Annotated in this window: 44 protein-coding genes and 1 tRNA gene (1 of these 45 running past the window's edge); 24 read left to right on the top strand and 21 right to left on the bottom strand. The window is 63.8% G+C overall.

The annotated features are described in order from the left end of the window. Positions 1-47: the 3' portion of a porin family protein gene (locus EWM57_RS08785; protein ID WP_129920768.1), read on the top strand. The gene continues 616 nt to the left of window position 1, outside the view; 47 of the gene's 663 nt are visible here — the last part of the coding sequence; its start codon lies beyond the left edge, outside the window; the stop codon is at positions 45-47. 7 nt (positions 48-54) lie between these two features. On the opposite strand, the gene EWM57_RS08780 is transcribed toward EWM57_RS08785, so the two are convergent. The 4 genes from EWM57_RS08780 to EWM57_RS08765 form a co-directional block, all read right to left on the bottom strand. Further along, complete coding sequence (locus EWM57_RS08780) at positions 55-1,038, bottom strand: ABC transporter ATP-binding protein (RefSeq protein WP_242510024.1); 984 nt, start codon at positions 1,036-1,038, stop codon at positions 55-57. A gap of 88 nt (positions 1,039-1,126) precedes the next feature. Next, positions 1,127-1,528, bottom strand: coding sequence for a hypothetical protein (locus EWM57_RS08775; protein WP_129920766.1), 402 nt, complete (start codon positions 1,526-1,528; stop codon positions 1,127-1,129). A gap of 82 nt (positions 1,529-1,610) precedes the next feature. Then, entirely contained in the window at positions 1,611-4,067 is a 2,457-nt protein-coding gene (locus EWM57_RS08770; RefSeq protein ID WP_129920765.1) for a TonB-dependent receptor, read from the bottom strand. Between the two features lie 143 nt (positions 4,068-4,210). Continuing rightward, positions 4,211-4,912 (bottom strand): DsbA family oxidoreductase, encoded by a 702-nt coding sequence (locus EWM57_RS08765; protein ID WP_129920764.1) that lies wholly within the window; start codon positions 4,910-4,912, stop codon positions 4,211-4,213. 101 nt (positions 4,913-5,013) lie between these two features. On the opposite strand from EWM57_RS08765, the gene EWM57_RS08760 reads away from it, so the two are divergent. Continuing rightward, the gene (locus EWM57_RS08760) at positions 5,014-5,508 is read left to right on the top strand and encodes a DUF1905 domain-containing protein (protein WP_129920763.1); all 495 of its coding nucleotides are present in this window, start codon (positions 5,014-5,016) and stop codon (positions 5,506-5,508) included. A gap of 21 nt (positions 5,509-5,529) precedes the next feature. On the opposite strand, the gene EWM57_RS08755 is transcribed toward EWM57_RS08760, so the two are convergent. Beyond that, positions 5,530-8,403 carry a TolB-like translocation protein gene (locus tag EWM57_RS08755; protein ID WP_129920762.1) on the bottom strand — a complete coding sequence of 958 codons (2,874 nt, stop codon included), beginning with the start codon at positions 8,401-8,403 and terminating at the stop codon, positions 5,530-5,532. 249 nt (positions 8,404-8,652) lie between these two features. Here EWM57_RS08755 and EWM57_RS08750 point away from each other — a divergent pair, with 249 nt between their 5' ends. Further along, a complete protein-coding gene (locus EWM57_RS08750) occupies positions 8,653-9,336 on the top strand; it encodes a hypothetical protein (RefSeq protein ID WP_129920761.1) in 684 nt (227 codons plus the stop codon). A 201-nt stretch (positions 9,337-9,537) separates the two neighbouring features. Here EWM57_RS08750 and EWM57_RS08745 read toward each other — a convergent pair whose 3' ends face one another. Further along, positions 9,538-9,993 carry a DUF2141 domain-containing protein gene (locus EWM57_RS08745; RefSeq protein ID WP_129920760.1) on the bottom strand — a complete coding sequence of 152 codons (456 nt, stop codon included), beginning with the start codon at positions 9,991-9,993 and terminating at the stop codon, positions 9,538-9,540. Positions 9,994-10,284: 291 nt separating this feature from the next. On the opposite strand from EWM57_RS08745, the gene EWM57_RS08740 reads away from it, so the two are divergent. Together EWM57_RS08740 and EWM57_RS08735 are read left to right on the top strand one after the other, a co-directional pair. Next, positions 10,285-10,803 carry a hypothetical protein gene (locus EWM57_RS08740; protein ID WP_207218286.1) on the top strand — a complete coding sequence of 173 codons (519 nt, stop codon included), beginning with the start codon at positions 10,285-10,287 and terminating at the stop codon, positions 10,801-10,803. Positions 10,804-10,986: 183 nt separating this feature from the next. Beyond that, positions 10,987-11,979: an aldo/keto reductase gene (locus EWM57_RS08735; protein WP_129920759.1), complete on the top strand. Its 993-nt coding sequence runs from the start codon at positions 10,987-10,989 to the stop codon at positions 11,977-11,979. 77 nt (positions 11,980-12,056) lie between these two features. Here the strand turns inward: EWM57_RS08735 and EWM57_RS08730 are convergent, their stop codons facing one another. Further along, on the bottom strand, positions 12,057-12,467 hold the full coding sequence (locus tag EWM57_RS08730) for a hypothetical protein (RefSeq protein WP_129920758.1): 411 nt from the start codon (positions 12,465-12,467) through the stop codon (positions 12,057-12,059). A 132-nt stretch (positions 12,468-12,599) separates the two neighbouring features. Here EWM57_RS08730 and msrA point away from each other — a divergent pair, with 132 nt between their 5' ends. The 4 genes from msrA to EWM57_RS08710 all read left to right on the top strand — a co-directional run bounded on the left by msrA (position 12,600) and on the right by EWM57_RS08710 (position 18,814). Continuing rightward, complete coding sequence (gene msrA, locus EWM57_RS08725) at positions 12,600-13,295, top strand: peptide-methionine (S)-S-oxide reductase MsrA (protein WP_129920803.1); 696 nt, start codon at positions 12,600-12,602, stop codon at positions 13,293-13,295. Between the two features lie 163 nt (positions 13,296-13,458). Then, entirely contained in the window at positions 13,459-16,563 is a 3,105-nt protein-coding gene (locus tag EWM57_RS08720; RefSeq protein WP_129920757.1) for a PAS domain-containing sensor histidine kinase, read from the top strand. A gap of 113 nt (positions 16,564-16,676) precedes the next feature. Next, entirely contained in the window at positions 16,677-17,837 is a 1,161-nt protein-coding gene (locus EWM57_RS08715; protein ID WP_129920756.1) for a methionine aminotransferase, read from the top strand. Positions 17,838-18,007: 170 nt separating this feature from the next. Beyond that, entirely contained in the window at positions 18,008-18,814 is an 807-nt protein-coding gene (locus EWM57_RS08710; RefSeq protein ID WP_129920755.1) for an amidohydrolase, read from the top strand. A 79-nt stretch (positions 18,815-18,893) separates the two neighbouring features. On the opposite strand, the gene EWM57_RS08705 is transcribed toward EWM57_RS08710, so the two are convergent. Continuing rightward, positions 18,894-21,191, bottom strand: coding sequence for an FG-GAP-like repeat-containing protein (locus EWM57_RS08705; protein ID WP_129920754.1), 2,298 nt, complete (start codon positions 21,189-21,191; stop codon positions 18,894-18,896). Positions 21,192-21,249: 58 nt separating this feature from the next. Here EWM57_RS08705 and EWM57_RS08700 point away from each other — a divergent pair, with 58 nt between their 5' ends. Next, complete coding sequence (locus EWM57_RS08700; RefSeq protein ID WP_129920753.1) at positions 21,250-22,551, top strand: UDP-N-acetylmuramoyl-tripeptide--D-alanyl-D-alanine ligase; 1,302 nt, start codon at positions 21,250-21,252, stop codon at positions 22,549-22,551. 92 nt (positions 22,552-22,643) lie between these two features. On the opposite strand, the gene rfbC is transcribed toward EWM57_RS08700, so the two are convergent. Both rfbC and EWM57_RS08690 read right to left on the bottom strand, forming a co-directional pair. Further along, positions 22,644-23,192, bottom strand: a complete 549-nt coding sequence (gene rfbC / locus EWM57_RS08695; RefSeq protein WP_129920752.1) for a dTDP-4-dehydrorhamnose 3,5-epimerase — start codon at positions 23,190-23,192, stop codon at positions 22,644-22,646. Positions 23,193-23,256: 64 nt separating this feature from the next. Beyond that, the gene (locus EWM57_RS08690; RefSeq protein ID WP_129920751.1) at positions 23,257-24,378 is read right to left on the bottom strand and encodes a glycosyltransferase family 4 protein; all 1,122 of its coding nucleotides are present in this window, start codon (positions 24,376-24,378) and stop codon (positions 23,257-23,259) included. Positions 24,379-24,605: 227 nt separating this feature from the next. Between EWM57_RS08690 and EWM57_RS08685 the strand changes: the two genes are divergently transcribed. The 6 genes from EWM57_RS08685 (at position 24,606) to ppk1 (ending at position 32,731) form a co-directional block, all read left to right on the top strand. Beyond that, positions 24,606-24,926 (top strand): c-type cytochrome, encoded by a 321-nt coding sequence (locus EWM57_RS08685; RefSeq protein ID WP_165370458.1) that lies wholly within the window; start codon positions 24,606-24,608, stop codon positions 24,924-24,926. A gap of 57 nt (positions 24,927-24,983) precedes the next feature. After that, positions 24,984-26,312: a GTPase HflX gene (hflX, locus tag EWM57_RS08680; RefSeq protein WP_129920749.1), complete on the top strand. Its 1,329-nt coding sequence runs from the start codon at positions 24,984-24,986 to the stop codon at positions 26,310-26,312. A gap of 199 nt (positions 26,313-26,511) precedes the next feature. Next, complete coding sequence (locus tag EWM57_RS21825) at positions 26,512-27,801, top strand: M43 family zinc metalloprotease (RefSeq protein ID WP_129920748.1); 1,290 nt, start codon at positions 26,512-26,514, stop codon at positions 27,799-27,801. Between the two features lie 282 nt (positions 27,802-28,083). After that, positions 28,084-29,832, top strand: coding sequence for a GEVED domain-containing protein (locus EWM57_RS08670; RefSeq protein ID WP_129920747.1), 1,749 nt, complete (start codon positions 28,084-28,086; stop codon positions 29,830-29,832). A gap of 195 nt (positions 29,833-30,027) precedes the next feature. Beyond that, positions 30,028-30,519 carry a SixA phosphatase family protein gene (locus EWM57_RS08665; RefSeq protein ID WP_129920746.1) on the top strand — a complete coding sequence of 164 codons (492 nt, stop codon included), beginning with the start codon at positions 30,028-30,030 and terminating at the stop codon, positions 30,517-30,519. 106 nt (positions 30,520-30,625) lie between these two features. Beyond that, a complete protein-coding gene (ppk1, locus tag EWM57_RS08660; protein WP_129920745.1) occupies positions 30,626-32,731 on the top strand; it encodes a polyphosphate kinase 1 in 2,106 nt (701 codons plus the stop codon). Positions 32,732-32,809: 78 nt separating this feature from the next. Here the strand turns inward: ppk1 and EWM57_RS08655 are convergent, their stop codons facing one another. Together EWM57_RS08655 and EWM57_RS08650 are read right to left on the bottom strand one after the other, a co-directional pair. Further along, complete coding sequence (locus EWM57_RS08655) at positions 32,810-33,964, bottom strand: DUF6268 family outer membrane beta-barrel protein (RefSeq protein ID WP_129920744.1); 1,155 nt, start codon at positions 33,962-33,964, stop codon at positions 32,810-32,812. Between the two features lie 270 nt (positions 33,965-34,234). Further along, a complete protein-coding gene (locus EWM57_RS08650; protein WP_129920743.1) occupies positions 34,235-38,125 on the bottom strand; it encodes a metallophosphoesterase in 3,891 nt (1,296 codons plus the stop codon). Between the two features lie 256 nt (positions 38,126-38,381). Here EWM57_RS08650 and EWM57_RS08645 point away from each other — a divergent pair, with 256 nt between their 5' ends. Continuing rightward, on the top strand, positions 38,382-39,617 hold the full coding sequence (locus EWM57_RS08645; protein ID WP_129920742.1) for a Pycsar system effector family protein: 1,236 nt from the start codon (positions 38,382-38,384) through the stop codon (positions 39,615-39,617). A gap of 108 nt (positions 39,618-39,725) precedes the next feature. Here EWM57_RS08645 and EWM57_RS08640 read toward each other — a convergent pair whose 3' ends face one another. Continuing rightward, the gene (locus EWM57_RS08640) at positions 39,726-40,880 is read right to left on the bottom strand and encodes a DUF2652 domain-containing protein (protein WP_165370457.1); all 1,155 of its coding nucleotides are present in this window, start codon (positions 40,878-40,880) and stop codon (positions 39,726-39,728) included. Positions 40,881-41,026: 146 nt separating this feature from the next. On the opposite strand from EWM57_RS08640, the gene EWM57_RS08635 reads away from it, so the two are divergent. From EWM57_RS08635 to EWM57_RS08620, 4 genes are all read left to right on the top strand, one after another. Further along, positions 41,027-41,101: transfer RNA gene (locus tag EWM57_RS08635), tRNA-Arg, on the top strand. A gap of 183 nt (positions 41,102-41,284) precedes the next feature. After that, positions 41,285-41,953: a response regulator gene (locus EWM57_RS08630; protein WP_242510023.1), complete on the top strand. Its 669-nt coding sequence runs from the start codon at positions 41,285-41,287 to the stop codon at positions 41,951-41,953. 280 nt (positions 41,954-42,233) lie between these two features. Next, positions 42,234-43,133: a cyanophycinase gene (locus EWM57_RS08625; RefSeq protein WP_129920740.1), complete on the top strand. Its 900-nt coding sequence runs from the start codon at positions 42,234-42,236 to the stop codon at positions 43,131-43,133. Positions 43,134-43,364: 231 nt separating this feature from the next. Further along, positions 43,365-43,718 carry an STAS domain-containing protein gene (locus tag EWM57_RS08620; protein ID WP_129920739.1) on the top strand — a complete coding sequence of 118 codons (354 nt, stop codon included), beginning with the start codon at positions 43,365-43,367 and terminating at the stop codon, positions 43,716-43,718. Positions 43,719-43,727: 9 nt separating this feature from the next. Here EWM57_RS08620 and EWM57_RS08615 read toward each other — a convergent pair whose 3' ends face one another. The 6 genes from EWM57_RS08615 to EWM57_RS08590 form a co-directional block, all read right to left on the bottom strand. Further along, complete coding sequence (locus tag EWM57_RS08615; protein ID WP_129920738.1) at positions 43,728-44,423, bottom strand: DUF1345 domain-containing protein; 696 nt, start codon at positions 44,421-44,423, stop codon at positions 43,728-43,730. 39 nt (positions 44,424-44,462) lie between these two features. Beyond that, on the bottom strand, positions 44,463-45,773 hold the full coding sequence (locus EWM57_RS08610; RefSeq protein ID WP_129920737.1) for a sensor histidine kinase: 1,311 nt from the start codon (positions 45,771-45,773) through the stop codon (positions 44,463-44,465). Positions 45,774-45,853: 80 nt separating this feature from the next. After that, positions 45,854-47,236: a sigma-54-dependent transcriptional regulator gene (locus EWM57_RS08605; protein WP_129920736.1), complete on the bottom strand. Its 1,383-nt coding sequence runs from the start codon at positions 47,234-47,236 to the stop codon at positions 45,854-45,856. A 98-nt stretch (positions 47,237-47,334) separates the two neighbouring features. Beyond that, positions 47,335-48,537 carry an ABC transporter permease gene (locus EWM57_RS08600; RefSeq protein WP_129920735.1) on the bottom strand — a complete coding sequence of 401 codons (1,203 nt, stop codon included), beginning with the start codon at positions 48,535-48,537 and terminating at the stop codon, positions 47,335-47,337. Positions 48,538-48,652: 115 nt separating this feature from the next. Beyond that, on the bottom strand, positions 48,653-49,918 hold the full coding sequence (locus tag EWM57_RS08595; RefSeq protein ID WP_129920734.1) for an ABC transporter permease: 1,266 nt from the start codon (positions 49,916-49,918) through the stop codon (positions 48,653-48,655). 123 nt (positions 49,919-50,041) lie between these two features. Further along, positions 50,042-50,770 (bottom strand): ABC transporter ATP-binding protein, encoded by a 729-nt coding sequence (locus EWM57_RS08590; RefSeq protein ID WP_394345408.1) that lies wholly within the window; start codon positions 50,768-50,770, stop codon positions 50,042-50,044. Positions 50,771-51,076: 306 nt separating this feature from the next. On the opposite strand from EWM57_RS08590, the gene EWM57_RS08585 reads away from it, so the two are divergent. Further along, positions 51,077-51,472, top strand: a complete 396-nt coding sequence (locus tag EWM57_RS08585) for a YybH family protein (RefSeq protein WP_129920733.1) — start codon at positions 51,077-51,079, stop codon at positions 51,470-51,472. 171 nt (positions 51,473-51,643) lie between these two features. Here the strand turns inward: EWM57_RS08585 and EWM57_RS08580 are convergent, their stop codons facing one another. Together EWM57_RS08580 and EWM57_RS21555 are read right to left on the bottom strand one after the other, a co-directional pair. After that, a complete protein-coding gene (locus EWM57_RS08580) occupies positions 51,644-53,092 on the bottom strand; it encodes a TolC family protein (RefSeq protein ID WP_129920732.1) in 1,449 nt (482 codons plus the stop codon). 3,252 nt (positions 53,093-56,344) lie between these two features. Then, positions 56,345-56,719, bottom strand: coding sequence for a hypothetical protein (locus EWM57_RS21555; RefSeq protein ID WP_242510022.1), 375 nt, complete (start codon positions 56,717-56,719; stop codon positions 56,345-56,347). Positions 56,720-56,929: 210 nt separating this feature from the next. Between EWM57_RS21555 and EWM57_RS21550 the strand changes: the two genes are divergently transcribed. Both EWM57_RS21550 and EWM57_RS08570 read left to right on the top strand, forming a co-directional pair. Beyond that, positions 56,930-57,160: a hypothetical protein gene (locus tag EWM57_RS21550; RefSeq protein WP_242510021.1), complete on the top strand. Its 231-nt coding sequence runs from the start codon at positions 56,930-56,932 to the stop codon at positions 57,158-57,160. Between the two features lie 11 nt (positions 57,161-57,171). Then, positions 57,172-57,671, top strand: a 500-nt coding sequence (locus EWM57_RS08570; protein WP_129920731.1) for a hypothetical protein, incomplete at its 3' end; no start/stop codon positions are given.

Below are 57,671 nucleotides of genomic sequence, written 5' to 3'. Positions count from 1 at the left end.
ACGTGGCTTTCCAGCTCTACGCGGGCTACCTGCTGGGCGGCCAGTAGCGCGGGCTTAGCCAGGCAGGTACCAGGCGGCGCCCGCCGCCAGCGTCACGGCCACCGGCGCGCCGGGAACCAGGCCAGCCTCCGTCGTTTTCACGACCAGGGAGCCGCCCGGCAGCGCCACGTCCACCTCCCAGTAGCTACCGAAGTAGCGCACCTGGGCCACCGTGCCGGGCAGGCCGCCGCTGCCGGGGGCGCCGAGCAGAATAGCTTCCGGGCGCAGCACCAGCCGGGAGCCCTGCTTGCGGACCCCGGCCAGCTTGGCCAACGCCGTCAGCAGGCGGCCCGTGACCAGGTTATAGTCGCCGAACAGGCCGGCGGTGTACTCATCCACTGGCTGCTGGTACACCTGCCGGGGCGGGCCCTGCTGCACGAGCTGGCCCTGCTTGAGCACCAGCAGGTGGTCGGCCCAGGATAACGTGTCGGCAGGGTCGTGGGAGATGAGCAGGCAGGTGATTTCCAGCCGGGCCCCGATATCCTCGATGACGGCCTTGAGGATGTTTTTGTGGCCCCGGTCGAGGTTGGAGAAGGGCTCATCGAGCAGCAGCAGCCGCGGGGCCGACAGCAGCAGGCGGGCCAGGGCAATGCGCTGCCGCTCCCCGCCCGAGAGCTGGTCGGTGGGCCGCAGCAGCAGGTGGTCGATGCGGCAGACCTCGTAGAGGGTGCGGGCCTGGTCGGCGGGCAGCTTACTGGCGTAGCGCAGCACCTGCTCGACGCGCAAAAACCGGGGCAGCTCGAAGTGCTGCGACAGGTAGGCAATGCCCGCGTGGCCCGGCACGAGCTGCTCGGCCGGGCCCTTCACCCGCCGGCCCTCAAACCAGACCTCCCCGGCCTGGGGCTGAATCAGGCCGGCCACGCACTGCAGCAGGGTACTTTTGCCCGCACCGGTTTCACCGGCCAGGGCCAGCTTCTGAAACCGGGGCTGCTCGAAGCTGACCTCGCGCAGGGCAAACCGCTCCCGCTCCTGCAAACTGATTCCGGCAACGCGCAACATACTCATACCAATGGGGGCCACTTGAAAAGGCAAAGGTGCGCCCACAATCCGGGAATGCCAGCGTCGGCGCCGGAAACCCCGACCCGGCTCAGGGCTGGGCCCGCAGCCAGAGACGGGCTTTGGCCAGGTCGGTGAAGAATGCGGTGTGGAAGCGCGGGGCCAGGCGCCGCATCAGGTCGCGCACGGCGGGACTGACCTGCACGCCGGGTGCCATCACCTGGGCTACGGTGCGCAGCCCGGCCTTGCGCGCCTGCGGGGCCCAGTAGTCCACAATCCAGTCATTGACGACCAGAAACCGGCCGATAACGTCGTGGTGGTCGTTGAGCAAGTGGCTGCAGGGCTCCTGTTCCATCATTTCCAGGTAGTGCAGCCCGGCCGTCTGCACTACTTCCATGGTCTGCACCCCCGACCAATGGGCGTAGATCCAGCCGTTTTCCCGGTCGCGCACGAGGTGGGGACTTGACGTCAGCTCGGGCAGGGGCGGCAACATAGCTAGGCACGAAGGTGAAACACTCGATATCAATATTCTACGCTCTACGGCGTTGCTGAGTCGGCGGCCGGATTCCACCGCCTCAGCGCCCTACCTGCACCTGGGCCGTGCCCCGGCCGGGCTGCCCGGCCGGCGAAATACCCTCCACCGTGAGGCGAAACGGGCCGGTTTCGTCGGAAGCGTAAAACGACACCGTGGCCTGGCCGGCCGCGTCGGTGCGCAGGTCCGGGTTCCAGTACAGGGTGGCGCGGCGGTGGTCGGTGGGTGGGGTGGTTTTGCCGCCGTACTTGGGCATGTAGAACTCCCGGGCGGGCTCGAAGCCCGGCAGCGCGTAGGTGAGCAGGCCGCGGGCGGCGGGCTCCTTGGTTTTGTCGTAGCCGGGGCTGCCGCGCTTGGTCAGGATGGCAATGACGCCCCCGGCGCCCCGGGACCCGAAGATGGCCGCCGACGCCCCCTTGAGCACTTCCACCGATTCCACTTCCTGCACGGGCAGGCTGTTGACTAGGGAGGCATCCACCGGAATGCCGTCCACCAGATACACGGCCTCGTTGGAGCCCGTAAACGAGGTGGCGCCCCGGATCATGGCGTGCATATCCGAGGGCGGCCCCGTGATGCTGACCCCGGCCACCCGGCCCTGGAGCAGCTGGAGCACGTTGGCGTAGGAACCGGCCGCCGGAATGTCGGCCGTCTTAATTACCGCGTCGGCGTGCTGGTAGATGCGGCGGGCGTCGGGCACGACTACCTTGGTGCCCTGCACGGTCACGTTGCCGAGCAGGATGCTGTTACCGTCAACCTGAAACTGGCGCTCCACGGCCTGCTGGCGCCGGCTGCTTTGCAGGTAGGCGGCCTGTTCCTCGGCGTTGGGGGAAAGCGGGCGCAGCGGCAGGGGCACGAGGTCGGGCCGGAGCCGGTCGAGCAGAATCGTGGGGTTGCGCAACCCCTTGCCGGGCTTGACCTGCACCAGGAACCGGGCCGTGTCGCGCCCGTCGAAGTTGCTGAACAGAAAGCGTCCCGTCGAGTCGGTGGTGGTCTGCGAAATGTCCTGCTGGCGGCCGAAGCGAAACAGCGTGACGGGGGCGCCGGCCGCCGGGGCGTCCTTGGCGCCCAGCACCTGCCCGCTCACGCTCAGGGCGTATTCAAGCGGGAAAGGATACTTGCCAAACTGCCCGGCCAGCAGGTCGGGCCAGGTGAAGCGCCGCCAGCCCTGGGTGAGCAGCAGGTTGTCGAGGGCCTGGGCGGTGGCGGGGCGGCGGTCTTTGAAGTAGAAGCCCGGCGCCTCGACCCGGCCCCGCAGGTCGGCCTCGAGCAGCAGGTAGGTGCGGATGTCGGTGGCGCCCGAGTCCAGGGGCACCAAGCCGGCGTGGTTGACGGCCAGGGAAAACTGCCCCGCCACGGGCCGCCCGGTTTCGTCGGCGGCGGCCAGGCGCAGCGTGACTTTCTCCCGAGGCGCGTAGGCGGCCTTGTCGGGTTGCAGGGTCAGGCGCAGGCCGGGGTCGGTGCTGACGAAAGCCAGCCGCTCGCAGCGGGGCCGGTGCTGGCCGTCGAACAGGGTGAAGTGAGCCACGCCGGCGGCAAACCGGTCTTTGGGCACCCGGGCCACGAACGTATTGGCGTCGCTCATCTGGCCCTGCCCCACGTAGGCCGGCTGCCCGCGCACGTGGGCCACCACCGTAATCGGCTCGGCCCGGTCGGCCGCATCGGCCCCGAGCCGGCGCTGAATGGCAATTTGGAATACGGAGCCCAGCTCAAGTACCCGCATGGTGAAGCCCGTGGCCTGGGCGGCGGGCAGCGGATACACGCCCCGCTGGGCGGCGGGAAAGCGCACCACGGCCTGGTAGCGGCGGCCGGCCTCGGGCTTGAACTGGAGCCGGCCCATGCCCAGGTGCTGGCTGCCGAACGAAGCCACAGCGGCCCCCTGCTCATCCTGAATTTCGCCGCGCACCTCGAGGCCACGGCCGTCGGGGCCGGTGGCTTTAAACGCCAGGGTGCTTTCCAGGCCCGTCACGAGCTGGCCGCCCTCGGGAAAAAACTGCAGGTCGAGGGCCCCGGACAGCGGCGGGGAAGTGCGCGGCTGCGCTTGGCTGCTGGTGGCCAGGATGGTGATGGAACGGCTGAAAAAGTAGTCGGCGGCGGTGTTGCGCATCCAGCTCGTGTAGGCCCGCACCGTGTAGGCACCCTGAGGTAGGTCGAGGGGCAGCGGAATGGCGCCAGGGGCAGTGCTGCCCGCCACGCGGAACATGCGCTGGGTCAGCACCTGGTTTTCGGGCGTCAGCACGTCCACGTAGAGCACCCGGCTGAGCGTGTCGGGGCGGTGCTGGCCGGCTTCCACTAAGTACGCCTTGAACCAGAGCGTTTCGCCAGCGGCGTAGGTGTTTTTATCAAGGTGCAGGTATACCTTCTCGGGAAAGGTGGTAGCGTAGAACCGGGTGAGCTGCTCGAGCAGGCGGGGCACAAAGTCGTCGGCGGGGGTGGGGCGGCGAAAGGCTAGCAACAGGACGCTGGCCGCCAGGAGCAGGCCGGAGAATCGAAGATATTTCATAATGGACCGTCGCAGAATAATAGATCAGCAAGCAAGTATAGCACAATTCTGTCGGCGCAAAGCCGCGCGTGGACCGCCCAAACGACAAAAGCCCGCCGGCTCCCAAAGGGCCGGCGGGCTTTCGAAAAAACGCAGGGGCAGCGTTAGCAGTTGCTGCCGTCGAGGCCACAGGCGGCGCCGTCGGCCCCGGCCAGCTGCACGGGCGTAGGGCGGGCTTCCTCCCACACTTTCTCCAGGACCTCCTGAAACAGCTCACTGGGCTGGGCGCCCGACACGGCGTACTTGTCGGCAAAGACGAAATAGGGCACCCCGCGCACGCCAATCTGCCGGGCCTGGTACTCGTCGTGGCGTACTTCCTGGGCGTAGGCATCCGAGGCCAGCAGCTGCTCGACTTCGGCGGCGGGCAGCCCTATTTCGGCGGCCAGGGCCCGGAGGGTGGCCGGGTCGTCAATGTTCTGGCCCTCGGTGAAATAGGCCCGGAAAATCCGCTCCTTCATGGCATCCTGCCGGTCGTGGGCGGCGGCGAGATGAATCAGGCGGTGGGCGTTGAAGGTGTTGGCGGGAATCGTCTTGTCGAAGTTGAACTCCAGTCCTACGGTGGTAGCGTGCTGGGCCATCTGGGTGTTCATCTGCCGGCCCTGCTCCACGCTCATTCCTTTGCGCTCAGCCAGCAGCTCGTGGATGGTCTGGTTGGGGTTGGTTTGCATGTTGGGGTCCAGCTCAAAGCTGCGCCACTGCACCTGCACCTGGTCGGCCTGGGGGAAATGGGCCAGGGCTTCCTCGAAGCGGCGCTTGCCGATATAGCAAAACGGGCACATGATATCGGACCAGATTTCTACTTTCATATTCTGCAAATGTTGGGAAGTTCAGGCTGTATAAGCCCAAGGCCGGCGGAAAGGTTTCTGGGTTGCGGCGGGGGCCGGCTTTGCCTAGCTTAGAGCCTGCTATGAAAACTGCCTACCATTTTGAGGGCCTGCTCGAACCCGGCGGCCCCAGCTTCATGCCCACCCAGATTATCATCGTGCCCCTGGCGGTGACGGAGGCCCTGGGCGGCAAAAGCCTGCGCCGCGTGACGGGCACGCTCAATGGCCACCCCATCCGGCTCGGGCTGCTACCCCTGGGCACCGGGGAACGGTACCTGATGGTCAACAAGGACCTGTGCCAGGCCGCCGGCGTGCAGCTCGGCCAGCGGGTGCACGTCAGTCTGGCACCCGACCCGGACCCCGACCACGTGGACCTGCCCGAGGAGCTGGCCGAAGCCCTGGCGGCCTGGCCCGAAGCCGCCGCGGCCTTTGCGGCGTACTCGCCTAGTCACCGCCGGGGTATTGCTTACCACGTCAGCACCGCCAAGCAGGCCGGCACCCGGGCCCGCCGGGCCGTGGAAATAGCCGAGCGGCTGGCCCTGGGCGCCCACCCCTTCCGCAAGCTGCCCGGCCGGTAAAATTAGGCCCCGCTCATCAGTTCAGAGGCGGATGTTGAGCACCAGCGGCTCCACCACGAAGCTCTGGGTGTAGGTATTGTAGACAAAGCGCAGGCCGGTTTCGAGGGGCGTGCGCAGGTGCAGTACGTTGAAGAGCACGTTGGCATCGAGGCCCAGGTTGCGGTAGTTGCGGGTGCGCACCACGCCGCTGATGGTGCTTTCACCGTGGGCTAGGTCGACGAAGCCCGTGGCCCGCAGCCGCTGAATGTAGAGCACCCGGCCCAGGGTCCAGTGGGTGTAGGCCAGGGGCAGGTAGTAGTCGACGCTGGCGGCGCGCAGCCGGTCGAAGCTCACGTAGCCCTCCCCCCGCGGAAACGACACGGCCGCTCCAAACCGGTACTCGCGCTGCTGCTGGCGCTGGTAGCCCCCGCGCACCCGCAGGGCCTGGTGCTTGCCGAGGCCAGGTACGTAGAGGCTGGCCTGGGCGCCGAGCTGGGCCGCGTCGAGGCCGGCGCCGAAGGGCGTGGTGCGCCAGGTCACGAGCAGGCTCTGGCCCCAGCGCGGAGCCACGTCGCGGGCACTCTGCTTGAGCTGGCGGGCGTAGCTAAGGGTGGTCTGCACCCCGTTGAGCGGGGAGCTCGGGCCTACCTCGGTGAGGTAGCGGACCGGCAGGTCGTAGCCCTGCACCTGATCGTGGAGGTAGTAAGCGCCCAGGGTCAGGGCTTCGAGGTACCTGGAGCGGGTAAGCGTGAGCGGCAGACGCAGCCCGGTACTCAGGCGGGTGTAGGTCCACTGGTCGCGCAGGTTGCCCTGGGAAGTCAGGATACTGGCGTCGCGGCCGCCGTACTCCACGCTGGCGTCCAGCACCGGATAGCGGCCCTGGTAGCTCAGGCCCCCGAACACGTTGGCCGTGCGCTCGGTCTGGTCGTAGCCCAGACCCACCACGGCCTGGGTGGTGCTGAGCAGATCCTGGGAGCGGACGCCCACGCTCAGCCCGTTGCCGGTCGGGCTCTGGATCAGGCCGTAGCTGAACACATTAAACGCGTGCTTCAGGGGCGAGTAGCGCTGCACGGGGTAGGGCGCGCCCGGGTCGGGGGCGACTAGCAGGGGCTGCACCACGGGGGCGCCGGGCTCCTGGGCGCTGAGCGCGGCGGCGTAGGTGCCCTGGGTGTCGGTGGTCGTGGCGGGCACGGGTAGCCAGGTGGCGGGGTCCAGCGGCATTTCCACTACCCGGGAGCCCTCAGCCCGGAACTCGTGGAAGGCCAAGTGGCGGCCGTCGGGGGCTACGGCGGCGTGGTAGGCGCCCAGGGGCCGCGACGTGACCTGAAATGTGCGGCCCGAGCTGATTTGCACCGCGTACACGTTGTCGATACCCGACTGGGGCGAGTTGTAGAGCACGTAGTCCTGCCAGGGCTGGGGGTTGGTCAGGTTCACGTTGGCCACCGGCAGCAGCGCCTGGGCCGCGCCGGTGGCGGGGTCGAGCAGTTCGATGGTTTTGCCGGCCCGGCTAAGCGTGACCACGGCCAGGCGGCCGTCGGCGGTCCAGCGGGGCTGGGTGTAGAAGTCGTTGCGCGGGTTGGGCAGGGTCTGCTGCACCGCGCCGGTGGCGGCATCGAGCACCACCAGGGCGTGGTGGTAGGACGAGTCGGTCTGCACGGCCACGAGGCGGCGGCCGTCGGTGCTCAGGGCCGCGGCGGCGTAGCGGCGGCGCTTCAGGTGGGTAAGCTGGCCGGTACGCACGTCCAGAACCCGCAGCTCGGAATATACCCGCTGCCCCCAGCGCGCGTCGGGCCGAAATTCGGGCCAGACCACCTTGCCCCCACCCACCGACAGCAGCTCGGGACTATTGACCAGCCCCTGCACAAACAGCTGTTGCTCGGCCCCGTGGCGACGCAGCAGCACGAGCTGGGCAATGTCGCCGAGGCCGGTTTTCATGGCTACCACGGTGCTATCGTCGACGTACTGCGGGTAGCGGTACTCGGTGAAGACTGGCCGTTTGCCCTGCTGCTCGGGCTGCACCGCAAAGTCGCGGCCGGGGGTAGCTTGCAGGCTTTGCTGCCGCGCCTGCCAGGTCGAGTCGAGGTCGGCCATGGTGCGGGCGTAGAGCTGCTCCACGGTCAGGCCGGTGGTGCGCCGGATGCCGTCGGAAAAGGAGAACGGGTAGAACGGGAACCGGTAGTAGCGGTCCAGCACCCGGCTCCAGACGGCCGGGCCGTAGTGGTTTTTCAGGTAGGACGTCATGAAGTAGCCCAGCACGTACCAGTCGGGCACGTTGTCGCGCAGGGAGCCGTTGACGGCCTGCTGGTAGTTGTAGTGGCGGCCGCCGAGGCGGTTCGCGCGCAAGCCCACGCCGAAACTCGGAATCCGGCCCCGGCCGCTGCGACTCAGCGCGGTTTCGTTGCCCACCGCGTCGCCCTCGAAAAACCACTGCGGCACGCCCACCGCCGCCACGCCCAGGCCCCCGTCGCCGAGCAGCGGGTGCAGTACCCGCCCGATGCCCTGGCGCGCCTTGTCGAACTGCCCCACGTGCCGGTACTCGTGCAGCACGAGCCCGTCGAGCCAGTCGACGGTGCCCAGGCCCATGCCCTGCTGGGGCGTGGTAAAAAACTCGGCGTGCCGGGGCAGAAACGTGACAAAGGCGTTGCTGACCGTGGTCTGGTTCTGGAGCACGATGCTGATGGGCGGCGGCACCACGCCCAGCGTGGCCGTGCCGGGGCCGTGCACCTGCTCCAGCCGCCGGGCCGTGCGCTGGGCTGCCGAGTCGAGCCCCTGCGGGTAGAGCACCCGGAAGTGCGGGGCGCGCACCTGCTGCCAGCGCAGCGCGGGCGGGTTCTGCTCCAGGATGGGCAGGGTTTGGGCCGAAACAACAAGCGGGGCAAACAGGCTCAGAGCGGCCGGCAGCAGAAAGTGGCGCATGGCAAGGGGTTGGGACGCCGCAAGAAACCCGGTCCCGGGCTGGAAAGCAAAAGCCCCGACCCCAAGCTTTTCCTTACCCAGATCTTGCGAGAAGCACACAGTTCCCGAAACGCGTCCAAAGCTGAGTTTCGGGAACTCAATCTGGTCCGTAGCACCGCTTTGCCAGGCCAGTAGGCGGGCACCGGCAGCGGTTTAGGAGAAGGAGCCTTACTTTAACGGACCTTAGGGAACAGGTTCCGCTTTGCTCACATGAACTATCTTCTCCGCACTCACTCGCGTCTTCGTATTCTGTTACCCTGCTTTTTGCTTGCTATTTGTACGCAATGTGGCCCAACCCTTAGCGAAGAACAACGGCAAGCTGCTGCGCCGATGCCTGTTGATACAGTAGAGGTTACGTCCGCTCACTTTGAACGAGAGATTAGTCCGGAGTTAGCCAACTGGGCCGTGTTTGAGGCAGGAAGGGAAATCATCTGCGTCCCGCCTAAGTGGAAGTCCCACATAGAAGACGACGGCCAAGAGTTAGTCCTTGTTCCACTCGATAGCCACGACAGTACTGAACGGGTCACCTTTACCCGCTTGGCAAAGAATAGTCCCTCTCTAGATTACTTGGCCCTGGCACGGCGCCTGGCCACATCAAAATTTTCCCGCTTCGATGCGGTAGAGTCCGATACGTTGAATCACCTAGTGTTCCCGAACGACTTTGCAGTGGAGCGGTATACGACCCTGCGGGTGCAGGAGAAACCCTACCAGGGGTACTGTTTGGTGTACGTGGACGACCACAACGTGTACCAGTTCCGCATCCTGCTGGCCCAAGATCGTCTGAACGCCTATTCCGGTAGTTTGCTGAGTGATATCATCGGAAACCTGCACATTGATGGAAAGCCCTTTGTCGAACATTCCAATCAGTTGCAGCAGATAATTCATCTGCACTAGTGACAGTTCAGACAATTCACGGAAACGGTCGTTTACACTAACACGAGCTCTGCGCTCCGCAACGTGTTACAACTTCTATTTTCCAAAAAACTCCACCAACACTACCCAAAAAAGCGCTCTGGCTTATGGCCAGAACGCTTCAGAGAATTCGAGTAAGGAAAGGCACCAAGTCGGGGATTAGTATCCTGCGCGGCCGGCCCGCTACTTTTTCAGCACGATGGAAACCACCTTGCCCGAGCCGCTGACCAGAAACTTGCACTGGTTGAAGTCGGGGGCGCTGACGGTGGGCCGGATGTTGTTGGAAAACGCGTAGGGCTCGGTCGGGATGCCCAGGAAGTTCTTGTCGAGCTTGTCGTTGTTGTTCGTGTCCTGGGTGATGGCCACGGCCCACTCCCCATTGGGCAAGTCCACGGGCAGCTGAATCTGACTTTGGCCGCCGGGGCGCACCACCCGCATAAAGGCGTAGCCACCGTGCTGCAAAAACGTGTCGCGCACGTTGTAGAAGTACAGCTTCACGGCCGCCCGGGTCGAAACCAGCTCCGATACTACCACCGTCACCGACGAGGTGCCGCCGCCGTTGCCGGCCCGGGCGGGTAAGCTGCTGCCGGCTAATGCGCTGCCCACGGCAGCCAGGAAAACGAGCGGGACTTTCTTCATAATGCCGGATCAGAGAATAAGTGGTGAGGGGCCAACACGAATCTACTCAAAAAGATGCCCATTAGAGCCACCGCCCAGCACTGGCCGCAGCATGCGCGGCACCAGCGCTTTAGGGACTTATCCGGTGCAAATCGGGTCCCAGCTAGTGCCCAGCTTATCAGCCTGCCTGGGAAAAAGCCGGAATTTTATTTGGAACATCCTATCCAACAGCCGCGTAAAGCTTTGATAGAAAACCACTTGCTGTTGCGCTTTTCTAACAAGCCGACGTTCCCCAACCCAACACCCATCCCCATGAAACGTACTTTGATTGCTCTCGCCCTGTTAGTTGCGGGCCTTTCGACCGCTAAAGCTCAGACCACTACCGCCGGCACTACTACCGGCTCCATGACGGCCGGTACCACCTCGGGCACCACCACCTACGGCACCACCAGTGGTTCCACGTCCGGTTCCATGACCTCGGGCACGACCAGCGGTACGATGACTTCCGGCACAACTTCGGGCACGATGACCTCGGGCACCACGACCTCCGGGACAACCTCGGGCACGATGACTTCCGGCACCACCACCGGCACGATGACCTCGGGCACTACCTCGGGCTCCATGAATTCCGGTACCACTTCGGGTTCCACCACCTACGGCACGACCAGCGGCCGTTCGGGCAGCATGACCAGCGGCAGCGGCCGCACCACTTCGGGCTCGGGCACCAAGATGAAATCGAAGGCGAAAGGCACCCGCTCAGGCAGCATGACCAGCGGCTCCCGGTCCGGCACCATGACCTCGGGCTCGACCAGCGGCAGCACCACGCGCTAAGCCGGGCTCAGACCCAAGCTTCTTCCCCTTGCAAAAACGCCGGACCCTGGTCCGGCGTTTTTTATGCGCCCCGGCGGCGCCAACCCGGGCCCAGCAGCCAACCTTTGCCCGTCGGGCTGGTTGTACCGGCTTACCACGGCCGGCCCGCCGGTCGGCATTTACTTCGTCAGAATCATCTCTTTTATGGAATACAAGCAACTAGGCGACTCCTCCGTCACGGCCTCGGCCATCACCTTCGGCAGCTGGGCCGCCGGAGGCTGGATGTGGGGCGGCACCGAACAAAACGACGCCGTGGGCGCCATTCACGCCTCTTACGACCTGGGCGTTACGTCCATCGACACGGCCCCGATTTACGGGCAGGGCCTGAGCGAGGAAATCGTGGGGGAAGCCATCAAGAGCCTGCCCCGCGACAAGGTGCAGGTGCTTACCAAATTCGGTATGCGCTGGGACTTGGCCCAGGGCGACTTCGCCATGAAAACCAAGGACAACAGCGGCCACGACCTCGACGTGTACAAGTACGCCGCCCCGGCCAGCATCATCAAAGAATGCGAAGACAGTCTCCGCCGCCTGGGCACCGACTACATCGACCTGTACCAGATTCACTGGCCCGACAAAACCACTCCCATCCCCGACACGATGGAAGCCGTGCAACGTCTCGTGGAACAGGGCAAAGTGCGGGCCGTGGGCGTGAGCAACTACTCGGTGGACCAGATGCGCGAAGCCGAGCAGACCGTGCCGCTGGCCTCCAACCAAGTGCCCTACAGCATGCTGCGCCGCGACATTGAGCAGGACCTGGTCCCCTACTGCCTTGAGCACAACAAGGCCATTCTGGCCTACAGCCCGATGCAGCTAGGTTTGCTGACCGGCAAGTTTCGGCCCGGCCAGCACTTCGACGCCTCCGACCTGCGCGCCACCAACCGCCTGTTCACGGCCGACAACATCACCCGGGTGAATGCCTTCCTGGCCAAGCTCCAGCCCATGGCCGAAAGCAAAAATGCCAGCTTGTCCCAGCTCGTCATCCGCTGGACGCTGGCTCAGCCCGGCATCACGGTGGCCCTAGTGGGGGCCCGCAATGCCGAGCAGGCCGTGCAGAATGCCCGCGCCATTGAGGTGAAGCTGGCCGCCGAGGAAATCGACTTCATCAACAAGGCCCTGGCCCAATTGCAGCTCAACTAACGTCAGCGCTTAACCGCCCACGTAGCAAAAACGCCGGCCCCGGGGCCGGCGTTTTTTATTTTCCCGACTTAATGGACTCAGTCGGGCAGGCTGCGCAGCCACTGCTGGGCAGCCTCGAAATCCTTGAAGAACTGCATCTCGAACTGGTCGCCGATGCGCTGGTGCAGATCCTGAATGGACATCTGCCCAAAAATACCCGGGGACAGCACCTGGGCGAAGTAGCGCAGCCCGGCCTGCAGAATCAGGGGCGTCCAGACGGTGGCAATCCACTCGTTGGCGTCCGTGAAGCGCCCAATCAACTCCCGGTGGTCGTTGAGCAGGCGCGAGCAAGGCTCCTGGCGCAGCATGTCGACGTAAAACAGGCCGCCCTGCTGAATGGTGGCCAGGGTTTGAATGCCGGTCCAGTGCGCGTAAATCCAGTTGTTGGTCCGATCCCGCTCTACGGTCAGGAAAATGTGGCCATCGGGTCGGCGCAGGTGGGTGGGCATGGGGTGGGGCGGCTGACGGAACGGAAAGAAGTAGCGGGGGCAAATTTCCACCCATTTTTATTTGGATACAATGCTTGAGCTTCGTGGTCTAAACGGCATCCCACCCAAGCTCCACCGCGTATGTAGGCCGTGATGAAGACCTTCCAGTTTCCCTTGTATCTGCTGGGCCTGCTGCTGAGCATAGCGGCCTGCACCCAGCGCACCCCAGCCACCGACGAAACCGCGGCCGCCACCGAGCCCGCCGCCTTCCGCCAGCCCACCACCGGCGGTGCCCCCGCCTCCCTCGACGGCCTGGCCGTGGCCACCTTCGCCGGGGGCTGCTTCTGGTGCGAAGAAGAGATTTTCGAAGAACTGCGCGGGGTCAAGCAGGTCGTGTCGGGCTACGCCGGCGGCCCCGAGCTGAACCCCACCTACGAGCAGGTCGGCAGCGGTGCCACGGGCCACGCCGAGTCGGTGGAAATTTACTACGACCCCAAGCAGATCAGCTACCAGACGCTGCTGGACGTGTTTTTCGTAGGCGCCCACGACCCGACGACCCTCAACCGCCAGGGCCCCGACGCCGGCACGCAGTACCGCTCCATTGCCTTCTACCGTACCCCCGAGGAAAAGCAACTCATCGAAGCCACCATTCAGCGGGTGAATTCCACCAAGCACTACCCCGACCCCATCGTGACCCAGGTGGTGCCCTTCACCCGGTTCTGGCCCGCCGAAGACTACCACCAGGGCTACTACCGCCTCCACCCCGACGATTCCTACATCCGCTCGGTGTCGGGACCCAAGGTGGCCAAGTTCCGTAAGGCTTTTCCTGCTCTGCTCAAGACCGAATAGCGGCCCTCCACCCGGGTCAGGGCTCAGCTTCTGCGGGAGCGGAGCCTTTTTTCGGCTGAACCCATGGCAACGGGCCGCCAGCCCCTATCTTTGTTAGAGCGGCCAGTCCGCGAATTCCGGTCGTCTGATCCGGCAATGAAGCCCCTCGTTTTTTTCATGCCGCATGTCCGCTGAAGCCGTTGACTTTGAGCTTATCTTCGAGGCTCTGCTCGCCCCGCACCTCGTACTAAGCCCGGACCTGCGCATTGCGGCCGCCAACGAGGGACTCTGCCACCTGCTACAGCTTTCCCGCGGGGAACTGCTCGGCCAGCCCGCCCTCACTGTTTTCGCACAGCACCCCGCCTCGGAGCTGGTGTCATTGCCCGCCTGGCAGGAAGCGTTGGCCGAGGTGGTGCGCATGCCCCGCAGCCACACGCTCAGCTTGCAGTACAACCTGCGCCGCAGCAACGGCAGCCTCGTGCCGAGCTACTGGCAGCTACAGCTGCGGCCCGTGCTGACCCCGCACAACACGCTGCGCTACCTGCTGTGCCGGGTGGTGAACGTGACGGACGAGGTGCTGGCCCGCCAGCAGGACACGCTCAACCGGGAAGGTTTCGGGCTGCTGGCCCAGGCCACCCACGACGCCATCTGGGACTACGACCCGCGTACCGACACCGTGTGGCGCAACGCGGCCTTTAAAACGCTCTTCGGCTTCCCGCCCGAAACCGACTGCCAGGCCCTGAACTTCTGGCACGAGCGGCTGCACCCCGCCGACCGGCCCCGGGTGCACGCCGAGCAGGCCCGCGCCCTGGCTTCGCCCCGGGAAACGGTTTTCACCATCGAATACCGCTTTGAGCGCGGCGACGGTAGCTGGGCTGAAGTCGTGGACCGCGCCTACGTGCTGCGCGACGGCCAAGGCCAGCCCGTGCGCCTGCTGGGCGCCATGCAGGACGTGACCCGGCAGCGGGCCGCCGAGCGGCTGGCCCAGCAGAGCGCCACCCGCTTTCAGTTGCTGGCCGAAGTGCAGCACCAGCTTATCTGGATTACCGACGCCGAGGGTCACCTCGAATACGTTAACCCGTACTGGGAGCACTTTACGGGCCTCGCCCTGCCCGACTCGCGCGACTGGCAGTGGCAGCACCTGACCCACCCCGACGACTTTGCCCGCATCTTTGAGCAGCGCCGCGGCGCCCTGCTCCGACCCGAGCCGGTGGAAATGGAGATTCGGCTGCTCGAGCAGGCTACTGGGGAATACCGCTGGTTTTTAAGCCGCTCCGTACCCGTGCAGGCCCCCGACGGCACCGTGACGCAGTGGGTGGGCACGGCTACCAATATCGACTCCCAGAAGCGGACCGAGCAGGCCCTGCAGCAAAGCAACGAGCAGTTTCGCCACTTGCTCGAAGCCCTGCCCCAGATGGCCTGGATGTCGCGGGCGGAAGGCGGCGTGATCTACTACAACCAGCGCTGGTACGACTTCACCGGCGGCACCTTCGCCGAGCTGCAGGAATGGGGCTGGGAGAAATTTATTCATCCCGACGACCTGGGCCCGACCACGGCCCGCTGGCAGCACGCGCTGGCCACCGGCACCCGCTTCGAAGCCGAACACCGCTGGCGCAATCAGCAGGGGCAGTACCGCTGGTTTCTGGCCCGTGCTGAGGCCCTGCGCGACGCCGACGGCCACATTCTGCACTGGGTGGGCACCAACACCGACATTCACGAGCGGCGGCAGGCTCTGCAACTACTCCAGGAGAAAGACGAGCAGCTGCAGAACATTATCGGCAACGTGCCGGCTTACATCATCACCATGTTTGGCCCCACGCACGTGGTGGGCTTCATTAACGAGCAGCTGCAGCAACTGCTGGCTGGCCGGGCCCGGGTGGGGCAGCCCGTGGCCGAGTCGTTGCCGGAGCTGGCGGCGGACGGTCTGCTGCCGTTGCTCGACGCCGTGTACGCCAGCGGCCAGCCGTACTCCGCCCTCGAGGTTGAGTTTCCGATTCTCGACGCGGCCGGCCAGCCCGTGGCAACGCGCTACTTCGACTTCACCTACCAGCCCCTGCACGACGAGGACGGCCGGATGCAGGGTATTCTGCTGTTTGCCACCGATGCTACCGAACGGGTGCAGGCCCGCCGCCGCGCCGACCAGCTCGACGCCGAGGTGCGCCGCCGCGACGAGCAGTTCCGCTTCCTGGCCGAAAGCATTCCGCAGATTGTGTGGACCGCCCGCCCCGACGGCCGCATCGACTATTACAACCAGCGCTGGTCGGACTACACGGGCTTCAGCCCCGAGGAAAGCAAGCAGAAGGGCTGGACGGCGGTAGTCTTTCCCGAAGACCGCGAAAAGGTGGTAACCCAGTACTATGCCAGCATCCGCTCGGGTCAGGACTACCAGGAGGAAAGCCGCTGGCGCGGGGCCGACGGGCAGTACCGGTGGTTTTTGCACCGGGCCCGGCCCATGCGCGACGCCGGGGGCCACGTCGTGAAGTGGTTTGGCACCAGCACCGACATCGACGACTTCAAGACCGTGCAACAGCGCCTGGAGCAGCAGAACGCGGCGCTTACCCACACCAACCAGGACCTGGACAACTTCGTCTACACTGCCTCCCACGACCTGAAGCAGCCCATCAACAACATGGCCGGCATCTTCGAGGAGCTGACCCGCACGGCCTACTTCCGCGACCCGGACGCGGTGAAGCTCATTGCCATGTTTGAGCGGGCCCTGCACCAGATCTACGACACGATTCACAACCTCTCGGAACTGGTGCAGGTGCAGAAGCTGCGCCACAATCTGCCGCCCGAAACCGTGCTGCTGGAGCCGCTGGCGCGGGAGGTGCTGGCCAGCATCGGGGAGCACCTGAGCTCCATCCGGGCCGAGGTGACGCTGGATTTTACGCAGGTGCCGGTGGTGGAATTTGTGCGCCCCAACCTGCAGAGCGTGCTGTATAACCTGCTCAGCAACGCCCTTAAGTACGCCGCCCCCACCCGCCGCCCCCGGATTCTGCTCCGCAGTGAGCTGGAAGAGGGCCATCCGGTGCTGGTAGTACAGGACAACGGCGTGGGCATTGACTTGGAACGCTACGGCTCCCAGCTCTTCACCATGTTCCGCCGCTTCCACAGCCACGTCGACGGCTCGGGCATGGGACTGTACCTAGTCAACCGTATCGTGCAAAGTCACGGCGGCCACGTGGAGGTCCAGAGCGTGGTCAATGAGGGCACCGTGTTCCGGATTCACCTCACTTCGGCCGCCCCGCTGCCAGCCTCCACAGCCGAACCGCTGCTGTATTCCATCTGATAAAGCCGGGGGCTGGGATACACAAATGACCGACAAGCCGTAGTTTACGGTCCGCTAGCTGCCGGCTCTGAACTGGGGTGGCGCGCCGGCCCATATTCTTAGCGCTTTCGTCGATGTCCCTACCCGCTCTTGTGTCCAAGCTGCCCGACGTGGGCACCAGCATTTTCTCCGTCATGTCGCAGCTGGCGGCCGAGTGCGGGGCCATCAACCTAGCCCAGGGCTTTCCCGACTACGACCCGCCCCGGGTGCTCAGCGAAGCCCTGGCCCGCCACGCCACCACGCCCGGCCACCAGCAGTACGCGCCCATGCCCGGCCTGCCCCGGCTGCGGGAGCAGATCAGCCTGAAAACGGCCCGGCTCTACGGCGTGCCCGCCCCGCACCCGGACTCGGAAATCACCGTCACCAGCGGGGCCACCGAGGCTTTGTACGCCGTGCTGGCCGCCGTGGTGCGCCCCGGCGACGAAGTGCTGGTGCTCGAGCCGGCCTACGACCTCTACGGACCGGCCATCCGGCTCCAGGGCGGCGTGCCGGTGTACGTGCCCCTGCGCCTGCCCGACTTTCGGCCCGACTGGGACCTAGTGGCCGCCGCCCTCACCCCCCGCACCCGCCTGGTGTTGCTCAACTCGCCCCACAACCCCAGCGGCGCCGTGCTCACCGCCGACGATCTGCGCACCCTGGGGCAGCTGCTGGACAACACGCCCACGCTCGTGCTCAGCGACGAGGTCTATGAACACATGGTCTTCGACGGGCAGCAGCACCGCAGCGTGTTGCAGGAGCCCGCCCTGGCCGAGCGCAGCTTTGTGCTTTCGTCGTTTGGCAAAACTTACCACGCCACGGGCTGGAAAGTCGGCTACTGCATTGCCCCGCCCCTGCTGACGGCCGAAGTGCGCCGCGTGCACCAGTTCGTGACCTTCGCCGTGAGCACGCCCACCCAGCACGCCCTGGCCGACGTGCTGCCCGACCCCGAGCTTTACACCAGCCTGCCCGAATTTTACCAGCAGAAGCGCGACCTGTTTGCCGGCCTGCTCCGCGACCATACCCGCTTCGAGCTGCTGCCCGCTCCGGGTGCGTACTTTCAGCTGGCCCGCTACCACCGCATTTCCTCCGAAGACGACGTCACGTTTGCCCAGCGCCTGACCCGGGAAGCGGGCGTGGCCGTGGTGCCGGTTTCGGCCTTCTACCACGACCGGCGGGACCACGGCCTGGTGCGGTTCTGCTTTGCCAAGCGTGACGAAACCCTGATTGCTGCCGCCGACCGGCTGCGCCAGCTGTAGGCCGGGGCGGCTGCTCTGCGTAAATAAAAACATGCTTTTGCCGGCCTGACCAGCTATTTGGCTGCGGGCGGGAACGTAGTTTTACTTTATAGCATTATTCATTTTCTGATTATCATTCTTTTTGCCTAACATTCAGGAAATTCTTTTTCACCTGCTAAGTAGCCCCGCTCGTGTCTGACTTAACCGTATCCTTTATTCAAGCCTCACTGCAGTGGCATGATCCGGCCGCTAACCGGGCGGAGCTGGAGCGTCACATCAACGCTATTTCCATCCCGACGGACCTGCTGGTGCTGCCCGAGATGTTTACCACCGGCTTCAGCATGGATGCCCCGGCGCTAGCTGAACCGATGGACGGCCCCACCTCGGCCTGGATGCGGCGGGTGGCGGCCGAGCGGCAGGCCGTGGTGACGGGCAGCATCATTATTCAGGAAGACGGCCACTACTTCAACCGCCTGCTCTGGGTGCGCCCCGACGGCACAATGAGCCACTACGACAAGCGCCACCTGTTTGGCGTGGCCGGGGAAGTGGACGTGTACACGGCGGGCACTGAGCGACTGGTGGAGGAATGGCGCGGCTGGCGCATCTGCCCGCTGATCTGCTACGACCTGCGCTTCCCGGTCTGGAGCCGCAACTCGGCCCAGGACCCCTACGATTTGCTGCTCTACGTGGCCAACTGGCCCGCCTCCCGCCGCACGGCCTGGATGACGCTGCTGCGGGCCCGGGCCATGGAAAACCTGGCCTATACGATGGGCGTCAACTGCGTGGGCATCGACGGCAACAGCCTGGCCTACGCCGGCGACTCGGCCCTGCTCGACATGCGCGGGGAGTATCTGGTGGAAGTCGGCAACCAGGAAACCAGCATCACCCGCACCCTGCGGCGGGCCGAGCTGGAAGCCTTCCGGGAGCGGTTTCCGGCCCTGCAGGATGCCGACCCCTTCGACCTGCGGGAACCCGTGTACTCCGGCACCCGGCCCTAGCTCCGAATTCAACGCCTGCTCAAACAGCAAAGCCTCCCGCAACCGTGGGAGGCTTTGCTGTTTTGGGGCTAATACTGACTCAGCGCACCACCAGGCGCTGCACCCCGGCGCGGCCGTCGGCGGTTTCGGCGCGCACCACGTACACGCCGGCCGCCAGCCCGCGCAGGTCGAGCTGGTGGGTGCGGGCCAGGGCCGCCTCGGCGCGCACCAGCCGGCCGGTCAGGTCGAGCAGGGTCAGGCGCACGGGCGCCGCGGTTTCGACGGTAGCCGCGGTGGCCGCCGGGTTGGGGTACACATTCAGCCCCAGGGCCAGAGCGGCCGCCGGCCGGGTTTTGAGCAGCAGGTTGTTGCGGGCCCCGAAGGCCACCACGCCCCCGGTCTCAGTTCCGACAAATACTTCCGGCACGCCGTCCGCGTTCAGGTCGGCGGCGGCCAGCACGTAGCTGTTGCTGAGCTTGTTGCCCAGGTTCGTTTCCTGGTACTGCCCGAGCACGCCGTTGTAAAGCAAATCGGTGCGGTCGGAGAAGATGCCATTCTGGGCGCGGATGTCGGCAAACAGGCGCAGCTCCCCGGTCACGTCCATCGTGAGCAGGTCCAGGGTTCCGTCGCCGTCGAAGTCGGCCACTGCCGGCGACAGGGCGTAAGGCCGCTGGTTGAGGGAGTTGCGAATCCGGCCGTAGTCGTTATCGGCAAGCACAAAAGCGGAGCGCACCGGCAGCGTGCCGTTGTTGCGGTAGTAGCGCAACGACCCGCCGGGCAGGGAGTTGGTGTCGGTGCCGATGAGCAGATCCACGTTGCCGTCGCCGTCGAGGTCGGCAAACGTGGCCGTATCAAGCGGACGAGCGGGAATGCCGTCGATGTAGGCCAGATTGGCCAGGTTAAACCCCGCGGGCTGGTTGGCCGGGGCCGTGTTGAGCAGGTAGGCCACGAAGTTGAAAGCGCTGCCCTGGGAGTACCCGCTGAAAGCCAAATCCAGGGCGCCGTCCCGGTTCAAATCGACCAGCACGGGGCGCAGCGAGGCGTAGGACCGCCCCCCGCCAGCCAGGTTCAGGTAGTTGCTGTTGGTGAGCCGGAACACGGGCTTGGTGGCCGTGCCCACGTTGCGGTAAAACGACAGTGAGGCCCGGTAGTAGCCGTTGGGCGTGTTGCGGCTCACGCCCCCGATCAGCATATCCTTGAGCCCGTCGCCGTCCAGGTCGCCAAACGTCGGGGCGGCCTTTTCGCTCAGGTCCAGCATGTCGCGCTGCAAAAAGTCGTTGCGGCGGTACTGGAAGCTGGGCACGGCCGTGGAACTCACGTTTTCATACAGGAGCACCGTCTGGCGGGTGTCGAGCGTGTCGAGGTTGTCGAACACGTTCGGGGCTACCACCAAGTCGGGGCGGCCGTCGAAGGTTACGTCGAGGTAGTAGGGCGCGGGGAAGTTGGCCAGGTGCGCCGGGGTGGTGTTCGGGGGGTAGTTGGGGTCGAGGCCGGCGCTGGTGAAGCGGGCCGCCTGGCTGGTGCCCTGGTTGACAATCTTGGTCAGCTCGGTGCAGTAGTCGCGCCCGGTGAGAATGTCCAGGTCCCCGTCGCCGTCGAGGTCGAGGGTGAGCAGGTTGTTGCCCGAGGTGTGGGCGGGCTTCAGCACCGAGCGGCATTGGGCATTGTCGAACCCAAACGAGGTGCACGATACCCCACAGGTGCTGATACCGCCCCAGCGGGTGTCGGTCTGCCCAAACGTGAGGCCCCCGCAGCTGGAGCTCGTGTTCAGAAACAGGCGAATGTCGAAGTTACCGCTGTAGTCGTGGCAGAGAATGTCAAGCTTGCCATCCCCGTTCACGTCCCGGATGTCGGGCAGGTTGAAGCCACCGGTGGTGATGTTCACGTTGCCGGCGGGCGGGTTGGGGTCGTAAAAGGACAGCTGGGGCGAAGCCAGCTGAAACTCGGGCCGCCCGCCCGCGCCGGCCACGTTGCGAAACACGCGGATGTTGCCGCCCACGCCGTTGGCCGTAAACAGGTCCGGGCGGTTGTCGCAGTCGTAGTCGCGCAGCAGCACCCAGTTTTGCAGGTCGGCCGGAAACAGGGCTTCGTACTCGGGCGCGTACTGCCAGACGCGGCCCCCGCCGGTGGGCGCGGGCGCGTTCAGGTAAGTCATGGACCGGCGCGAAAGGCGGTCGAAGACGTAGAGGTCGGCCAGGTTGTCGCCGTTGAGGTCGAGGCTGGAAAACTGGGCCGAGTTCAGCCCGCCGGCCCAGGCGTGGCGCAGCGTGTCGGTGCCTTGCACTACTTTTGCTACGTTGCGGTATTCGAAGCCGAAGCGGTTCGACTGGGCCTGCACTTCAGTGGCCCACCACAGCGGCAGCCCCAACACCAACAAGGAAAGACAGCGACGCAGCATCAGCAGGATATGTTTTTTCGGGCTCTAATAATCAAGTTCCAAGTTACGTAGAATCAGCATGAAAGAAATAGCGGCCCTTTACGCGCAGTTCCTGACCTGCTCCGCCGTCAGCACCGACTCGCGGCAGCCCCAGGCCAACACGCTGTTTGTGGCCCTGAACGGCCCCTCGTTCCGGGGCCGCGACTTTGCCCCCCAGGCTTTGGCCCAGGGTGCCCGCCACGCCGTGGTCGACGACGAGGCCCTGGCCGCCACCGACCCGAGCCGCTACACCTACGCCCCCGACCCACTGGCGGCGTTGCAGCAGCTGGCCCACTATCACCGCCAGCAGCTGCGCATGCCCGTTATCGGCATCACCGGCTCCAACGGCAAAACCACGACCAAGGAGTTGCTGCACGCGGTGCTGAGCCGGCGCTTCCGGGTGCAGTACACCAAGGGCAACCTCAACAACCACATCGGCGTGCCCCTGACCCTGCTCAGCATCCGGGCCGAAGAGCATGAAATGGCCATTGTGGAAATGGGTGCCAACCACCAGGGGGAAATCGAGCTGCTCAGCCAGCTGGCCGAGCCCACCCACGGCCTGATTACCAACATCGGCAAGGCCCACCTCGAGGGCTTTGGGGGCGTGGAAGGCATTGCCAAAGGCAAAAGTGAGCTGTTCCGCTTCCTGGCCCAAACCGGCGGCACGGCCTTCGTCAACACCGCCGACCCGCGGCTGCCCGACCTGGCGGCCCCGGTCGGGCAGCGCGTTACGTATCCCGGCCCCGCCGATACCTACCCGGCCGAGCTGCTCAGCGCTGCCCCGCAGGTGGTGCTGCGCCTCTTCGACGGCACCGAGGTGACGGCTCAGATTACGGGCGGCTACAACTTTCTGAACCTGGCCGCCGCCGCCGCCGTGGGAGCCTACTTCGAGGTAGCCACGGCCGACATTGCCGCCGCCCTGAGCGCCTACGCGCCCACCAACAACCGCTCCCAGCTCGTGCGCACGGCCCACAACGAGGTGATTCTGGACGCCTACAACGCCAACCCGTCGTCGATGGCGGCGGCGCTGGCCAGCTTTGCCAGTCGTCCGTCCCCGGCTGCCGAGAAGGTGGTGGTGCTCGGCGACATGTTTGAGCTGGGCCCGGAAAGCGTTGCCGAGCACCGGGCGCTGGGCGAACTGCTGACCAGCCAGGGCTTCGGCACCGTGCTGCTCTGCGGCGCCGACATGCGCTACGCCGCCCAGGCCTGCCCCGCCGCCCACTACTTCCCCACCAAGGCCGACCTCACCGCCTGGCTGCAAACCGAGCCGCTGCGGGGCCGCCAGATTCTAATTAAAGGCTCCCGGGGCATGGGCCTGGAAAGCGTACTGCCGCTGGTGTAAGCCGTCCGCCGCCTTTTCTTAACTCCCTGAAAAACCAGAAAGCCGCCTGAAGTCAGGCGGCTTTCTGGTTTTTACTTTATTCCTGCTTGAGCTTACTCAAACGGCGTGTCGAACGTGTCGAAGGTAGGCAGGATCAGGTCTTTGTCCGACACCAGGGGCTGGACTGTAAGGCCCCAGTTGATGTTCAGGGCGGGGTCGTTCCAGAGCAGGCCGCCTTCCGAGCTGGGCTGGTAGTAATCGGAGCAGCGGTAGAGAAAGATGGTGTTTTCCTCCAGGGCCACGAAACCGTGGGCAAAGCCGACGGGAATGTAGAGCATATTGCCCTTCTCCGAATCCAGCTCCACGGCCACGTGCTGCCCGTAGGTGGGTGAGGAGCGGCGCAGGTCCACGACCACGTCGAGCACCCGGCCGGTGGCCACGCGGGCCAGCTTGGCCTGGGCGTGGGGCGGCCGCTGAAAGTGCAGCCCCCGCAGCACGCCCCGCGACGAGCGGGACTGATTGTCCTGCACCCAGGGGCCAACGGCGCCGGCTTCGCCCATGATGCGGGCACTGAACGACTCAAAAAATACGCCGCGGGAATCTCCGAAGATGCGCGGCGTGAACTCCACTACGCCCGGCAGGGCATGATGCTTGATTTCCATTAACCAATCAGAATAAAAGGCGTGCTGAACCAGCTACGCAGCGGCAAGTTAACCGGTTTTCAGCTTAGGCTTTCCGGGGCCCGATTTCCTCCACGATGCGCAGGTATTTGTTGAGCACAATCCGCTCGTCGAACTTTGTTTCGGCCAGCTGCCGGCCGGCGCGGCCCATGGCCTCCAGCTGGGCATCGTCGAGGCGGAGCACCTGCAGCATCTTGGCGGCCAGGTCAGCCGCGTCGCGCACCTGGCAGAGCAGCCCGTTCTGGCCGTCCACCACCGTTTCGCGGCAGCCCGGCACGTCAGTCGTCACGATGGGCTTGCCCATGGCGGCAGCTTCGAGCAGGGTTTTGGGCGTGCCTTCGCGGTACGAGGGCAGCACGATGCAGTCGGCTTGGCGGATATGGGCCGCCACGTTGTCGGACGTGCCCAGGTACTCCACGTGGCCGGCCTGCAGCCACTGCTCAAACACGGCCCGCTTCACCCCAATGTTGCCCGACTCGTCGATGCCGCCCAGCAGCTGCACCCGGGTGCCGGGCACGGCTTCGCGCACGCGGCGGGCAGCTTCAAAATATTCTTCCACGCCCTTTTCGTAGAGCACCCGCGCAATCATCAGGAAGGTGAAGGGCTGGTGGCGCTCAAAGGTGGGGGCGGGCTGAAACTTGGTCGTGTCGATGCCCGAGCCCGGGAGCAAGTCGGTGATGTCGCGCTTGAGCAGGCCGTGGTCGAGAAACAGCTGCCGGTCGTCGCCGTTCTGGAAAAACACCCGCCGCGGAAACTGGAACGCGAAGCGGTAGAGGCCCAGCGCCACCTTGCTCACAAAGTTTTTGATGATAAATACCGTGCCCAGGCCCGACACGTTGTTCACGCTCGGAATACCCGCCAGCTTGGCCGCCAGCGTGCCGTAGATGTTGGGCTTGATGGTGTAGTGCAGCACCACGTCGGGCTTTTCGCGCCGGTAGATGTCGTAGAAGCGGCGGGTGAGCAGGGCGTCCTTGACGGGATTGGTGCCCTTGTTCTCCATCAGAATCGGGACGTAGCGGCAGCCCAGCTCGGTTTCGAGGCGGGCGGAGTAGTCGTCGGGGGGCGCAATGGCCAGCACTTCGTGGCCGGCCGCCTGCAGGGCCCGCACCAGGCTCCCCCGGAAATTCCAGATATTCCAGGAGGTATTAATAACAATGGCAACGCGCATGGGGCAGTCGGGGGTAACGGAGCCCGCAAAGGTAGGCGGGGGAAGTGGTGAAATGGTGAACTTGTGAAATAGTGAGTTGTCGTGCTGTTGGCGCACATGGTGCAGATCCGCGCCAGCAGCACGGGAACCCACCATTTTACAAACTCACCCCTTCACCACTGCCCCGTCCGTACCTTCGTGCTATGAGAGTTTGTACACCTTTACTTGCAGGGCGGCTTCGAGGGGGATTGATTTTGCCGCTGCTGCTGTTCAGTAGCGCCTGCAGCTCGCCCGCACCCGAGTCGGCCGACGCCCCCGTCGAGGCCGCGTCGCCCGAGGCCGGGCTGGCCGCCGGCCAGGCCATTTTCATCCAGCGCTGCGCCGTTTGCCACGGCCCCGACGGCAAAAAAGGCCTCAATGGCGCCCACGACCTGACCAAAAGCAACCTCAATGCCACGGGGCGCGTGTACATGGTTACCAACGGCCTGGGCCTGATGCCTTCGTTTAAGGCCCAGCTCACGCCGGCCGAAATCGACCAAGTGGTGGCGTACTCCCTGACGCTGCGCTAGGCCCCATTTTCTGACTGCCCCACCCCCGGGGCGGCCTTCTCTTTTCATTTGACCTCCATGGCTAAAAAAGGCAATTCCCACAGCTGGAACCCCACCAATAGCACTCGGCATCACAGCACCGATGCCCCCACCACCGGCCCCAAGCGCGACCCCAACCTGGGCACTTACGACACCTCCCAGGGCCAGGAAACGGCCGTGCTGGTGGCCGTGCCCGACAAGCGCGCCCCCGAGGCCCAGACCCGCGAATACCTCGACGAGCTGGAGTTTCTGGCCGAAACGGCCGGGGCTCAGGTCACCAAACGCTTCGTACAGCGCCTCGACAAGCCCGACATCCGCACTTTCGTGGGCGAGGGCAAGCTGGCCGAAATCAAGGCCTACGTGAACCACGCCCGCATCAGCATGGTCATCTTCGACGATGAGCTTTCCCCCTCCCAGCTGCGTAACCTGGAGGCCGAGCTCAAGGTCAAAATCGTGGACCGCAGCCTGCTCATCATCGACATCTTTGCCCGCCGGGCCAAGTCAGCCACGGCCCGCACCCAGGTCGAGCTGGCCCAGTACCAGTACCTGCTGCCCCGCCTGACCGGCCTCTGGACTCACTTGGACAAGCAGCGCGGGGGCGGCGTGAGCCAGCGCGGCCCAGGGGAAACCGAAATCGAAACCGACCGCCGGGTGGTGCGGGAGCGAATCGACTTTCTGAAGGAAAAGCTCAAGGACTTCGACAAGCAGAGCCACACCCAGCGTAAGTCGCGCGGGGGCGTGATTCGCGTCGCGCTGGTGGGCTACACCAACGTGGGTAAAAGCACGATTATGAACCTGCTGAGCCGCTCCGATGTGTTTGCTGAAAACAAGCTCTTCGCCACCGTCGACTCCACGGTGCGCAAGGTGGTGCTCGAAAACGTGCCCTTCCTGCTTTCCGACACCGTCGGCTTTATCCGCAAGCTGCCCACCCGCCTGATCGAAAGCTTTAAGAGCACCCTGGACGAAATTCGGGAGGCCGACCTGCTGGTGCACGTCGTGGATATTTCCCACCCGTCCTTCGAGGAGCACATTGCCGTCGTCAACGACACGCTCAAGGACATCAACGCGGCCGACAAGCCCATGCTGCTGGTCTTCAACAAGATTGACCAGTACGAGCTTGACTCTCAGGCGTTGAAAAAGCACGAGTTCGAGGGCATGAACCCCGACGAGGACGAAATTCCCCGCCCTTCCCTGGAGCAGTTGCAGGCCACCTACATGGCCAAGATGCACGACCCGGTGATTTTCATCTCGGCCCAGGAGCGGCAGAACATCGATGAGCTGCGGGCTTTGCTGGTGCGCCACGTGGCGGCCCTGCACCGGCAGCGCTACCCCAATCAGGGCGTCGGCGAGTTCTACGAAGCAGAGTAAGCTCTATTGCCCTTTATGCAAAGCCCCGTTGGCCGTTCTTACCGGCCGGCGGGGCTTTTTTGTGCTGATACTATTCTTACTGAAGCGCTGCAACAATTAATACAATCGCAATATAATTCCGGCATTATTGTGAATAACGCAACAAAATACTTAGTTTTCCTTATCACCCTCACTCACCAATTTCACAATCAAGTTTCGTATGAAGACAACTTTTTACGCTCTTGCCGCCTGCCTTGGGCTCGGCACTTTCTCGGTTCAGGCTCAGGACCTGCGCATGGCTTCTTCCGATAACGGCAACTCGGCCCTGAAAGGCAAACAGTGCGCGACCATGGACGTATTGCAGGCCCAGTTGGCCGCTGATCCGGCCCTGGCCCAGCGCATGAGCACCATCGAAAACCAGACCCGCCAGTTTGAGGCCAGCCCCGCCGCTCACCGCATCGGCGCCACGGTGGTTATCCCGGTAGTCGTGCACGTGGTGTACAACACCGCCGCCCAGAATATTTCCGACGCCCAGGTGCAGTCCCAGATTGACGTGCTCAACGAGGACTTCCGCAACCTGAACGCCGACCGCACCAAAGTACCCGCCGCCTTTGCCGGCCTCGCCGCCGACGCCAACGTGCAGTTTGTACTGGCCAAGCGCACCCCAACCGGTGCTGCCACCAACGGCATTGACCGGGTGCAAACCAGAACCTCTTCCTGGAGCAGCAACGACGCCGTGAAAAACGCCAAGCGCGGCGGTGCCAACGCCTGGGATGCCACCAACTACCTGAACCTGTGGGCCTGCAACCTGGGCCAGGGCCTGCTGGGCTACGCCCAGTTCCCCGGCGGCTCGGCCAGCACCGACGGCGTCGTTATTCTGTACTCGGCTTTCGGCAGCAAGGCCAAGGCTCCCGGCGTGTACTCCTCGCCCTACGATCTGGGCCGCACGGCCACCCACGAAGTGGGCCACTGGCTGAATCTACGCCACATCTGGGGGGATGCTTCCTGCGGCAACGACCTGGTGTCGGACACGCCAACCCAGCAAACCTCGAACTACGGCTGCCCCGCTTATCCGCACGTGACCTGCTCGAACCAGGGCGACATGAGCATGAACTACATGGACTACGTGGATGACGCCTGCATGTACATGTTCTCCACGGGCCAGTCGACGCGCATGAACGCGCTGTTTGCCGCTGGTGGCGCTCGGGCTGGCCTGCTCACCTCGCTCGGTGGCACGGCTCCCCGCGCAACCCTGGCCTCGCTGGGCTCCGCTTCGGAAGTGGCCATGTATCCCAACCCCGCCAGCAACGTGCTGAACCTGACGCTGCCCCAGAACATCGGTGCCAGCGTATGGAACGTGACCGTGTACGACCTGCGCGGCTACGAAATGAAGCAGGCTTCCTACAATGGCCAAGGCCAGGTAAATGTGTCGCAGCTGCCCCAAGGTCTCTACCAGATGACCATTTCCAACGGGGAGAAAACCGTGCGTCAGCAGTTCCAGAAAAACTAACCCGCGGCCGGAGCTACCCGCTCCGGCTGGAGTACTGAAAAAGCCTGCCCTTTGGGGCAGGCTTTTTTTATGCGCGGAGCCGCCAACCCGGCAAAGTACCAAGTCCGGGCAAACCAACTTTTCTTGCCATATTTTCAATAAAAACGCGCGTTACGTCACTTATTTAAAAAAGTTTGGCCAATATTTTATAAATACTTGCAGTGAAATCAATTGTGGGCTGGCGGATATTCTCTACATTGGGCTCCCAATCCCCCCTTTTCCAACCAAACCAACCCTTTTCACATGAAGAAAACTTCTTACGCACTTGCCCTGGCTTGCCTGGGTTTGGGCCTCAACGCTCAGGCGCAAGACCAGCGCGCCACCCCCGCTGGCACCACGCCCCTGAAAGGCCGGCAGTGCGCTACCATGGAGTCGTTGGCGGCCCAGATGGCAGCAGATCCAACTATGGCCATCCGGCGCGCGGCTATTGAAGCCCAGACCCAGAACTTCACGGCTAACCCCACGGCCAACCGGACCTCCGCTGTCGTGACCATTCCGGTAGTCGTGCACGTGCTTTACAACACGACGGCCCAGAACATTTCGGACGCCCAGATTCAGTCGCAGATTGACGTGCTGAACCAGGACTACAGCAAAACCAACGCGGACTACACCAAGACGCCGTCGGCTTTCGCTGGGCTCGTAGCCAACGTGGGCGTGCAGTTCGTGCTGGCCAAGCAGACGCCCACCGGCGCTGCTACCACCGGCATTGAGCGCAAGTCGACCACCACGACTTCCTGGGGCACCAACGATGCCATGAAGAAAGCCAGCACCGGCGGCCTCGACGCCTGGAACTCGGCTAAGTACCTGAACCTGTGGGTGTGCAACCTGTCGGGTGGCGTGCTGGGCTACGCCCAGTTCCCCGGCGGCGCCGCGGCTACCGACGGCGTGGTTATTCTGAGCTCGGCCTTCGGTAAGGGCGGCTCGTCGTCGGCGCCCTTCAACCTGGGCCGCACGGCTACCCACGAAGTAGGCCACTGGCTGAACCTGAACCACATCTGGGGCGACGACGGAACGGCCTGCACTGGCACCGACAACGTATCGGATACGCCCAACCAGGCCGACGAGAACTACGGTACGCCTTCTTACCCCAACCCTTCCTGCTCGAACACCAGCGACATGTTCATGAACTACATGGACTACGTGGATGATGCGGCCATGTATATGTTCTCTACTGGCCAGTCGTCGCGGATGAACGCGCTGTTTGCCACGGGCGGCGCCCGCGTGGGCCTGCTGACTTCGGTTGGTGGCCAGGCTCCGAGCGGCGGTGGTGGCGGTACCGTTACCTACTGCGCTTCGAAAGGCACCAGCGTAGCCTACGAATACATCGACTACGTGGGCCTGGGCAGCATTGCCCGCACCTCGGGTGCTGACGCCGGCTACTACAACGGCACCGCTTCCAGCACGTCGCTGGCTGCCGGCTCGGCCCAGACCATCAGCTTCTCGGCTGGCTTCGCGGGCACGGCCTACTCGGAGTACTTCAAAGTTTACATCGACTACAACCAGAACGGCGTATTCACCGACGCCGGCGAACTGGTAGTTAACGCGGCCGCCAGCTCAGCCGCTACGACCCGCACGGGCAGCTTCACGGTGCCCACCACCGCCAAAAACGGCGCCACCCGCATGCGCGTGGTAATGAGCGACGCTTCGGCTACTACCAGCTGCGGCTCGTACAGCTACGGCGAAACGGAAGACTACACCGTCAACATCACCGGCGGCACGGCCAAGGTAACGGCTTCGGCTTCCCGCCTGGGCGGCAGCGCCGAGTACGGCGTGTATCCGAACCCTGCTACCGACCTGCTGAACGTGGTAGTTCCCGCCGACCGGATGGGCAACGCTATGTCAGTGCAGGTGTACGACGTACGCGGCACCGAAATGAAGAATATCCGCCTCGAAGGCAGCCAGCTCAATGTGGCTTCGCTGGCCAAAGGCGTGTACATGCTGACCATCTCGAATGGCGACCAGGTTTCGCACCAGCGCTTCGTGAAGCAGTAGTTCTGCCCTTGAGCAGCCGTAGCCGGGCTTTCACCTTACGCGCTACGGCGGCGGCTGCTCATCCCCAGAAAAGACCCGCCGGTACCGGCGGGTCTTTTCGCATTTATGCCCAGTTTGCAGCCCGTTGTCAATTCTTAATAACCATTTCGGGAAGCGCGTAGTAAAGAGGCGAATCCCACCTAGCAGCTCCACCGTATGAAAACCCTGTATCTGATGCGCCATGCCAAATCCAGCTGGGATTTTGACGACCTCAACGACCAGGAACGCCCCTTGAACAACCGCGGCCGCGACGATGCTCCCCACATGGGCCAGGCCCTGGCCAACCGCAACATTACCCTCGATCTGCTGGTCAGCTCCCCGGCTGTGCGGGCGCTGAGCACAGCCACGCTCGTAGCCAAGGAAATCAACTACCCCCACGACCAGATTGAGGTGGTGGAGCGCATCTACGGGGCCGAAGTACCCGATTTGCTCGACATCGTGCGGCACCTGCCCGACTCGGCCAGCTCCGTGCTGTTGGTGGGCCACAACAACACGCTAACCGACTTCGTGAACCTGCTCTCGCCCAACCAGATGCCCGAGCTGCCCACGGCGGCCATCGTGTGCCTGAAGTTCAACACCGAGCAGTGGAGCGAGTTGGACCGCGCCAACGCCGAATTCTACTTCTACGATTACCCCAAAAACAATTGAGAGTTATAACTTCTGAATCACGAATTCCTGACGGTCGGTAGCAGAAGCGCTGCCTTCGTCAGCACCAATTCATGCTTCAGAGCTCATAATTCATACTTCCCCGCTCATGGACTCAACCAAGAAACACCACCCCGTGCTGCTCAACCGCGAGCTTAGCTGGCTGACCTTCAACCGCCGCGTCTTGCAGGAAGCACAAAATCCGGCGGTGCCGCTGCTGGAACGGGTGAAGTTCCTGGCTATTTTCTCCTCTAACCTAGACGAGTACTTCAAGGTGCGCGTGGCTACGCTGCGCCGCCTGGTTAAGCTCAAGAAAAAAACCCGGGCCAAGCTGGGCGAAGACCCGGGCGAGCAGCTCAAAAATCTGCTCGACGAAGTGGGCCGGCAGCAGCAGGAGTTTGGCGAAACCTTCCGCGAGGGCATCATGCCCGAGCTCCAGCGCCAGCACATTCACCTCGTGGCCGAGCACGACCTGAGCGAGGAGCAGCGCACCTGGGTACACGACTACTTCCGGGAAAAGGTGCAGGATTTGCTGTCCCCCGTGATTCTGGACGAGAACCTGCACCACCTGTTTCTCAAGGACCAGACCGTGTACCTGACCTTTTACCTCTCCGCGCCCGTCAAGCAGAAAAAGCACGACGACAAGGAGCGGGTGGTGGTGATGGAGCTGCCCACCAAGCGCCACGGTGGCCGTTTCGTGCAGTTGCCTACTCAGGGCGAAGAGCACTACGTGATGTTTCTCGACGACGTGATTCGCTGCTGCGCCCACGACCTGTTTCCGAAGTACGCCAAAGTAGAAGTGCACGCGCTGAAGCTGTCCCGCGACGCGGAGCTAGACATTCAGGAGGAAGTGTCGGGCAACATGATGGCCAAAATCAAGAGCAGCCTGCAGAAGCGCGAAACCGGCTACCCCGCCCGCCTGCTCTACGACCCCGGCGTGCCCAAGGCCGTGCTGAAGATGGTGATGCAGAAAACCGGCATCGGCAAGGACGAGCTGGTGGAAGGCAGCCGCTACCACAACTTCCGCGACTTCTTCGGCTTTCCGACTCTGGGCCTGACCGAGCTGCAGTACCCGGAGCAGCCGCCCCTGCCCCACCCCACCCTGCCCCGCACCGGCGGCAAGATGCTGGCCGCCATTGCCGAGCGCGACCACCTGCTGCACCTGCCCTACCAGTCGTTCGATTACGTGACGCGCTTTATCACCGAGGCCGCTACCGACGCCCAGGTGACCAGCATCAACATCACGCTCTACCGGGTGGCCGCCAAGAGTGAAGTGGCCAAGGCCCTGCTGAAAGCCGTCAAAAACGGCAAGCAGGTGACGGTCGTTGTGGAGCTCAAGGCCCGCTTCGACGAGGAGTCGAACATGTTTTGGGCCGAGAAGCTGCAAAAGGCCGGCGCCAACGTCATCTTCGGCATTCCCGAGCTCAAGGTGCACAGCAAGCTGCTGCTCATCACCCGCACCGAGGACGAGCAGAACCGCCTCTACGCCTACTTCAGCACCGGCAACTTCAACGAGGTCACCAGCCACATCTACGCCGACCACGGCCTGTTTACCAGTGACCCGCGCCTGACCCGGGAAGCGGCCGAGGTGTTCCGCTACTTCCACGACCGGCAGCCCAAAACCGGCTTCGAGCACCTGCTGGTGGCGCCTTTCGAGCTGCGCGAAAAGCTCAACGCCCTCATCGACCGGGAAATCAAGCTGGCCAAGCATGGCAAGGACGCCTACATTATCCTCAAGCTCAACGCCCTGCAGGATGAGCGCATGATCCTGAAGCTTTACGAAGCCAGCCAGGCCGGCGTGCGGGTGGAGCTGCTGATCCGGGGCATCTCCTGCCTGATTCCGGGTCTGGAGGGGCAGAGCGCCAACATCCAGCAGCGCGGGATGGTAGACCGCTACCTCGAGCACGCCCGGGTGTACGTGTTTGGCAACGACGGCGACGAGAAAGTGTACGTGGCCTCCTCCGACTGGATGGCCCGCAACCTGGACCGCCGCGTGGAGGTAGCCTTCCCGATTCTGAATCCCGAACTGCGGGCCGAAGTCCGCCACCTGCTCGACTTGCAGCGCCAAGACAACGTGAAGTCGCGGGACTGGCAGAACAACTACCTCGGCCAGGACGAGGCTGCCGAGCAGCAGGTGCGCGCCCAGTTCGAGACCTACGAGTACCTCAAAAAGCTCGGTAAGCGCCGCCGGACTCCGGCTCCCAAACCTCACTAAGCTGCACTCATAAGCAAGAAAAAAGGCCCTCTCCGTTGTTGGAGAGGGCCTTTCTGATTTTAACGATTTGGGCGCAAGCTACTTGCTGGCCGTTTTCTTCAGGAACTTGCGCGGGGGCACCAAAAACACTTCCAAGCTGGCGTAGGGTGCGCCGCCCAGGGTGTTGTCGATGATTTTGGGCCGGGAAGGGCCAAACAGGCCACCCTTGGCCTCGTTGCCGGCCTGATCGAGACTATTGAAGGAATAGTTGTAGCGGTAGCCACCCTCGAGGCCAAACCAGAGGAAGTCGTAAATCTCGCGTTCCAAGCGCAGACGGGCCTTGACCTCGGTTTCGCGCACAATCAGGGTTTGCAGGCCGTTGGCCAGGGGCTGGCGCAGCTTGATGTTGTAGTTCATGCCATCCACGGTGTAGCCGCCGAAGAGCAGGGTGCGCGGGTTCAGGTTGCGCCGCACCGATACACGCGCTGGAAACAGCGCTTCCACGCCCCAGTGCTGGTTGAACGTGCGGTTGTAGAGAATGACGGGGTAGATGCTCTGGCGCCCGAAAGTGTAGCCCAGCTGACCGCCCACGCCCCAGCTGAAAGTGGGGCTACGCTTCCAGCCGTAGATAAACTCAGCCTGGGTTTTGAGGTAGTCCTTCACGTTGAGCTCCGAGGACGTGTAGTCGCCGTTGAGCTCTCCCTTCACGCGGGCAATAAACCAGTGCACCTCGTCGATGGGCCGGATAACGGCCAGTTGGGTCCCGATGACCTTGAGGCCCTTGTCTTCCAGGTTTTGGTAGAACACCGACTGGCTGGGGTCTTTGAACTGGAACTCCTCCCGGTCGTAGTTGACGCCCAGAATCACCTTCAGGTGAGGATGGTTCCAGAGCGGGGCGTAGGCTTTGATGAAGGCCCGGCGGTTTTTGGTGACCGTGGTGCTCACGTCCTTGGAAGGTGTCTGGTCGTTGAGCTTGCTTTTCACGGCGAAGTCCGACAGGCTTTCAAGGTGAAACACGAGGCCCTTGCTCGGCCCCTGCCCCACCACCGAAGGCGTGGCAAACTCCTGGCTCCGGCCCACTTGGTCGGCGCGGGCCGTGTCGCCGGGCAGGGGCGCGGGCGGCGGATACACCGGCGTAGTCGGCGTCACCTGGGCCGTAGCGGCCACGTGCAGGGACAGGCCGGTCAGGCCGGTCAGCACGAGGCGGACAGCAGACCGGGCCGGGAGGCGGAAGGGAGAAAAGGTCAGCATCATGTGGTTGGAAAGAAGCAGAGCGAAGGAAAGGAGGTGATGATGGGCTAAACGGGAATCCGAAAAAAAGGATAGCCGCAGCGGTGAAGTAGTGAGATGGTGAAATTGTGAAATGGCGAAGGGATGAAACGCCGGGGCCCGGGCACGGGCCGGCGGGCAACAGAAAGCCCCGGCGTAGGCCTACGCCGGGGCTTTCTGCGAAAAAAGAGCGGGACGTTGTAAGCTTCGCTTATTTGGCCACCAGCGCCCTTACTCACTAACGCATTAAACCACCTAGAACAGGAAATCGAAGCCGACGAAGACGAGCTTTTCTTCCCCGACCGAGTAGGTGGCGTTGATGACGGCCTGCTTGAGCACGTCGACCCAGACGCCCCCACCGACGGCGGTGTGGAAAGCCTTGAGGCCGGTGGTCACGTCGTTCGACGAGTACACGCGGGCCGCGTCGGCCAGGCCCAGGATACCGAATTTGCCGGGCACGAGGTAGGCATTGAAGGTGAACAGCTGCAGGCGCACTTCCGCGTTGGCGTAGGTCGAGCTGCGGCCCGAGTAGCGGGTGCGACGGTAGCCGCGCAGGTTGGTGGTGCCGCCCAGGGTGTTGGCCTGGTAGAAGCGGTAGTCGCCGAGGGCGCGGCTGGCGCCGAGGCGGCCGGCCCAGGTGAGCTGGAAGGGGACGTTAGGACTCAGGTAGAAGCGAATTTCGGAGCTCAGGTTGCCGTAGTTCAGCTTTTCGCCGTTGAGCTGGTAGTTGTACTGAGCCTCGTTGTACCAGCGGATACCGATGCGCGGGTTGATCGGGGAGCTGGCCGCGTCGATGTTGAAGTACACCCGGCCGCCGAGGTAGCGGTTCATCCCGAAGTCGGAAGCGCGAATGCCGAAGCGGCGGTTTTCCAGCCCGCCCGTGGCGTTCAGGCTATCTTTGATGACGCTGCCAATCTGGTCCCGGTCGACGCGGAACTGGTCGTACTGCGGTCCGAAGCCGGCCTTGAGGAAGCTGAAGATGTCGCGCTCCAGGGTCGGCGACACGTAGAAGCGCGAAAACCGGATCCGGTAGGAGTTGGTCACCGTGCGGTTGGTCACGTTGTCCCGGTCGTTTTTCTGGGCAAAGTTCTTCGTGTCGTTGCCAATGCCGAAGAAGTTGTAGAGCAGCTGCGGGCCGTAGAGCTGGCTGTTCACGTTGAGGTTGAACTTGCCAAAGACCTCGGTGAACTTGCCGGTGTAGCGCACGTTGTAGGCCTCCCGGGCCGGGGCGTAGTTGGCCGCCAGGGTTTGCTGGGTGGCGAAGGGCGTCTTGCGGAAGGCGTAGGTGCGGTACGTGACGCCCCCGCCCACGAAGATGCCGTCGTCGATGTTGTAGCCAAAGTAAGCGGCCGGGCCGAAGTAGTTGAGGTTATAGTCGCCGCGGTTGCCGCGCGGGTGCACATCGTAGCGGTTCACGTCGATGCCGGGTTCTAGGCGCAGGCGGGTTTCCTTGCCGGGCACAATCACGTTGCCCGAGTCGCCGTCGTAGACCTGGGTTTTGTGCCGGAACAGGCCCCCCACCCGGGAGTCGTCCACGATGGAGTCCCGGTCGGTGCCGGCAATGATGCGCACGATGGAGCCGCCGTTGGATTGGCCCGTAACCTTGTAGGTGTCTTGGCCGGCAAAGCCGTAGAGGCGGATTTCCTTGGTTTGCTTGTCAAAAGTCTTGTCGAACAGCTCCTTGCTGACCTTGCCTTCCTTGTTGATCTTGTTGACCTGCACCCGGGTTTTGCCGCCATCCAGGCGGGTCACCACAAACTTCTCGCGCTTCTTGCTGCCCTTCACCTCGGCAATGCGGTTGAGGGTGCTGTAGTAGTCGCCGGCCAGCTGGGGCAGCAGGTCGCGGCGGCTCTTAAGCTTGGCCACGATTTCGGCCCCGTGCAGGGCGTAGATTTCCTTCGACCAGCGGGTCTGGAATGCCTGCTCAATCACCTGGTCGGTCAGGTCGCGCTTCATGTCTTCGGCAATCTTCACCCAGTCCTCCTTCGTTACGGAAGCCAGGAAAGCCCGGTCGTTGGAAAGCGCGGTCAGGTTCAGGCCCTTGTAGTCGGCGTAGTCGTAGCCGAAGTTCTGGAAGTTGCGCACCGCAAACTTGCGCGAGGCCAGGTAGGGCAGCAGCCCGTCGCCTTTGAAGAAGGCAATGTCGCGGTCTTCGGGTACGCCGGTGAATTTCCGGTCCCCGTCCTTGTCTTTTTTCTCGGCCCAGCGCCACTGGTCCTCGTGCCGGTCCCAGTCGCCAATCCACATGTCGAAGAGGCGGGAGCGGGCAAAAGCTTTTTCGTTGACGCGGTTGTCGTTGTCGTCCTGCAGGCGCTCGAGCACCTTGTCGGTGCCGACCAGGTTGGTGGCATTGCCCAGCGAGGCCACGTTGCTCTGGTCATCCTTGGCGTCTTCCTCGAAGCCGGCGGGCGTGTTGGAGAAGCGCTCCAGGTACTGGCCCAGCAGCGGGTCCTGGGGCACGTACACGGGCTTGGGGTTGGTGTGCAGAATCTTGGCCGCATCGGCCAGGGGCGGAATGGCGAAGGAAGCGTAGGGGTGCTGGGCCGAAATCTGGTCCTGCAGGATGTCGGCCGCGGCACCTTCGCGCAGGGCCTCGGGCAGCACCGCGCCGGGGTCCTTGTTGATGCCGCGAATGGTGAACAGGCGGCCGGCTTCGTTACGCACCTTCAGCGAGGCCGTCTGCTTACCGCCGCCAATCTTGTAGGCTTCCAGGCCGCCCTGCTCGGTAGCCATGTCAAGCACGTTGAACTTGACCGGCGTGGCCCACTCCTTGCGGTAGTGCTCCCCGAACAGGAAGTTGTGAAACTTGCCGTGGTCGTTGTACTCGGGCTTCACGGCCAGCGTGATGGTGCTGTCGCGGAAGTTGGGACGCTTCACCTGCTTAGTTTCCAGCTTCTGCACCACGGCGGCCGTCTGCTTGGCGTAGAGCGGGGTACGAAACACGAGGCGGCCGCTTTCGCCCTTGTCGTTGGGAATCCAGAACTCGGTCCAGACCTCGCCGTTGTCGTAGTAATTTACCCGGGACCAGCCCTTTTCCTTGTCCGAGAACATGGACTTAGCCCCGCTGCCGGCGCGCACGTGCTGGGTTTTGCAGCCCGAGCCGCTGATGATCTGGTGCCAGGAGTTGACCTTGAAGTATTGCAGGTTGTGTTCGTGGCCCGAGGCGTAGATGAGGTTCGGGTACTTGTTGAAAATCTCCTCCAGCCCCTTTTTGTAGGCCTGGTACTGGGGGTGGGCAATGTCCTGGCTTACCCCGCCGTACTTACGGGCAAACGGGTAGATGGACCCGATAAAGGGCAGGGGCAAAAAGGCGTATTTATAGACAATGGACAGCGGGAAAAAGTGGTCGGCCAGGGTGAAGTAGCCGCCGTGGATGCCGTCGGAGTAAATCGGGTGGTGAGCTACCACCATGATGTTCTTGCCGGCGTTGCGCTGAATGATGTCTTCGAGCTGGGTAAAGAAGTCGGTTTCGTTGGCCACGCCGCAGCCGCTGTTCGAGCCGTAGGGCCGCTCCCCGTTGGTTTGCAGAAACCACTGCGAGTTCACGGCAATCATCACCACGTCGTCCTGCACGCGCACCTCAAACGGGCCGGGGCAGGCGTTGCGCGGGATGAAAAAGTCGCCGGTGTAGGCGAAGGAGGCCGAATCAGACGTCAGGAAGTTTTCCACGAAGGCCTGCTCCCGGTTGACCTGCTCCACGCCGCCGCTGAGGCCCTGCTTCCAGTCGTGGTTGCCGGGAATCATGTACTTCTCGCCGGCGTAGCCGCGCAGGGCGTCGAGCTGCCCAATCATGCGCTCCTCCGACGCCTTGCGGTCGTAGGCGCCCTCGCGGGGCATACCGTACTCGTAGATATTGTCGCCGAGGTAGATGGTGGTGCTCTTGGCGCCGGCCTTCACAATCTGCTGGTGCAGAAAGTTGAGCGAAGGCTCGCCGCCGTCGGCCTTGGGCGCGGGCTTGCCCACGTCGCCAATCAGGAAGATGGAATAGCGGATGCGGGAGCTGTCGGGTGGGGTCTTGCTTTCCCAGTTTTCTCCCCCGTGGTGGTAGTTGGGCCGGGTGGGGTGAGGCGTCTGGGTCTTCTGGGCAAGGGCGGTATTCAGACTACCCCACAACAGCAGGCAGCAGAACAGGAAATGTCTTCTCATATGGAAGCGGGGAACGGGGAAAAAGCGGATCGGCAGTACATGAGGGCCCTCGCGGCGGGACGCGCAGTTGCGAAAAATGACGTAAACTTAGCAATACGCACAGGCGCGGAGGACGTTGACCGGTCCGTACGCAGACGGTTGGGCTGCGGTTGGGCTTAGCCCGACATTGGGCCAAGAAAAACCTCCGCATCAGATTCGCGTTCTAAGGCGGTTAGGGGGGCGGTGCTGCCGCTGTCCCGCATTCTTTTTCCCCTGCATGGAAACAATCGAAACGATGAAGCCGGCGAAAGCCGAAATCCTGAAAAAGGCCAAATCCTACGTCACGGCCCTTTTCGAGGAGAAATTGCCGCGCCAACTGGTGTACCACTCGCTGAAGCACACGGCGGCCGTGGTCAAGGAAGCCAAGGCCCTGGGCGAAGCCAGTCAGCTCGGCGACGCCGACCTGGAGGCGCTGGTGCTGGCGGCCTGGTTTCACGATACCGGCTACACCGAAGTCTACGACGGGCACGAGTACCGCAGCATGGAAATGGCCCAGCAATGGCTGACCGAGCAGGGTTACCCCGCCGACCGGATTGCCGTTATCAAGGACGTTATCCGGGCCACCCACCGCGACGAGGCCGCCGAAACCGAGCTGCAGGAGCTGATGGTGGACGCCGACATGAGCAGCATGGGTCGGGAAGACTTTTTCTCGAATGCCGAGCTGCTGCGGGCCGAGTGGGAAACCATGCTGGGCAAGTGCTACTCCAACACCGAGTGGGCCGAAACTCAGCTCAACTTCCTGCTTGCGGCCAAGTTTCATACCGACGCGGCCAAGGACCGCTACAAGGACCAGTTCAAGGACAACATCAAGCAGCAGCGCAAGCTGCTAAAGAAGACTGAGAAGAAGGTCAAGAAGAAAGAAGAGGAAAGCACCGGCACCTTCGCCGAGCCCAAGCGGGGCATCGAAACCATGTTTCGGACCATGTACAGCAACCACATGAAGCTGTCCGATATGGCCGACAAGAAAGCCAACATGATGATTTCGCTCAATGCGGTGCTCATGTCGGTGATTATCACCTACGCCGGGGCCAAGATGGGCAAGACGGCGGCGCTGGGCTCTTTGTTTGCCAAAAACCCGATTCTGGGCGTGCCCATGGGCATTCTGCTCGTGACGGCCCTGGGCTCGGTCGTGACGGCCATCCTGTGCGCCCAGCCCGACGTGACGAGCTTTAAGTGGCTGAAGCGCAGCCCCCAGATTGCTACCAACCGCCGGGTGAACCTGCTGTTTTTCGGCAACTTCAGCAAGCTCAGCCTCGACGACTTCCAGCACGGCATGACCGAAATCATGCGCGAAAAGGATGCTCTTTACACCAACATGGTCACCGACATCTACTACCTCGGCGACGTGCTGACCCGCAAGTACCGCCTGCTGCGCATCAGCTACACTATCTTCATGGTCGGCCTGATCCTGACGGCTCTCTCCTTCGGCATCGCCATGCTGTATAAGGCCTAGCGGTGGCTCAGTGAGTTAGGGCCCTAGCGAATTGTTGTTCTGCTGGCACTACTGGCGCAGCCTCGCGCCGTTCGACCATCAAACTCCCTAAATCACCAATGCACTAACTCACCGGTGGGCCATGTGGCCGCAGAGGGCGGCGAGCTGACGGGCCGAAACGGCCAGAAAGCGCTTCATGCGCCGCAGCTGCCCGAAGCGTACCAGCCGGCGGGAGCTGGCCACGTAGCCGTAGCGGAACTCCAGGGTCACTAGGCAGCCCTGGTCGGTTACGGGCTCGATGAAGTAGAACAGCAGGGAGTTGGGAAAGAGCCGGAACAGGGAAATCTTCTCCACGTACTCGATGCGGGTGGCATCTTCGAAGCGCTGCACGGCCTGAAAGTCAATCTGGCCGCGGTTGAACTGCACCTTGTAGCTCGTGCCCAGGCGGCCGGCTTTGGTCACGTCGTACTGCACGTCGCGCACGCCGGGCATCCAGTTGGGCCGCAGCCGGAAGTTGCTGATGACGCGCAGAGCGTACGCCGCCGGCACCGGAATAGCGCACTGCACCTTGATGGCGTTGCGCTGACTGCCCTGGGTGAGCCCGCCGTTCTGCTGGCCGTTGAGCAGCAAGCGCAGGGGCGACAGGTGGGCATAGCGGAAGCAAACCTCGCCCAGGTAGTCATACAAGCAGGTGCCGCGCAGCAGGCGGGTCCAGGAAAAACTGCGGGCCACCTCGGCCGGGTTCTGGGTTTCGAAGTAGCCGTCGGAGAGCAGGATGTACTCGCTGCCGGTGATGTTGTTTTTGAGCAGGCGGTGCACCACGATTACGTCGCGGCCCATGAGCTTGACAAACTGCCGGATCTGGGCCACGCTTACCCGCCCGTAGTGCACGATGATTTTGATGGTCAGGTCGTGGTGGCGCAGGGCCGCGCTCAGGGCCGAGTCGGTGTCGCGCTCCACGAGGCGCACGTAGTTCTGGAAGTCGAGGAAGATGCGGCGGCACTGCGTGACGAGTTCCTGCACCGGGGGCGGGGGCCCGAGGCGGTAAAACAGGATGGCGTCGCCCTGAATTTCGCTGACTTCCATGCCGAGCATGTTGGCCTCAATCAGAATCTCGAGCAGGTCGGCAATCAGCTGGGGCGCCAGCGGGCTGCCCGACTCCTGAATAAAGCGCGTGAAGCCGCTGATGTCCGGAATAAAGAGCAGCGCGGGCACCATACCGTGCGCGTCGGCCTCGGCCGGGGCCGCGGGCCGATGCCCGGCGGCGCGGCGGGCGGCATGCATATCATCCAATAAACCCATATAGAGGGGAAAGCTAGGAAAGAAAACCGTCAGTTGGCACCCCGCGGGCTGCGGCTATGCGCCGGGCGGGCCGCGGCGGGTTTGGGTCACCACCTGATTCGGCCTACCTTTGCCAGGCCCTTGGCCTTGGCCCCGTAGTTCAACGGATAGAACAAGGGTTTCCTAAACTTTAGATGTGAGTTCGATTCTCGCCGGGGCCACCAGCTTTTCGCCAAAGCCTGTTTCATGCCGCGTGAGACAGGCTTTTTCCGTACCAAGCCGGCCAAGTTGCGGGGCCGACTCCGCCCTCCGTATTTCTAGCGCCAGCCCCGACTCGGCCCCGCCGCGTTAAACCATGGCTCGGGCAGTTGCGTTGTGAAAGTATTCCCGCCCCGTACCCTCGCCCCATGCAACGTCCGCCCATGATTCGCATTATCCTGACCGATGACCACACTATTCTGCGCGAGGGAATCCGGGCTTTGCTGGCCGCGGAGCCCGATTTGCAGGTAGTGGGCGAAACCGGCAGCGGGGAAGCCCTGCTCGAGCTGCTGGCGACCACGCCCGCCGACGTGGTGCTGCTGGACCTGAACATGCCGGGCATGGACGGCTTTGCCACCCTGGCCCACCTACGGGAGCATTACCCCGAGGTGAAAGTGCTGATTCTGTCGATGCTGGACCACGAGAAGTACGTGTCGCGCACTCTGGAAGGCGGGGCCATGGGCTACATCTTGAAGAATGCCGACAGTGCGGAAATCATGCACGCCATTCGCACCGTGGCCGATGGCCGGCCATTTTTGTGCACCGAAATCGGGCTGGACCTGCTGCGCAAGCTCACCCAGCTCACCCCGGAAAAAGCCCCGGACCACGGCGCCAAGGCCCCCAACGACCTCTCGGGCCGGGAGCTGGAGGTGCTCAAGCTCATTGCCGAAGGCCTCACCAACGCCGAAATTGCCGACAAGCTCTTTACCAGCAAGCGTACCATCGAAACGCACCGGCAGAATATCATCGAGAAAACCCAGGCCAAAAACACCGCCGCCCTGATCAAGTACGCCGTCAACCAGGGCCTGATCGACTAGGGCCGGGGCTAGACGTGTCGCCGCAAGTGGCCCTCCGCATATATACTGATCTTACCGGGTAGACTACGGATTTTCGCCCGGCCCCCGCGCCGACTACGCCCGGCGGCGCACAGTTCCTTTACGGGCTAACGAACTCATATTCACACCACAGCTGGCGTAGAAGGAAGCGTAGTTCGCTCTTCCGCCGCCCGGCCACGCAGATGGGCCGACGGCAACCCGCGGGGGCTGCCGCTCGAATTATGGGCATCGTTCTCTGACGTTTTGCCTTATTCCACTCCGCATGTCTACTCGCAAAAAGTCTTCTTCCCCAGCCCCTGCCGACTCTGCCTGCCCCGTTCCCCGAGGTATTCTGATTGCCGTGGGCGGCCACGAAAACAAGGGCGAAGTACCCGAGAAAGGCTCCAACCAGGACCGGAACCGCAATTTCGTTACCGACGGCATTCTGCAGCGCTTCGTTGAGGAGCTTTCCGGCGACAACCCACTGATTCTGGTGGTGCCCACCGCCTCGTCGGAGCCCGAGGAGGCCGCCCGCAACTACCGCGAGGTGTTTCACCACCTGGGCAGTCGGCGCGTGGTCACGCTCGAGGTGCTCACCCGCGCCGATGCTAACAAGCCGGAAAGCCTGGACTTGGTGGAGCAAGCCGCCGGCTTCTGGTTTACGGGCGGCGACCAGCTGCGCCTGACGGCCATCTTGGGCGGTACGCGGCTGCTCCAGCGCCTGAAGGAGCGCTACACCCACGAGCGAATTGTCATTGGCGGCACCAGCGCCGGCGCCACGGCCATGTCGACGCCCATGATTTACGAGGGCCGCAACGACGCGGGCTTCCGCAAGGGCGAAATTGCTATTACCACCGGGCTGCAGTTTCTGCACGACGTGGCCGTCGACACCCACTTCATTGCCCGGGGCCGCATAGCGCGCATGGCCCAGATTATTGCCACCAACCCCACCTGCCTGGGTCTGGGCCTGGAAGAAGACACGGGCGTGGTGGTGCGGGAAGGCTACCAGATTGAGGTTATCGGCAGCGGCCTGGTTACGGTGCTGGAAGGCAACGAGTGCACGGCCACCAACATCTACGACATCGGCAACGACACCCCCTTTTCCATCCGCAACCTGCGCCTGCACCTGCTCAGCGCCGGGGAGCAGTACGCGCTGCCCCTGCCGCCCGCCATTCACCGCTAGCCCCCCGCTTCGTCCAGCCCCGGGCCGGCTAGGCAAAGCGAGGGGCTAAACCAGCTAAATAGCACGTTGATAGTCTGCATGTTGAAAAAACTGTGCGCAGCGGTACGGCTTACGGGCAGCATGACCTAAGTGCCGGCGGCAACGTATACCAACCTACGCCCTATTTCGCGCTAATCCACTGTTGCTGAACTGCTTTCTACCGAACCCGCTTTCTACCAAACTCCTATCCTCATGCCCGCGCTGGAAGTTTATCACGAAATTCTGCCCGACAGCTATTTGCTGATCTTGGCCGAAAACGCCGAGCTGCCCGAAGAGGTGGCCCTGGCCAAGCTGCTGCGGCAGGCGGCCCGCAGCGGCAAATCCTACATCTGGATTGACTGCAGCCACATTCACCAGCTTTCCCAGCAGGCCCTGACGCTGCTGCTCAGGTACTACCAGCGCCTGCGTCGCCGCCACATGCCGCTCGTCCTCTGCCACCTCGACGAAGGGCTGCAGCAGCTATTCCGGAAGCTGCCCGATACCACCCGCCCCCCTATCGTCCCGACCCTGCTCGACGCCGACGCCTACTGTCACGCCCACGCCTAGCGCGCCGGCCTAGAGGACGCCTGCCACGCCGCTGATGCTCAGCGCCACCACGGCCGTATTGAAGCCAAACGAGAGAATACCGTGCAGTAGCGCCATGCGCCGCAGGTGCCGGCTGCTGATGCCCACGTCGGCGGTCTGGGCGGTCATGCCCACCACAAAGGAGAAGTAGGCGAAGTCCAGGTAATCGGGGTCCTGCTCGCCGCCGGGAAACTCGAGGCCGCCCTCCTGTCCGTTGGCGTGGCCGCCGGGATTGTAGAAAATATGGGCGTAGCGCAGCGTAAACACGCTGTGCAGCAGCAGCCAGGCCAGCGCTACGGCCGCCACTGCAATGCCCGCGTGCGTGAGCAGCTCCGCGGGCGGCAGGGCGTGAATGGTACGCAGCAGCAGCACCACGCCCAGAAAGCTGGCGCAGGCCCCGCAGACGATAAACACAAAGGACGCCACCCGGCCGGGGTCTTCACTGGTGGCCACGCTGCGGATATGGTCGGGGGCGGCGGTGAGGATGGCCGCCCAGAGCAGCAGCAGGGACGCGGCGGCAAAAGCATCCCAGCCCGCCACCAGCCGGCCGGTCAGGTGGGTGTCGGCGGGCGCGAGCTGGTAGGCCCCGAACCCCAGCGCCAAGGCAATCAGAATGCGCCAGAGCGCGGCAAGGGCCCCGAGGCGGTGCAGGGCGCGAAACAGCAGGGAGCGGGAACGAGCAGGCATGACGCGAAAGGTCGGCGAAAAAACCGGCTTTCCGCCGTTTTACTCCGTTGCCCGCAGCCAGATGGTGAAGGCCGTCAGGCCGTCAGCCTGGGTTTCGAGCCGGAACCGGAAGCCGTGCTGGAGCAGAATGTCGCGGATGAGGGTGAGGCCGATGCCCTGCCCGTCGCGCTTGGTGCTGAAAAAGGGCGTAAAGAGCCGCTGCTGCACGTCGGGCGCAATGCCGGGGCCGTCGTTGAGCACTACCAGCGTGGGCGGCTCGGCGGTGGTGCGGATGGTCAGGTTGCCGTTTTCGCCGATGGCTTCGAGGGCATTTTTGACAATATTGAGCACGGCCTGCTCGAGCTGCTGGTGGTCGAGGCTCACCCAGAGCGGCCCGGGCGCCAGCTCCCAGTGCCAGCGGATATGGCGGTTTTCGCTCGGTACCAGCAGCAGGCGGCAAATGGCCCGCAGCAGCTCGTGCACGTCGCAGGGCCGGCGGTTGGGCGCGGGCAGGCGCACGAGGTTGGCGAAGTTGGCAATGAAGTTGGCCAGGTGGGTGTTGCGGCCAATGGACACCTCCAGGGCCTCGGTGAAGTCGGGCTGGTCGGCGGGGCGCAGCTGGGGGGTGTAGTGCGCGAAGCTTTGCAGGATGGAGTTGATGGCGCCGATGGAGTTGTTGATTTCGTGCGACATCATCCGGATCAGCTGCTCGTAAGCCTGCTTTTCCTGCCGGATCAGCTCCTGGGTCAGCTCCTCCAGCAGAATGAAGTTGCGGGAAAAGCCCCGGTCGAGGAAGTGGGAGCAGTGGGCCCGGTACGTCTGGATGCCCGAAAGCCGCACCACCTGGCCCGTGCCCGCCGACAACGTGCCCAGCGCCGCGCCCCAGGCGCCGGGCAGCTCCCCGGGGCGGAGGCCCAGCACGGCGGCGGCGGGCAGCTGCAGATACTGGGCGGCGGCCGGATTCAGGGTTTCGATGCGGCCCTCGAAGTCGAGCAGCAGCACCCCGGCCGGGGAGGCCTGCAGCAAACGCTCCAGCAGAAAGCTTTTCTCGTGCTGGGTCACGCGCTCCTGGCGCAACTCGTCAATCATGTCGTTGTAAACGTTGATGAGCTGGTCCATTTCGCGCTGGCCCACGGGCACAAACTTCATGGAGAAGTCCTTGCTGCGAATGGCTTCGGTGCCGGCCGCAATCAGCTGGAAGGGCCGCACAAAGCCCCGGTAGAGCTGCACGGTGAGGTAGACGGAGGCCAGCAGCACAAGCTCCAGGCAGATGAACAGCGGGGCGTTGGTGCGCATCACCTGCGCGGCCAGCACGATGAGCACGCCGTGAATCAGGGTTACGAAAAGCAGAAACTGGGCGCGCAGGGTCATGTAGGCAAGGTAGGGCTTCCGCCAGCAGCCGGCTCTCCGCCGCAGCCGGGAGAACTGGAACAAGCGTTATCCTTCGGACATCAGCTGCCTTTCTCGGCGTCGAACGGAATGGCGTATTTTTCCAGTCGGCGGTACAAGGCGCCCCGGCTAAGGCCCAGGGCCTTGGCCACCCGGCTCACGTTGCCGCCGTAAAACTCCATGGACTTGCGGATCATCTGGGCTTCGAGCTCGTCGAGGGTCATGGAACCCACGGCGGGCAGCTCCCCGGCGGGCCGGGCGGGCGCCTTGTGAAACTGGGCCTGGAAGTCCTCGGGGCCCAGCTCATCCTTGCCGCTGACCAGCACGGCCCGCTCCACCAGGTTTTTCAATTCCCGGATGTTGCCCGGCAACGGCAGCTCGCGCAGCCAGTGCAAAGCCCGGGTGCCCACCTTCAGGGCCGGGCGGTGGTAGGTGGTGCGCAGGTTCTGCACAAAGTGGTTGACGAGCAGCGGAATGTCGTCGGGCCGCTCGCGCAGGGCCGGTAGGCGCACGGTTATCAGGTTGATGCGGTAGAACAGATCTTCGCGGAAGCGGCCTTCCTGCACCAGCTCGGCCAGGTTGCGGTTGGTGGCGCAGATCACGCGGATGTCGAGGCTGCGGGCGCGGCTGTCGCCGAGCACCTCGTAGGTGCGGTCCTGGAGCACGCGCAGCAGCTTCACCTGGGAGCTTATATCTAGCTCCCCGATTTCGTCGAGGAAGATGGTACCCTTGTTGGCCAGCTCGAAGCGGCCCACCCGGTCGGTTTTGGCGTCGGTGAAGGCCCCGCGGCGGTGCCCGAACATCTCACTCTCGAAGAGCGAGGCCGAGATGCCGCCCAGGTTGACTTTCACGAAGGGCTGCTGGCGGCGGTGGCTGTTGTGGTGGATAGCCTCGGCAATAAGCTCCTTACCGGTGCCACTTTCGCCCTCAATGAGCACGGAGGCATCGGTGGCGGCCACCTGGCCCACGTTGCGCAGCAGCTGCAACAGCTGGGCGTCCTGCCCCACGATGCTGCGGAAGTTAAACTGCCGGTCCAGGTCGCGGCGGCTCAGGGCGGCGCTGCCGGCGGCGGGAGCCTCGTGCAGACTCAGGATGGTGCGGATGGTTTGGAGCAGCGCGTCGTTGTTCCAGGGCTTGGTCACAAACTCGGCGGCCCCGGCCTTGATGCCTTCCACGGCCAGGGTGATGGAGCCCCAGCCCGTAATCAGAATCACGGGCAGCTGGGGGGCCACCTGCTTCACCTGGCCCAGCAGCTGCAGGCCGTCGTGGCCGGAGGTTTCCAGCGAGTAGTTCATGTCCATCAGCACCAGCTGCGGGGGCGTGGCCTCCACCACCTGCAGGGCTTCGGCGGGCGTGGCTACGGCCCGGGTAGCGTAGCCGGCCTGCTTGAGCAGCAGCCCCAGCGAGGTCCGGACGGCCAGATCATCATCAACTATTAAAATCATAGGGCAGGAACGAAGGACGGAAAAGGGCGGCAAAAAATCGAGCACCGGCCGGGGATTCGCGCCGGCAACCCGGAAAAGGCGGTAAAAATGGCCGCGGATTACTCTTCCCGCAAGGCTACGGCGGGCTGGATGGCGGCGGCCAGCCGGCTAGGCTGCCAGGCGCAGATGGCCGTAATGGCATACACCGCCGCCGCCGCTGCGCCAATGGCCATCAGGTAGGGCTGCGCGGGCAGGTTGAAAGCGTGGAGCAGCGGAAACTGCGCCGCCAGCATCCCCCCCAGCAGTACCCCAAACGTCGTCACTACCATCATCTCGCCCAGAAACTGCCAGCCGATGCCCGCGCCCGTGGCGCCCATGGCCCGGCGCAGACCAATTTCGGCCCGACGCTGGCTGATGTTGTACCACAGCACCCCGAATAGCCCCAGCGCTCCGTTAACGATGAGAAACAAGCCGATGATGCACAGCCCCACCACCGGCACCAACGTGTAGCGGCGGCGGTGCAGGCGCTCGTCGTTGATTACGCGCACCTGGCTGGTCCACTGGCGCGTGACGCCGGCCACGGTGCGGGCAATTTTTTCCTGCAATTCGCCGGCCGAGCCGGGAGCCACGCGCACCAGCACATTGGCCGTTTCCCAATGGGTCGTGTCGTAGGGCAGCAGGCGCTGCCACATCGAGGGAATGGGAGCTGAAAAGTCGCTTTCCATGCGCACCGGGTCGACCACGCCGGTCACCAGAAACTGGTCCTGGTAATTGATGGGGTCTTTGCCAGGGTTTTCCCAGGTGAAGATTTTGCCCAGGGCCGGACCATTGCCGAACAGGCTTTCGCGCAGGTCCTGGCTGATGACGACCGGGCGGTGGTGGCTGCCGTCGTCGATGGGCGCAAACCAACGGCCCTCGCGCAAGTGCAACCGCATCACCTGGTTGTACTGGTCGTCGGCATGGTAGTAATTAGTCACCGGCGACTTCTTGCCTTGGTACTCAAACACCGAGTTGTTGGTGTTGAAGATGAACGGGACGTTGCCGCTGGTGAGGGCCACCATGCGCACGCCGGGTACGGCCTGCACCTGGCGCAGCACGTCGTCGAGCTCGGCGCGGGGCATTTTCCGGTTCTGGCCGGCGCGCACTTCCAGCCGCCACACCTGGTCGTAGTCGAAGCCGTGCGGGGCCAGGAAATTCCGGGCCGCGGTGATGAGCACCGCCCCCACCCCGAACAGCACGACGAAGGAGAAAAATATTTCGGAAATCAGCAGCGCATTGGCCTGCTTGCGGTTCCAGATAAGAGTGAAGAGGTGGCGGAGCATACGGTGAAATGGGGAGTTGTGAAATAGGGAGTTGCGAATTGACAAGGCGTTGATTTTGATGAGGACCGCTGCAGCGCGCAGCGCATCAGACTCACCATCTCGCCATTTCACCAACTCACTTCTGCTCGCCGCCGCCGCCGCGCAGGGCGGCCACGGGGTTCAGGCGCGACATTTTCCAGGCCGGGTACACGCCGCTCATCAAGCCAAAAACCAGGGTGAGCAGCATGCCCCAGCCAAACACCGACCAGCTCAGGGTGAAGTGCGCGTAGGCCACTGGGTGGGCCTCGTTCACCAGGGCCAGGGCCCCGGCGGCCAGCGCCAGCCCCAGCAGCCCGCCCACCAAAGCCAGCACCACGTTCTCGACCAGAAACTGGCCCACCAGGTTGCCGCCCGTGGCCCCGAAGGCCTTGCGCACCCCAATCTCGCCCGAGCGCTCCAGGATGCGGGTCACGTTCAGGTTCACCAGGTTCAGGGCCGGCAGCAGCATAAACAGCAACGCCAGGCCGCTCACTATGGCGTAAAAAACATCGAGGTTGTCGTCGTCCACGGTCTGGTCCTGGTAGTTGAGCAGCCCTCGGGTGATACCCGCCAGCATGGGGTCGGCGTAGGAATACACGGCCTTCACTTCCTTCGGATTCGGGATTTCCACCCGCCGCATCATCTGGCGGTATTCCTCGCGCACGGCCGGTACCGCCGCCGCCGAGGGCGCCAGCAGCACCGGCAGAAACACGCCGTTGAGGCGGTTGTCTTTGTAGTAGTCCGCGCTCAGGGTGTAGGGCAGCCACACGTCGGCGTAGGCATACACGCGCGCGGCCGATACATTGCGCACCACGCCCGCCACGCGGTAGCGCTTCAGGTCAATTTCGATGGTGCGCCCCACCACGGCGGAGCTGCCGAAGTAGGCGCGGGCCGTAGCTTCGTTGATGACGCACACCGGCTGAGCCTGCTGCACTTCGGCCCCGGTAAAGGCCCGCCCGCCCAGAAAGTCAAAGTCCATGATGCGCCAGAGGTTGCCGTCGGTGTAGGCTACGTCCAGCGGCAGCAGCTTGCTCTTGGTAAAGGCCGTGGCGTTGACCACCCCCGTGCAGATGCCCACCAGCTCCGGCGTTTTCATTTTCCGCACGTAGTCGTCCACGAAATGAATGCTTGCCGGCATGTTCATCCAGCCGTGGTCGTCCTGGCGCTGGTGCCGGATGACGTTCACGAACAGCAGGCGGTCCACGCGCTTTATCGGTGTACCCGGGCCCACCAGGTGGTCGAACATGGCCATGACCACCAGCAGAATCATCAGCGTGAAGCTGACGCCGAACAGGTTGATGACGGCAAAGAACTTTCGGCGCATGAGCACCTTCCAGGCAATTTTGAGGTAGCTGAGAAGCATACGTTGGATGGTGAGAGGGTGAGATGGTGAAGTGGTGAGTTGGATGTTTTGGCGGCGTGGTTCTGCGCCAATGGTGCCGGCGGAATCATAGCGCACCAGTTCACCGACTCACCATTTCACCGCTTAGCTGACCTGGCTGCCGTCGAAGAAGCGGATGACGCGCTCCGTTTTCTGGGCCTGGTGCTCGTCGTGGGTGACCATCACGATGGTCACGCCATCTTCCCGGTTCAGGGTCAGCAGCAGGTCCATGATTTCCTCGCCCATTACCGAGTCGAGGTTACCGGTGGGCTCGTCGGCCAGAATCAGTTCGGGGCCGCCGGCCAGAGCCCGGGCAATGGCCACGCGCTGGCGCTGCCCACCCGAGAGCTGGCTGGGAAAGTGATTGGTGCGGGCGCTGAGGCCTACTTTGTCGAGGGCGGCCAGGGCGCGCTGCTGCCGTTCTTTGCCCCCCACCCCGGACCGGTACAGCAGGGGCAGCTCCACGTTGTCGAGTACCGAAAGGTCGTTGATGAGGTGGTAGCTCTGGAAGACGAAGCCGATTTTCTGGTTGCGCAACGCGGCCAGCTCCCGGTCGGAGTAGGCCGCCACGGGGCGCCCATCGATTTCGACGGTGCCGCTGGTGGGCTCGTCGAGCAGGCCGATGATGCTCAGCAGCGTGGACTTACCGCACCCGCTGGGGCCCATAATAGACACGAACTCGCCCTTGCCGATGGTCAGGTTGACGCGGTTCAGGGCCACCGTCTCGATGGTTTTGGTTTGGTAGATCTTCTCGATATCGGTGAGCTTGAGAATGGCCGGGGCCGTGGCGGCGTCGGGCAGCGGGCGGACTTGGGAAACGGAGGCGAGGCTCATGGCAAAAGCAGTTAGGGACCTAGGAAAGCTGTCCGGTTTTGCGCGCCCCGACAGCAGATTCCCCAGAGTATTGCCAAGCGCTGTGCCAACACCAAAACTCGTTAATCAACAGCTATTTACCTTAAAATCACCCGCACTACGGCCGGCCGAATCTGTCCGAAAACGGACAACGTGTTCGAATCCGGGGCGGGACTGGTCAGTTTCGGCCAGCCGGGCCCACAGCAGCCGCCCGATTCAGTTTTTATTACCACTGATTCTTTGCATCTTACCCTTACCGCAGTTTTCACCAACCTAATCCCACCAGCTATGCTCACTACCACGACCAGCATCCGCGACGAAATCCGGCATGCCAACGACACGTTTGAAGCCAGCTTCGCCCGGGGCGACGCGGCGGCCATTGCCCGCCTCTACACCAGCACCGGCGTGCTGCTGCCCACGGGCATGGAGCCCATCGAGGGCGCGGCAGGTATCCAGGCCTTTTGGCAGGGCGCCATGGAAATGGGCATCAAGCAGGTGAAGCTCAAAACCCGGGACGTGGAGGAGCTCGAAGACACGGCCATCGAGCTGGGCACCTACACGCTCTTCAGCGAGAATGGCCAGCAGCTGGATCAGGGCAAGTACCTCGTGGTGTGGAAAGAGCAGCAGGGCCACTGGATGCTGCACCAGGATATCTGGAACAGCAGCCTGCCGGCTACGGCCTAGCCGCTGCACCCGCCCGGTTTGCATTCTGCCCCCAACACAAAGCCCTTTACCACCGCGGCGGTAAAGGGCTTTTTATAACCTAATGCGAGCTAAAGCAGAGGCCACTCTCTACTCGCTCTGACTGTGGATAAACACGAGTAATAAACTGTATAATAGAAGGATAAACAAAAGCTAGAGCCGCGTTTCAAACAGCGCCTGCTGGCCGGCAAAGTCGTAGAGGGTGAGGGCGCGCAGGCGGTAGTGAGCCACCCAGCCCGCCCGCAGTGCCCCGATGTAGGCGCGCTTGGCTTGGTCTTTCTCGGCCTGGGCAATGTTGAGGTCGGTCAGGCTCGTGCGGCCGATTTTATAGGTGGCCTGGGCAATATCGTAGCGGCGCTGGGCCAGGGAATCAGCCTGGGCCGCCAGCGTCACCTGCCCCTGCAGGCTGCTGAGTTGGGCGGCTTGGGTCAGCACGGTTTGCTCAAACGTGGCTTGCTCCTGGGCCACGGTGTGCTGCACCAGCTCCCGGCTCAACTCCGCCGACTTCACCACCGCTTTCTGCCGGCCCCAGTCGATTACCGGCACGGCGAAGCCCAGGCTGACTTGCTGCTGCTGCTGGGGGTTGGCGTAGGTGGTCCAGAAGCTCTGGGCGCTGTTCACGTAGCCCAAGTTAGCCTGGAGCGTGGCCTGGAAACCCGTGCTGCCCCGAGCCTGGGCCACGTCACTTTCGGCCTGCAGCAGGCGGCGGCGGAAGGCCAGCGGCTCGCGCCGGTTCTGGCGGGCCTGCGCCAGGGCCTGCTCCGGGTCCACCACCGCCCGGGGCGGGGTGGCGGGCACGGCCAGGCGCAGCGTGGCGGCGGGCAGCCCCGAGTAGCTTTGCAGGGTGAGGGCCGCGTTTTCGGCATCGAGGCCGGCCTGCACCAGCGCCTGGCGGGCATTGAGCACATTGAGTTCCAGCAGCAGCAGGTCGCTCTGCGAAAGGCGGCCCAGCTGAAACCGCTCCTGCCCCAGGCGGTACATTTCCGCGGTGGCCTGCACGTTTTGCCGGGCCACGTCGGCATTGACCTGCTGCAACAACACGTCGAAATATAGCTCCGTGATACGCTGGGCAATGTTTTCGCGCTCCTCCACGTATTGTCGGCCCGCTTCCTCGTAGCGCAACGGCTCAAGGCGGCGGGCCCAGCGCAGGCCGTTGAAGCGCCCGATGGGCTGGGCAAGGCCGATGCCCACCGGCTGGTTGTTGTAGAGTCGGGCGCTGCGGTTGAAGTCGTCAAAGCGCTGCACGGCCGAGCTCACGGACACCTGTCCCCCGGTGAGTCCGATGGCCTGGGTCAGGGTCAGGCCCAGGTTGGCGTTGTTGATGCGCACGGCCCGAAAATCGATGGTGCCGTCGGGCTGCACCACCGGTGAAATTACCCGGCTGAAGTTGGGCACCACGCCCTGCAGAGCCAGCTGGGGCCGATAATTGGCTTGGTAGGCCCGGTACTGCCAGTGGCTGACTTCGCGGGCGGTAGTGGCCTGCCGGGCCACGGCCGACTGCCCCAGCGCCAGCCCGATAACGTCCTGCAGTTCGATGGCCGACTGCGCCGAGGCCGGGCCGGTCAGCGTCAGCAGCAGTCCGAGCGCCAATAATGCCTTCATGAGGTAGTTGCTAGAGTCTTACTAGCCGAGCGGGGTGGCCGCTGGCTACTGTCCGATTTCGTGCAGGGTATGCCGGAGTTCAGCACCTATCCTTCAAGGCGCATACCAAATCAGCAAACCACTCATAATCAATTTATTACATCAAATCTTGTTTTATCCAGGCACCCGGCCGTCGTCCGGAAACGGACAGGGTGTTCGAAAACAGCAGCGCGGGCAGCCCGCGGAGAAGCCACCGGGTTGCCGGTTGCGTGGCAAGTGGCTGGCCAACACCGGAGAATCATCTTCCAAATGTTCTTTTTCCGCTACAGCCCCATTCCGGTCTAGGGCGCCTTGCGGATGCCATCCTTGCTCAGCGCGCTGAAACATCTTTTTCTTGTATAAAAGTTATATTTAATATTTTTATAATTATATAAATATCATTAATAGGCAAGCTTCTACTCAAATAAATAATTGCATAATTTTACTTATTATTTTGACTTATTTAACATATATATGCACTTTATGTCAGAATAGTGACATAAAAACACTCTTATATCACAAAAAAACCCACACCTTATGAACACGTGGACCCGTTTTGCGCCTCAGCTGAGGCTCTTATTGGTGGCTGGGTGTGTATCGGTGGCTAATCTGGGGTATGCCCAGACTGGCATCGGCACGCGCACCCCCGATCCATCTGCTGCCCTCGACATTTCGAGCAGCAACCGCGGCCTGCTGATTCCACGCGTCGCCCTTACTTCGGCCGCCGATAACACCACCGTGGCCAACCCGGCGACCGGGCTGATGATTTTCAATACCAGCAGTGCGCTGCCGGGGGGCGCGGGCCTGTATTACAATGCCGGCGGAACCGGGGCCAAAGGCGACGCGCCCGTGAGCTGGGTGCGGGTCGTTACCAGCAGCGCCCCGGTCGGCGTCGAGAAATGGCATACGGTCAGCGCGGCCCCCCTGCCCAACAATCCGGGCGCCGAAAAGGCCGCCGCCAAACTGGACTACATTCAGAACCAGACCACGGCCGACCAGTCCGCGGCCTTCCGCATCGACGGCTCCGGCTCATTGGGCGGCACGCTAAAAGTGGTCGGCAACACCACCCTCTCGACTTTGGGCGGCGGCGGTAAGCGCATGGTGGTGGCGGATAACAACGGGCTGCTGTCGGCTCAGCCGCTCGACCAGCTCACCCTGACCGGCCTCACGCTCCGCTTAAACGCTACCAATGCCGTCACCCTGCCCACCATTGCTGGACCTGCTGGACCGGCGGGGCCTAAAGGGGACCCGGGAACGGCTGGAGCAGCTGGAGCGCAGGGGCCGCAAGGTATTCAGGGAACAGCCGGAGCGGCGGGCCCGGCGGGCGCAGCCGGTCCGGCCGGAGCTACTGGGGCGGCGGGTCCCGTGGGTCCGCAGGGTCTGCAAGGCCCTACCGGACCCGCCGGAGCGAAGGGCGATATTGGGCTTACGGGCCCAGCTGGCCCCCAGGGCACGCAAGGTCCCAAAGGGGATGCCGGCACCAATGGCTTAAATGGCGCTACCGGCCCGGCTGGCCCTCAGGGCCTTACCGGGGCTACGGGTCCCCAGGGTCCCGCTGGTCCGAAAGGCGACAACGGCACTAATGGCCTTAACGGCGTAGCCGGGCCGGTTGGTCCGGCTGGCCCCGCCGGCTCCCAGGGCGCGACGGGCCCGAAAGGTGATAAAGGCGACAACGGCACGAACGGGCTGAACGGCGCCACGGGTGCTCAGGGCCCGCAAGGTCTGACCGGCGCCACCGGCCCGCAGGGCCCGGCGGGTCCTCAAGGCGCTAACGGCACCAACGGCCTCAACGGCGCTACCGGTGCGGCCGGCCCGATGGGTGCCACGGGGCCCCAGGGGCCTGCGGGCCCCAAAGGTGACAACGGCACCAACGGCCTTAACGGCGTAGCCGGCCCTGCTGGCGCTACCGGCCCGCAGGGTGCCAAAGGCGACAAGGGGGACACCGGCGACACTGGTCCGCAGGGCGCAATTGGGATGATGGGTCCGCAAGGTGCTACGGGTGCTGCCGGCCCCCAGGGCCAGAAAGGTGACACGGGAACTACGGGGCCAATGGGAGCAACAGGTCCAGTGGGGCCAACCGGCGCTACCGGGGCCGCGGGCGCGAAAGGTGATAAGGGCGACCAAGGCGAAATCGGGCCACAAGGTGTGGCGGGCCCCATGGGTGCCACGGGTTCCGTCGGCGCAGTGGGTGCAACGGGTGCCACGGGTCCCAGAGGTGAACAAGGGGTAGCTGGTCCCCAAGGCGAAACGGGAGCAGCTGGCCCCGCCGGCCCGCAGGGCAACATTGGCCCGGCCGGTGCTCAGGGCCCGCAAGGCGATACCGGCGCGACCGGACCAGTAGGCCCAATAGGAGCTACCGGAGCCACGGGTGCTACCGGGGCCACTGGGCCGCAGGGTGAAATTGGTCCGATGGGTTCCACCGGACCGCAGGGCGTTGCTGGACCAATCGGCCCAATTGGCCCGCAGGGCGAACGGGGGGAGACCGGGGCTACTGGCCCACAAGGCGAGCAGGGTGCTGTTGGTCCAATGGGTGCCACGGGCCCGGCAGGTGCTAAGGGTGACCAGGGCGCTACCGGAGCCACGGGAGCTGCCGGGCCGCAGGGCGAACAGGGAGTTGCTGGCCCAATGGGTGCGACCGGGCAGACGGGTGCCACTGGCTCTGCCGGGCCAATGGGTAGCCAAGGTCCGAAAGGTGATACCGGCGAACAGGGAGTAGCCGGCCCACAAGGCGCCGTAGGTCCTCAGGGAGCTACCGGTGATATGGGTCCCGCCGGCCCGGCAGGTCCGCAGGGGGAAGTTGGCGCTACTGGCCCCGCCGGTCCAAAAGGAGAAACCGGGGCCATAGGTGCCGCTGGTGCGAAAGGTGACAAAGGAGATACGGGTGAGGCCGGACCGGCTGGCCCTCAGGGAGCCACGGGTGCCATTGGCGCAACCGGTGCCCAGGGCCCACAAGGCGAAACGGGTGCAACGGGCGCCGCCGGAGCGAAGGGCGACAAGGGAGACCAGGGCGACATTGGTCCCCAAGGCCCTGCTGGCGCTCAAGGTGAGCAGGGCGTAGCCGGCGCCGCTGGCCCGCAAGGCGACACCGGCGCAACCGGACCAGCAGGCCCAATAGGAGCTACCGGAGCCACGGGGCCAATGGGTCCACAAGGCGCCGTTGGTGCAGCTGGCCCGCAGGGTGAGCGGGGCGAAACCGGCGCTACCGGTGCCACGGGCGCAACTGGTGCCCAGGGCTCACAAGGCGAAGTAGGTCCAACCGGAGCCACGGGTGCCGCCGGCGCCAAAGGTGACCAAGGAGAGATTGGCCCGCAAGGCCCCGCCGGTGCCAAAGGCGACCAGGGTGTGCAAGGTGTCGCCGGTGCGGCAGGTCCACAAGGCGAAGTCGGACCGGCAGGTGCCACGGGGGCTCAGGGTCCGCAAGGGGAAACCGGTGCTACGGGTGCCATGGGCCCGCAGGGCGTTGCTGGACCAGTTGGCCCAGCCGGCCCGCAGGGTGAACGGGGCGAAACCGGTTCTGTCGGCCCACAAGGCGCAACTGGCCCACAGGGTGAGCAAGGCGCTGTGGGCGCAACTGGCGCCCAAGGCCCAGCCGGCGCTAAAGGAGACCAAGGAATTCAGGGCGTAGCCGGGCCCGCAGGACCCACTGGCGCAACAGGCGCTAAAGGTGATCAAGGCGCTCAGGGCCTGACAGGGCCGGTTGGGCCTACCGGAGCTACGGGGGCTACTGGCACGACCGGACCGGCTGGTGCTACGGGCGCCACTGGGCCAGCTGGGCCAGCTGGGCCAGTAGCTGCCACGGTCAACCCCACGACAGTAGCGGTGAACGGCTCAACTGATTTAAACACGGCATTCAGCGTGGCCAATTACGTAACCCTGAAAGGAGGAAGCGCAACCACCGCTACGTTGCCGACGACCAACAATACGACCGGGCGTATCATTTACTTACGTAATGATACCGGTAGAGCCTTGACGCTCAACACTACCCTGACGCTGGCCATTGGTCAGACGCGCATGTTCATCTACGACGGCACCACTTGGGTTGCCATCTAATGCGCAGGACCATGAACCGATACTTTAACTACTTCGAACCGCCCAAGCTGCTGGCTCTGCTGGTGCTGTGCTGGGCGCTGGTTCCGCAGGCCGGCCGGGCGCAGGCCCTCTACAACGGCCCCGGCGGGGTGCTGACCATTGCCGACTCCCTGCGCTACCTGCGCGGCGACGTCGAAAATGCCGGGGAGCTGAGCCTGCTGACTGCCCAGGATCAGCCGCTCAGCCGCCTCTTCATCGACGAGGGCGACCTGCGTAATGCTCCTGGAGCCCGCTGGGACGCTGGCCGCAGCACCGTGGTGTTGCTGGGCCTAGGCACAGCGCCCCACGTGCTGAGCATGCACGGCGCGGCGCTGTTCAACCTGCGCCTCGATAATCCCGCGGGTACCACGCTCGAATCGGATGCCACGGTGCTCGGCACGCTCAAGCTGGCCGGCGGCAACCTGCTCACGGCCGAAAACGCTAGTCTGCGGCTGGGAGCCGCGGCCACCGTGCAGGGCGCCGCCGGGGGTCG

The sequence above is a fragment of the Hymenobacter persicinus genome, from assembly GCF_004167665.1.
Lineage (GTDB): Bacteria > Bacteroidota > Bacteroidia > Cytophagales > Hymenobacteraceae > Hymenobacter > Hymenobacter persicinus.
Note: the sequence above shows the minus strand (reverse complement) of the source record. Positions and strands in the feature narration are given on the sequence as shown.

Coding starts and splice junctions, on each gene's coding strand:
- EWM57_RS08780 (WP_242510024.1), bottom strand. CDS start 1,038: ATGTTGCGCGTTGCCGGAATCAGTTTGCAGGAGCGGGAGCGGTTTGCC.
- EWM57_RS08775 (WP_129920766.1), bottom strand. CDS start 1,528: ATGTTGCCGCCCCTGCCCGAGCTGACGTCAAGTCCCCACCTCGTGCGC.
- EWM57_RS08770 (WP_129920765.1), bottom strand. CDS start 4,067: ATGAAATATCTTCGATTCTCCGGCCTGCTCCTGGCGGCCAGCGTCCTG.
- EWM57_RS08765 (WP_129920764.1), bottom strand. CDS start 4,912: ATGAAAGTAGAAATCTGGTCCGATATCATGTGCCCGTTTTGCTATATC.
- EWM57_RS08760 (WP_129920763.1), top strand. CDS start 5,014: ATGAAAACTGCCTACCATTTTGAGGGCCTGCTCGAACCCGGCGGCCCC.
- EWM57_RS08755 (WP_129920762.1), bottom strand. CDS start 8,403: ATGCGCCACTTTCTGCTGCCGGCCGCTCTGAGCCTGTTTGCCCCGCTT.
- EWM57_RS08750 (WP_129920761.1), top strand. CDS start 8,653: ATGAACTATCTTCTCCGCACTCACTCGCGTCTTCGTATTCTGTTACCC.
- EWM57_RS08745 (WP_129920760.1), bottom strand. CDS start 9,993: ATGAAGAAAGTCCCGCTCGTTTTCCTGGCTGCCGTGGGCAGCGCATTA.
- EWM57_RS08740 (WP_207218286.1), top strand. CDS start 10,285: ATGAAACGTACTTTGATTGCTCTCGCCCTGTTAGTTGCGGGCCTTTCG.
- EWM57_RS08735 (WP_129920759.1), top strand. CDS start 10,987: ATGGAATACAAGCAACTAGGCGACTCCTCCGTCACGGCCTCGGCCATC.
- EWM57_RS08730 (WP_129920758.1), bottom strand. CDS start 12,467: ATGCCCACCCACCTGCGCCGACCCGATGGCCACATTTTCCTGACCGTA.
- msrA (WP_129920803.1), top strand. CDS start 12,600: ATGAAGACCTTCCAGTTTCCCTTGTATCTGCTGGGCCTGCTGCTGAGC.
- EWM57_RS08720 (WP_129920757.1), top strand. CDS start 13,459: ATGTCCGCTGAAGCCGTTGACTTTGAGCTTATCTTCGAGGCTCTGCTC.
- EWM57_RS08715 (WP_129920756.1), top strand. CDS start 16,677: ATGTCCCTACCCGCTCTTGTGTCCAAGCTGCCCGACGTGGGCACCAGC.
- EWM57_RS08705 (WP_129920754.1), bottom strand. CDS start 21,191: ATGCTGCGTCGCTGTCTTTCCTTGTTGGTGTTGGGGCTGCCGCTGTGG.
- EWM57_RS08700 (WP_129920753.1), top strand. CDS start 21,250: ATGAAAGAAATAGCGGCCCTTTACGCGCAGTTCCTGACCTGCTCCGCC.
- rfbC (WP_129920752.1), bottom strand. CDS start 23,192: ATGGAAATCAAGCATCATGCCCTGCCGGGCGTAGTGGAGTTCACGCCG.
- EWM57_RS08690 (WP_129920751.1), bottom strand. CDS start 24,378: ATGCGCGTTGCCATTGTTATTAATACCTCCTGGAATATCTGGAATTTC.
- hflX (WP_129920749.1), top strand. CDS start 24,984: ATGGCTAAAAAAGGCAATTCCCACAGCTGGAACCCCACCAATAGCACT.
- EWM57_RS21825 (WP_129920748.1), top strand. CDS start 26,512: ATGAAGACAACTTTTTACGCTCTTGCCGCCTGCCTTGGGCTCGGCACT.
- EWM57_RS08670 (WP_129920747.1), top strand. CDS start 28,084: ATGAAGAAAACTTCTTACGCACTTGCCCTGGCTTGCCTGGGTTTGGGC.
- EWM57_RS08665 (WP_129920746.1), top strand. CDS start 30,028: ATGAAAACCCTGTATCTGATGCGCCATGCCAAATCCAGCTGGGATTTT.
- ppk1 (WP_129920745.1), top strand. CDS start 30,626: ATGGACTCAACCAAGAAACACCACCCCGTGCTGCTCAACCGCGAGCTT.
- EWM57_RS08655 (WP_129920744.1), bottom strand. CDS start 33,964: ATGATGCTGACCTTTTCTCCCTTCCGCCTCCCGGCCCGGTCTGCTGTC.
- EWM57_RS08650 (WP_129920743.1), bottom strand. CDS start 38,125: ATGAGAAGACATTTCCTGTTCTGCTGCCTGCTGTTGTGGGGTAGTCTG.
- EWM57_RS08645 (WP_129920742.1), top strand. CDS start 38,382: ATGGAAACAATCGAAACGATGAAGCCGGCGAAAGCCGAAATCCTGAAA.
- EWM57_RS08640 (WP_165370457.1), bottom strand. CDS start 40,880: ATGCATGCCGCCCGCCGCGCCGCCGGGCATCGGCCCGCGGCCCCGGCC.
- EWM57_RS08630 (WP_242510023.1), top strand. CDS start 41,285: ATGCAACGTCCGCCCATGATTCGCATTATCCTGACCGATGACCACACT.
- EWM57_RS08625 (WP_129920740.1), top strand. CDS start 42,234: ATGTCTACTCGCAAAAAGTCTTCTTCCCCAGCCCCTGCCGACTCTGCC.
- EWM57_RS08620 (WP_129920739.1), top strand. CDS start 43,365: ATGCCCGCGCTGGAAGTTTATCACGAAATTCTGCCCGACAGCTATTTG.
- EWM57_RS08615 (WP_129920738.1), bottom strand. CDS start 44,423: ATGCCTGCTCGTTCCCGCTCCCTGCTGTTTCGCGCCCTGCACCGCCTC.
- EWM57_RS08610 (WP_129920737.1), bottom strand. CDS start 45,773: ATGACCCTGCGCGCCCAGTTTCTGCTTTTCGTAACCCTGATTCACGGC.
- EWM57_RS08605 (WP_129920736.1), bottom strand. CDS start 47,236: ATGATTTTAATAGTTGATGATGATCTGGCCGTCCGGACCTCGCTGGGG.
- EWM57_RS08600 (WP_129920735.1), bottom strand. CDS start 48,537: ATGCTCCGCCACCTCTTCACTCTTATCTGGAACCGCAAGCAGGCCAAT.
- EWM57_RS08595 (WP_129920734.1), bottom strand. CDS start 49,918: ATGCTTCTCAGCTACCTCAAAATTGCCTGGAAGGTGCTCATGCGCCGA.
- EWM57_RS08590 (WP_394345408.1), bottom strand. CDS start 50,770: ATGAGCCTCGCCTCCGTTTCCCAAGTCCGCCCGCTGCCCGACGCCGCC.
- EWM57_RS08585 (WP_129920733.1), top strand. CDS start 51,077: ATGCTCACTACCACGACCAGCATCCGCGACGAAATCCGGCATGCCAAC.
- EWM57_RS08580 (WP_129920732.1), bottom strand. CDS start 53,092: ATGAAGGCATTATTGGCGCTCGGACTGCTGCTGACGCTGACCGGCCCG.